Genomic DNA, 55,258 nt, shown 5'->3' on the forward strand with positions numbered 1-55,258 from the left:
CGCACCCGCACCCGCACCCGCACCCGCACCCGTCTGAGGATCCACGGACCCGCCCAGCAAGACCCCGCCCCTGCTGCTGGTCGTCTGCCAGGACCGGGCCACAGCCGAGTGGGCCGCCCAGCCCGTACCCATCGGGCCCCGGTGGTGGGCCGCCCTCACGCTGCGCCCACTGGTGGCCGGTCCGCACAACATGCCCGTGATCAACGATCCGGACGAGGCCCGTGCCGACCTGGCGCTGGCCACACTGTCCGCCATCACCCACGCGAAGGAACCGGCCGTCGATGGGATACCGAAGGCCCTGTCCACCGCTCTGCAGGACGTGCCCGAAGCCGTCGCCGACCCCATCATCGAATTCACCGCACAGGGCCTCGGCGTCAACCGCCGGGCCGGAGAACTCTGGAGGAACCTGGTGGCCGTGGACCTCTCCTTCTACAAGTCGTACATCTCGGAAGAGATCCGTGACGAGGGGCGTGCCCAGGCGAGGGTCGAGGACATCCTGCGACTGCTGGACCGCCGTGGCGTCGAGGTCTCGGACGCAGACCGTGAGCGCGTCACATCGTGCGACGACCTCGATGTCCTCGACCTCTGGTTCGACCGCGCCACCACCGCCACCTCGGCGGAACAGGTCCTCGCAGAGCCCGAGGCCCGACCCGCAGGTGAGTAGCGAGTCCGATCACGGACGCGAGGTGGTGCCCCGTCCCAAACAGACCCCCGACGCCCCGACCTCTTCTCGCGGCTTGCCCGCGCGCAGAGCAAGCCGGAATGGAGCAGGGGGAGCAGGGGGGGAGCAGGGAAACATCCCCCACCCCCACACATCGGCACCGGCACCGAAACCGGCACCCGCACCCGCACCCGCCCCCAGCGACTTACGAGTGCCCCAACTCCGCCGCATCCTCGTCGGAGACATCCGGCACCGACCCCGAATCCCGCGCCGGACGCAGCGGAAACGGATCCACCGTCGTCTCGTCGATCACCGGCGGAGCCGGCCGCGGCGGCGCCGGCATGACCGCCGCCTCGGAGTGGCCTCCGCAGCCGTAGGACAGGGAGACCAGCCGCCCGTCGGCCGGTGCGAACTCGTTGGCGCAGATGCCGAAGGCCTGGCCCAGCGACCCGCCGATCGGCACGAGGAACCCGCAGCTCACGCAGGAGGCGGGCGCGGCCTGGGCCATGGGGGTCTTCGCGCCGTACGACTCTTCCCAGCGGTCGGCGGCGATGTGCAGTCCGTAGCGGGACAGGACGCGGGCCCGGCGCATGCCGAGTTCCTCGGCGACGGCGGCGATGGAACCGCGGGCGGGGACGACGGGGAGGGTCGCGGGGGCGCCCGGGGTGACCTCCGCGTCCTCGGCCTCGACCAGCTCGGCCATCTCCTCCGAGACGGGCGAGCTGGGCAGTGGCTCGTCCTCGCCGGAGTAGCCGGGCTCCAGGCGGAGGTCCTCGGCGTCGGTGGGGAGCAGATCGCCCGGGCCCATGTCGCCCGGCCGCAGGCGCTCGCTCCATGGCACCCACTCGGGGGCGAGGAGGGCGTCCGGGCCCGGCAGCAGGACCACCTCGTCCAGGGTGACGAACTTGGCGCGGGAGGCGCGGGCGACCGTGACGGCCCAGCGCCAGCCGCGGTAGCCGAGTTCCTTGCACTCGAAGAAGTGCGTGACGACACGGTCGCCCTCTGACACCAGTCCCGCGTGCTCGCCGACCACGCCGGGCGCGGCGGCCTCCTCGGCGGCGGTGCGGGCGAGGTCGACGGCCTCGGCGCACAGGCGGTCGGGGGTGCGGCTTCGCGTGGTCGCTGCGCTCACAGGTATCGCTTCTCTCCTACGCCGTCTCTCTGGTGCGTCGCCTGTCGGCGGCGGGGCGGACGGAGCGGACCCGGGGACCGCGTCGACGTCCACGCCCACTCACACTCGGGCGCACCTCTACCACCCATTCTGCGGGATGGCTGAGATACGCACGCTACCTGTTCGCGTGCGCTTGGCCTACACCGACGGGTCTGTTCGCTTTCAGAAGTGCACGGCCATACGCGCGGTAACCGCACTACACACCCACTTCTCGGGGCACTATGACGGGGTGGCAGCCGCGAAGACGCCCCAAGGTGCCACCGGGATCGGTGGGTCCAAAGGGATGTCCAAAGGGATCAAAGGCAGCAAGGGGAACGGCCGAGGCAGCGGGCCGGGCCGAGTGGGCGGGCGTCTGCGCGCGGTCGGCCGTGCCCTGCACCTGCCGGTGACAGGTCCCGCACGCGGTATCCGCAAGGCGACCCACGCCCACGGAGCCGGCGAGTCCGGGCTCGGCAAGCTGATCGAACTGCACGGTGTGAACGGCGCCGGGGATGTGATGATCACGGTCGCGCTGGCCTCCACCGTGTTCTTCTCCGTCCCCACGGACGAGGCCCGGGGCCGCGTCGCCCTCTATCTCGCGATCACGATGGCGCCCTTCACGGTCCTGGCCCCGGTGATCGGCCCGCTCCTCGACCGCCTCCCGCACGGCCGCCGCGCGGCGATGGCGGGCTCGATGCTGGCCCGGGCGCTGCTCGCGCTGATCCTCTCCGGGGCGGTCGCCAGCGGCAGCCTGGAGCTGTATCCGGCGGCATTGGGCGTACTGGTCGCGTCGAAGGCGTACGGCGTCGTCAGAAGCGCCGTCGTGCCCCGGCTGCTCCCACCCAAGTTCTCCCTGGTGAAGGCCAACTCCCGGGTCACCCTCGGCGGGCTCCTCGCGACCGGTGTCGCCGCGCCGATCGGGGCGGGGCTGCAGGCGATCGGCTCGCGCTGGCCGCTCTACGGCGCCTTCGTGATCTTCATGGTGGGCGCGTTCCTGTCCTTCACCCTGCCGCCGAAGGTCGACTCCGCCAAGGGCGAGGACGTCGCGCTGCTGGCGGCGGACGAGGAGCATCTGCACGGGCCGCATCTCAAGCCGGTCAAGCGGCCCGGCCTGCGCACGGTCGGCCTGGCCGTCACCCATGCCCTCGGCGCCAACGCCTCGCTGCGCTGCCTGTCCGGCTTCCTGATCTTCTTCCTCGCCTTCCTGCTGCGGGAGCATCCGCTGACCGGGGAGAGCGCGGCGGTGTCGCTCGGCATAGTGATCGCCGCGGCGGGCACGGGCAACGCGCTCGGTACGGCGGTCGGGGCGTGGCTGCGGTCCAGGGCGCCCGAGCTCATCATCGTCACGGTGGTGGCGTGCGTGCTGGCGACGGCGATCACGGCGGCGATCTTCTTCGGCGCGTTCCTGGTGGCCTGTCTGGCGGCGGTCGCCGGGTTCTCGCAGGCCCTCGCCAAGCTGTCCCTGGACGCGCTGATCCAGCGGGACGTACCCGAGCAGGTGCGGACGTCGGCCTTCGCGCGCTCCGAGACGATCCTTCAGGTGTCCTGGGTGTTCGGCGGCGCGGTCGGCATCGTGATGCCCCTCAACGGCACGCTGGGCCTGTTCGTGGGCGCCGCGATCGTCGCCGTCGGCTGGCTGACCACCATCAAGGGCCTGCTGAGCTCGGCCCGGCACGGGGCTCCGGCGCGGTCGAGGGTGGCTTAGCGGAGGTCCAGGAACTCCCCTGGTCCACGGCACGCCGCACCCCGCGTAGGGGGACCGGTGGACCTGCCCGATAGCCTTCGGCCATGACCACGCTGCCCCGCGGCAGAGCCGCTATTGAACACAGTGCTGTGCGACGCCGCCGCGCCGTCGCCGCCGCCGGTGCCGTATCCGCCGGACTGCTCGTCCTGTCCGCCTGCGACAAGCCGACGCCGCGGGCCACCGTGACGTTCGGCAGTCACTCGGTGAGCACCGAGGCCGAGTGCTACGACGACGGCAACAGCATCGGCCAGCAAGAGGCCACCAAGTGCACGCTGAAGAAGGCGTCGCACTCGATCAAGGTGCCGCAGAGCGAGACGCTGCGCATCGGTGTCGACCCCGAGGTCGCCGACACGGGCTGGGCCCTGTGGATCAACGGCCAGCAGGTCACCAACGTGTACAAGAAGACGTACTACTCCTTCGAGGGAGTCGACCTCTTCGCCGACCAGCAGGGCCAGGCCGCGCCGAAGACGCTGAACATCAGCATCGTCGAGCAGGACAAGAGCGGTTCCGGCGCCAGCAAGCAGTACAAGGGCGTGTGGAACTTCAAGCTGGAGAACAAGGACGCCTGATCCGCAGCCGTCGATGCGCATCCTCGTAGCCACCGCGGTCCCGGTCGAACGGGACGCGGTGGCACGCGCGTTCCCGGGGCCCGCGCGTGAGGTGCCGCTCCCGGGCGCGACCCTCCACCGCGTTCCTCCCTCGTACGACCTCCTCGCGGCCGGCGTCGGCCCCGCCCTCGCCGCGGCCTCCACCGCAGCCGCCCTGACCGCGGCCACGCTCGAAGGCGCCCCCTACGGCCTCGTCGTCTCCGCCGGGATCGCCGGCGGTTTCCAGCCGGAGGCGCCCGTCGGCTCGCTCGTCGTCGCCGACGAGATCACCGCGGCCGACCTGGGCGCCGAGACGGCCGACGGGTTCCTGCCGGTGACCGAGCTGGGCTTCGGGACCGTCACCCATCGTCCGCCACAACCACTCGTACGAGCTGCCGTGTCGGCGACCGGAGCGCTCCCCGGCACGGTCCTCACCGTGTCGACGGTGACCGGCACGGCCGCCCGGGCCGCAGCCCTGCGCGCCCGCCACCCCCGCGCCCTCGCCGAGGCCATGGAGGGCTTCGGCGTGGCGGAGGCGGCCGCCGCGCACGGCGTGCCCGTGTTCGAGCTGCGGGCCGTCTCCAACCCGGTCGGCCCGCGCGACCGCGCCGCCTGGCGCATCGGCGACGCGCTGAGCGCGCTGACGGCGGCCTTCGGGAAGCTCACACCCGTCCTGGAGAGTTGGAACCCACATGACCGGTGACCAGTTGCAGATCGCGTACTCCCCCTGCCCGAACGACACCTTCACCTTCGACGCCCTCGCCCACGGCCGCGTCCCCGGCGCCCCGGCGCTGGACGTGACGTTCGCGGACATCGACATCACCAACGGCATGGCCGAGCGCGGCGAGTTCGACGTGCTGAAGGTGTCGTACGCCGTGCTGCCGTACGTCCTCGACGAGTACGCGCTGCTGCCCTGCGGCGGCGCGCTCGGGCGGGGCTGCGGGCCGTTGGTGCTGACGCGGGAGGCGGGCGTCGACCTGACGGGCCGTACGGTCGCCGTGCCGAGCGAGAGGTCGACGGCGTATCTGCTGTTCCGGCTGTGGGCGGCGGACACGCTCCCGGGGGGCGTGGGCGAGATCGTGGTCATGCCGTTCCACGAGATCATGCCCGCGGTGCGGGACGGGAAGGTGGACGCGGGACTCGTCATCCACGAGGCGCGTTTCACGTACCGGACCTACGGGCTGCACAAGCTCGCGGACATGGGCGAGCACTGGGAGAACACGACCGGGCTGCCGATCCCGCTGGGCGCGATCATCGCCAAGCGGTCGCTGGGCGCGGAGACCTTGACGCGGCTCGCCGACTCGATTCGTACGTCCGTCCGCGCGGCCTGGGACGATCCCGAGGTTTCCCGCCCATACGTGATGGAGCACGCCCAGGAAATGGATCCGGCCGTCGCCGACCAGCACATCGGGCTGTACGTCAACGAATTCACGGCAGAACTGGGCGAGGACGGTTACGCGGCGGTTCGGGGCCTTCTCACCCGTGCGGCGGCGGAGGGGCTGGTGCCCGCGCTCGGGCCGGACGCGCTCGCATTTCCCTGAGAACAGCCGACGGGCGGAGCCCGGCGCAGCCGTCCACAGCTGCCCACACGTGCGGAGGCCGAGGGGCTGGTACCGCCCCTCGGCCCGGACGCGCTGGATTTCCTCTGCGGCGGGGTTATACGTCGAGCTGGTCGGCGACCGCGCGGAGCAGGCCGGCGATCTTGCCGCCGGCGGCCTTGTCGGGGTACCGGCCCCTTTCGAGCATCGGTGTGATGTTTTCGAGGAGGGTCGTCAGATCCTGGACGATGGAGGCCAGTTCGTCGGGCTTCTTGCGGGTGGCGGCCGCGACCGAGGGGGTCGGGTCGAGGATGGTGACCGAAAGGGCCTGGTCGCCGCGCTGGCCGGCGACGACGCCGAACTCAACTCGCTGACCCGGCTTGAGCATCTCGACTCCGGCGGGGAGGACGGAGGAATGGACGAAGACGTCACCGCCGTCGTCGCGGGAGAGAAAGCCGAAGCCCTTCTCGCTGTTGAACCACTTGACCTTGCCGGTAGGCACGTCTGTCCTCGTCCTCGTACTCGTCGGAAAACTGCTTCTGAAACGGCTCTTGATAGCACTGGGGCGGGTCGTCGGGACCCGCCGGTACCAAGGCTAATGGTCTTCACGCCGGTGACAAGACGTCACCCGGTTGTTCCTCGCCGCAGGGAACTACCCTGGTCCGGTGCGTGACAAAACCCAAACGAATTCCGCCGAGCCCGGTGACCGACTGATCCGCGCCGGTGCGCTCGTGTTCTTCATCGGTGCAGTGGCCACTCTGGTCACCGTGGCCCCGTTCCTTCTCGGTACGACGCCTTTTCCGACGTACATGTTCGGCTTGAGCATGCTCATGGGAGTCGGCTTCCTGCTGGCCGGTGCGGGAGTGCTCCAGTCGATCGCGGCGGGGCGCCGTCAGGCTCGGGCCGGGCGGTAGTCCGTCAGCCAGTCCGGGAACGCGGTGAGGTCCTTGAGGACCACGTCCGCGCCGGCCGCGCTCAGCTCGTCCGCGTCGCACGGGCCGGTGGCCACCGCGACCGACAGCGCGCCGGCCTTCCGCGCGCCGCGGACGTCCCCCACGTGGTCGCCGACGTAGACGCCCGCGCCGTGCTCGCGCAGGGCGTCCGCCTTCTGCTCCGCCCACAGGTCGCCGATCACCGCGTCCGGTTCGATGCCCAGGTGCTCCAGGTGCAGCTCGGCGTTGGGCTCGTGCTTGGCGGTGACGACGATCGCCCGCCCGCCGGCCGCCCGCACCGCCGCGATCGCCTCCCGGGCGCCGGGCATCGCGGGCGTCGGCACGATGGCGATGGTCGGGTACATCGACCGGTAGAGGTCGGCCACGGGCTCGACCCGCTCCGCCGGGAACCAGTGGACCAGCTCATCGGCCAGCGGCGGCCCGAGCCGCGTGATGGCCAGGTCGGCGTCGATGTACGTCCCCGTCCGCTCCGACAGCGCCAGGTAGCAGGCGCGGATGCCGGGCCGGGAGTCGATGAGGGTCATGTCGAGGTCGAAGCCGACGGTCGGCGCGGAAGAAGTTGTAGAGGCCATATGGGCCATTGTGCCCAGCGTCCGTGACGGACAGGCGTCCGCGCGGCTGTGACCTACTTCCGCGCGGCTGTGACCTACCTCCGCCGCTGCGACCGCCACACCAGGAACAGCGCCGACGCGACGGCCGCGCCCCGCACCACCCACGGCCAGGTCTGGGCGATCGCGTCGTTCATGTGGCCCTCGGCGACGGGATCGCCCCAGCGGCCCTCGGTCCTCCCCCACAGCCACACCGCACCGGCCGTGAGGGACAGGCCGGGCAGGATCACGACCGCCCACTTGGTCTCGGCGTCGCTGAGCCGTCGCGAGGCATAGGCGATGCCCCAGCCCAGCACGAGGGCGATCCAGTTGCCGAGGACGGCACCGCCGACGAGGAGTCCGGCGGCGAGAAGGAGGAAGGGGTTGCTCCAGCCGCCGGCGCCTTGGGCACCGAGGAGCCGGAAGCGGCGGCGGGCCGCGGGGGCCTGGACGACGGCTTCGGCGGCCGGGGCCGGTGCGGGCGCCGGCGCGGGCTTGCCGAGCCGGACCAGCTTTCCGAGCGGGCCGGCCTTCCCCTTGTCGACCGTGGGCGCGGGCGTCCGCTCGGCGGTCTCCTTCTCCATCCGGACCGCCGGATCCGCCTTCGGCGGCGGGGGCTTGAGCAGTTCCGGGATCTCCACGCCGCCGACGAAGCCGGGCACGCTGTCCCCCACGCCGAACGCGCTGCTGTCCACCCGCCACCAGTCCGGCTGCGCCGCGCTGTCCCCGAGCTCGTGCGTGCTCGCGAGGTGCGGCGGGGAAGGCACGTCGGACGGGTCGGGGTCGGGGGACGCCTGCGCCGGGCGCGGACGCGGTACGACCCGCCGCAGGCCCTTCGGCCGAGGGCCGCCGCCCTTCTCCGGTTGCCGGTCCCGCTGTACGGGCACGGAGGCGGGCGGCTCCTGCGGTGTGGCGCCGGTTCCGGTGCCGCCCGCGGCCCGGACGACCTCGTCGGGGCTGCCCAGGTCGGCGATGATGCGGCGGACGGCGGCGGGGCTGTCGACGGTGACCTTGGCGCGGCGCCGGTCGATCTCGTTCCGCAGCTCCGACACCAGGCGCATCCGGTCGCCCGACGCCAACTGCCGCTGCTGAGCCACGTCGCCGACGCGGCTCAGATACTCGTAGACGACCTGGTCGCTCTCGATACCCACGAAGTCCCCTCCGGGGTTGGCGCGTTGAATACCTCGTCGGACGACGGTATCGCGGGCAGGCACCTCTGCCGTAGCCGTGGGGAGGCGTGCCGCCGGGGCGTTTGCGCAGCCCGGCGCTGCGGGGTGCCGCTGCGCCACCCTTGCCGCCCCGGCGGCACGACTGCCCAGCTGGGCGGGCAGCGCGGAGACACACCGTCGTACCCACCCGCTACCGTGGGTCGGATGAGCCACCAGGCCACACCGCCGCGCTCCCTCGCCGAGGCGCTCCGCGCCAGGGACGACGCCTCCCTGGCCGCACTCCTGCGCGCCCGCCCCGACCTCATCACCCCCGTCCCCACCGACCTCACCCAGCTCGCGACCCGCGCCGGTACCCGCGCCTCCGTGGTGCGGGCCCTGGAGCGCCTCGACCGGTTCGCGTTGCAGACGGCGGAGGCGCTGGCCGTGGCGGCGGACCCGGCCTCGTACGAGGAGCTGCTGGGTCTGATGGCGGGCGACGAGGCCGACCCGGCGGTCACGGCCGCGCTGCCGCGGGCGCTCGGCACGCTGCGCATGCAGGCCCTGGTGTGGGGCGCCGACGACCGGCTGCGGCTCGTGCGTACCGCCCGGGAGCTGCTGGCACCCGCGCCGCAGCACCCGTCACCGACGGGGCTGGGGCCGACGGTGCAGGAGGCGACGGCGGGCATGTCGCCGGGTCGTATCCAGGAGATCGTCACGGCTGCGGGGCTCCCCTCGACCCACGACGCGGTGTCGGCGGTGACCTCGCTGACCGCGCTCTTCACGAACCGCAGGCGGATGGGGGCGCTGCTGGGCGGTGCCCCGGAGGAGTCGCGGGAGGTGCTGGCCCGGCTGGTCTGGGGGCCGCCGTACGGCCAGGTCACCGCCGATCCCGCGGCCCGTCTGCGCTGGCTTCTCGACCGGGGGCTGCTGCTGCCGACGGCGCCGGGAACGGTCGTACTCCCCCGGGAGGTGGCCCTGCATCTGCGCGGCGGCCGGGCGCACCGGGTCGCCGAGCCGCTGCCGCCGACCGTGGAGGCCGCCGCCACGCATCGTCCACAGGTTGTGGACGAGACGGCGGCCGGGCAGGCGTACACCGCGCTGGCGACCGTCGAGGAGCTGCTGAAGGACTGGCACGAGGGCGGGCCGGCCGTGATGCGGGCGGGCGGGCTCAGCGTCCGTGATCTGAAGCGGACCGCCGTCGCCCTCGACGTGTCCGAGCCGATCGCGGCCTTCTGGGTCGAACTCGCCTACGCGGCGGGACTGTTGGCCTCCGACGGCGAGGCCGACGAGCGGTATGCGGCGACGCCGGCCCACGACGAGTGGCTGGAGCAGCCCGCGGGCCTGCGCTGGGCTCTGCTCGCCCAGGCGTGGCTGACGGCGACGCGGACGTCCGGGCTGGTGGGCGGGCGGGACGCGAAGGAACGTACGTTGTCGGCGCTGGGGCCGGGGCTCGACCGCTCGGCCGCGCCCGAGGTACGGCACCGGGTGCTGACCCTGCTGGCCGGGCTGCCGGAGGGCACCTCGCCGTCCGCCGAGTCGGTGCTGGCCCGCCTGAGCTGGGAGCGTCCCCTGCGCGGGGCCCAGCGGGACGACGACCTGCGGGCCCGGCTCGCCCGGTGGTCGCTGTCGGAGGCGGAGCTGCTGGGGGTGACGGGCCGGGGCGCGCTGTCGACGCAGGGACGGGCGCTGCTGGGCGCGCCCGCGCCGAAAGCGGCAGCGGAAGAACCGGTGGGGCCCGGCGACAAGCTCCCCGTCCACCACCACACCCCGCCGGTCGTCGAGCCCCTGTCCCCCGCCGAGCAGGCCACCGCCTCCGCGGCGGCCGCCCGCCTCCTCGCGCCGCTCCTCCCCGAGCCGCTGGACCACGTCCTGCTCCAGGCGGACCTGACGGCGGTGGCGCCGGGGCCGCTCCAGCGGCCGCTGGCGGACATGCTGGGCGTGCTCGCGGACGTGGAGTCGAAGGGCGGGGCGACCGTCTACCGCTTCACGCCAGGCTCGGTGCGCCGCGCGCTGGACGCCGGCCGGACCGCCTCCGACCTGCACGCGTTTCTCGCCGAGCACTCCCGTACGCCGGTTCCGCAGCCGCTGACGTACCTGATCGACGACGTGGCGCGCAGACACGGCCATCTGCGGGTCGGTGCCGCCTGTGCCTATGTCCGCTGCGACGACGACGCGCTGCTCAACGAGATCATGGCCGACAAGCGGGCGGCAGGCCTGAGCCTGCGGCGCCTGGCCCCCACCGTCCTGGCCACCCAGGCCGACCCGGCCGCGCTGCTCGACGGCCTGCGCGCGATGGGCTTCGCACCGGCCGCCGAGTCCGCCGAGGGCGACGTCCTGATCGCCCGCGCCCATGCCCACCGCACCCCGCCGCGCACGGCCCCCGAACCCGTCCCGGACGGTCCCCCGGTCCCCGACGCGACCCTCCTGTCGGCCGCGATCCGCGCCATCCGCGCCGGCGACCTGGCGTCCACGACCCCCCGCAAGCCGACGGCCGCCACTCCCGTCACCGGGGGCGAACTCCCCCGCACCAGCCCCGCCGAGACCCTCGCCACCATGCAGGCCGCCGTCCTCACCGGCGAGACCCTGTGGATCGGCTACGTCAACGCCGAGGGCGCCGCCAGCCAGCGCGTCATCGCCCCGATCCGCGTCGAGGGCGGCTTCGTGACGGCGTACGACCACACGGCGGACGAGGTGCGGACGTATCCGCTGCACCGGGTGACGGGGGTCGCGGAGCTGGCGGAGGACACCGGCTGACCGAGGATTCGGCGCCGCCGACACCACCGCCCGCGCCGTCCCGGTGTGACGCGCGCCCCACCCCAACCGCAGCCCGTGAGGCACACTGGACGTTTGGCCACACCTCTGGCCTTCCGGAAAGGGTGCCGCGCGTGAATGGTCCACTCATCGTCCAGTCGGACAAGACTCTGCTGCTCGAAGTCGACCACGAGCGGGCGGACGAGTGCCGTCGGGTCATCGCGCCGTTCGCCGAGCTGGAGCGGGCGCCGGAGCACATCCACACCTACCGGGTGACGCCGCTGGGTCTGTGGAACGCGCGGGCTGCCGGGCATGACGCCGAGCAGGTCGTGGACGCGCTGGTGGAGTTCAGCAGGTATCCCGTGCCGCACGCGCTCCTCGTGGACATCGCGGAGACGATGGACCGCTACGGCCGTCTGACGCTGTCCAAGCACCCGGCCCACGGGCTGGTCCTCACCTCCACCGACCGTCCGGTCCTGGAGGAGGTCCTGCGTTCGAAGCGGATCGCCCCCCTGGTCGGCAACCGCATCGACCCCGACACCGTCGCCGTGCACCCCTCCGAGCGCGGGCAGATCAAGCAGACGCTGCTGAAGCTCGGATGGCCGGCCGAGGACCTCGCCGGGTACGTCGACGGCGAGGCGCACCCGATCGAGCTGAACGAGGACGGGTGGGCGCTGCGGCCGTATCAGAAGCAGGCCGTGGAGAACTTCTGGCACGGCGGGTCGGGCGTCGTCGTGCTCCCCTGTGGTGCCGGAAAGACGCTGGTCGGGGCCGGTTCCATGGCCCAGGCGAAGTCGACGACCCTGATCCTCGTGACGAACACCGTCTCCGCGCGGCAGTGGAAGCACGAGCTGGTGAAGCGGACCTCGCTGACCGAGGAGGAGATCGGCGAGTACAGCGGGACGAAGAAGGAGATCCGGCCCGTCACCATCGCCACGTACCAGGTGCTGACGACCAGGCGGAAGGGCGTCTACCCGCACCTGGAGCTGTTCGACTCCCGGGACTGGGGGCTGATCCTCTACGACGAGGTGCACCTGCTGCCGGCGCCGGTCTTCAAGTTCACGGCTGATCTGCAGGCCCGGCGGCGGCTGGGACTGACCGCGACGCTCGTGCGCGAGGACGGGCGGGAGTCCGACGTGTTCTCGCTCATCGGGCCGAAGCGGTTCGACGCGCCGTGGAAGGAGATCGAGGCGCAGGGGTACATCGCGCCCGCGGACTGTGTGGAGGTGCGGGTGAACCTCACCGACTCCGAGCGGCTCGCGTACGCCACCGCGGAGACCGAGGAGAAGTACCGCTTCTGCGCCACGACCGCGACCAAGCGGAAGGTGACGGAGGCGATCGTCCGCCGGTTCGCGGGGCAGCAGATCCTCGTCATCGGGCAGTACATCGACCAGCTCGACGAACTGGGAGAGCACCTCGACGCGCCCGTGATCAAGGGCGAGACCTCCAACGCGCAGCGCGAGAAGCTCTTCGAGGCCTTCCGGCAGGGCGAGATCAGCGTGCTGGTGGTGTCGAAGGTGGCGAACTTCTCCATCGACCTGCCCGAGGCGACGGTCGCCATCCAGGTGTCGGGGACCTTCGGGTCACGGCAGGAGGAGGCACAGCGGCTGGGACGGGTGCTGCGGCCGAAGGCCGACGGTCACCAGGCCCACTTCTACTCCGTGGTCGCCCGGGACACCATCGACCAGGACTTCGCCGCGCATCGGCAGCGGTTCCTGGCGGAACAGGGGTACGCCTACCGGATCATGGACGCGGACGAGCTGCTCGCGGAGGACGCCTGACCGGGGCTGGCCTGCGGCGCCGGCCGGCTGACGGTCGGCCCGTCGGCGTCACGGCGAGGGGATCGTGAACACCAGGACGATCACGAGTACCGACGGGGCGACGGCGACGGTGGAGGCCCAGCAGCGCAGTTTCGCATAGCGGACCTTGCGGGGCAGCGACCAGGCGGTGACGAGCGCGGCGAGTGAGAGCACTCCGCCGAAGAGGATCGTGCCGTAGATCAGGTACAGCCACGTCGTGAGCGCCGTCGGGCAGCGGCTGCCGCAGCTGTCGGTGGCCATCACGGACAGGCCGCCGAGGAAGAGTGCGGCTGGACCGATGACCGCCAGGAGAAGCGTGGCGACCAGAGGTGCCGACATGGGCCGGGGGTCGTGGTCGTCGGGACCGGGGATCGCGTACGGAACGTAGTACGGCGGGCTCGGCGGGGAGTACGGCCCGTCCTGCGGTGCCGGCGGAAGGTACGGCCCGTGCTGCGGTCTCGGCCGGGAGTACGGCCCGTCCTGCGGTGTCGGCGTCGTCATGCGTGCAGTCAAGCAATCCGGCCGGGGGCCGGTCACCGGTGCGGGTACTCAGGTGGCTTGTGCGTCGTACTCAACCGCACGTCACCTGCGGCGGACGCCCGCCTCCTCGCCGTACTCCCCGAGGACGACGACGTCGAAGGCGGCGCCCGCGAACACCTTCACGGCACGCAGGGCTTCGCCGAAGACGTGACGGTGGCTGCCGAGGACGGGTGTGGCGCCGGCCGTGCGGGGCGGGCACGGGACTGGGGTGATGGTTGCTGCGCTCATGTCTCCATGGTGGCGTTCCGGACATAAGGACGGCATCGGTCTGCGGGGCGAACCCGGGTGGTCACCGTGTAGTACTTCGGAGCGAGCAGCCACCCTCAGGGTGGAGGGGACGTCCCCTAGGGGGCGGGAAAATCATTCGCTCCCGGCCGTGCCGTCCACTTACAATCTCCGCTCTTGCCCGCCTCCCCAGGGAGTGCCGCCGCCCGGACGGAAACCGGTCGGTATCTCACAGCCGCTCATCCACCTGTCCAGCAGGTCCCTCGGAGGCACCCCCTTGTCCACCCCGCCCCCGCCCGTCGACGACCCCCTCGCCCGCGAGCGCTCCCACCTCGCCGAATCCCGCGCCGCCCTGCGTGCCATGCGCGAGGACGCCGAGTCCCTCGACATCCGCGACGTCACCGCGAACTGGGTCAACGCCCAGATCCTGGAGCGCCAGATCGGCGAGCGCATCAAGGCACTCGCCGACCTCAGCCACACCCCGCTGTTCTTCGGCCGGCTCGACTACCTGCACTCGCCCGGCGCCGAGCAGGCCGAGGGCGCGGAGGGCGAGCGGTTCTACATCGGGCGCCGGCACGTCCACGACCACGACGGCGACCCGATGGTCATCGACTGGCGTGCGCCGGTCTCGCAGCCGTTCTACCGGGCGTCCAGGAAGGCCCCGATGGACATCGCGCTGCGCCGCCGCTTCGGTTACACGGGCGGCGACCTCACGGCGTACGAGGACGAGCACCTCTCCGACCCGGCGGAGGCGGCGGCCACCAGCAAGCTGCTCCAGCAGGAGATCGAGCGCCCGCGCGTGGGCCCGATGCGCGACATCGTGGCGACCATCCAGCCCGAGCAGGACGAGATCGTACGGTCCGGGCTCGGCGGGACGGTGTGCGTGCAGGGCGGCCCGGGGACCGGAAAGACGGCCGTCGGCCTGCACCGCGTCGCCTATCTCCTCTACGCCCACCGCGAGCGGCTCGCCCGTACCGGCACCCTCGTCATCGGACCGAACAAGTCCTTCCTGCACTACATCGAGCAAGTCCTGCCCGCGCTCGGCGAGTTGACGGTGAAGCAGGCCACCGTCGACGACCTGGTGGCGCATGTCGACGTGCTCGGCACGGACGAGGCGGCGGCCGCGGTCGTCAAGGGCGACGCGAGGATGGCGGAGGTACTGCGCAGGGCCGTCCACTCGCACGTGACCATGCCGACCGAGCCGGTCGTCGTCGTGCGCGGCTCGCGCCGCTGGCGGGTCGCGGCGTACGAACTCGAGGACATCGTCCGTGAGTTGCTCGACCGCGACATCCGCTACGGCGCCGCCCGCGAGGCCCTCCCGCAGCGCATCGCGCACGCGGTGCTGGTGCAGATGGAGCGGTCCGGCGAGGCCCCGGACGACCGGGTGCAGGACGCGGTGGCCCGCAACGCGGCGGTGAAGGCGGCCGTCAAGCAGGTCTGGCCGCCCGTCGACCCGGCGAAACTCGTCCTGCGACTGCTCACGGACGCGGACTTCCTCGCCGTGCACGCGGACGGAATCCTGACCGAGGACGAGCAGAAGACGATTCTCTGGGCGAAGCCCGTCCGCAGTGTGAAGTCCGCCAAGTGGGCACCCGCGGACGCGGTGTTGATCGACGAGGCCAACGACCTCGTCCAGCGCACGCCCTCCCTGGGCCATGTCGTCCTGGACGAGGCACAGGACCTGTCCCCCATGCAGTACCGGGCCGTCGGCCGCCGCTGCACCACCGGCTCGGCGACCGTCCTCGGCGACCTCGCGCAGGGCACCACCCCCTGGGCGACCCGGAGTTGGGACGAGGCGCTCGCCCACCTCGGCAAGACGGACGGCGTGATCGAGGAACTGACGGCCGGTTTCCGCGTACCGACCGACGTCATCACCTACGCCTCCCGCCTCCTCCCGCACATCGCCCCGGGCCTGGCCCCGGTCGCCTCGGTCCGTGAGAACCCCGGCTTCTTCGACCTGCGCCCGGTCTCCGGCACCGCCGACGTGGTCGCCGCCTGCGAGGAGCTGCTGCGGCACGAGGGCTCCACCGGCCTGATCGCCGCCGACGCCCGCGTCCCCGCCCTGGCGGAGGCGCTCACCGCGGCGGGCCTCGGCCATCTCGCGCCGGGCGAGGAGACCACGTACGAGACCCGTCTGACCCTGGTCCCGGCCTCCCTGGCCAAGGGCCTGGAGTACGACTACGTGGTGCTCGACGAACCCCGGGCCGTGGTCGACGCCGAACCCGACGAGCGCACCGGCCTGCGCCGCCTGTACGTCGCCCTGACCCGGGCGGTGTCGGGCCTGATCGTGACGCATGCCGCACCGCTGCCGCCGCAGCTCACCTGAGGTCGGCAGCCCCATCCAGCACCCGCCGCCACTGGGCGACCGCCGCCGCCGACACCGGCCGCCCCCAGCCCTCGGGCCGCGCGGCCCCGCCGATGTGAAAGGCGTCGATCCCGGCGGCCCGAAGCGTCGGCACATGGTCCAGCCGCAGCCCTCCGCCGACCAGGATCCGCTGCTCGTACCCGGGCTCCCCGCCCCGCCTCCGCGCCGCCTCGGCGAGCAGCGTGGGGAGCCCGTCGTCCACGCCGGACGCGGAACCGGCGGTGAGGAAGGTGTCGAGGCCGGGCAGGCCGTCCAGCTGCTTGCGCAGGGCGTCCCGGTCGGCGGAGTGGTCGATCGCGCGGTGGAAGGTCCACCGGCAGCCGTCCAGCTCGCCGGCCACGCGCTCCACGGCCGCGAGGTCCACTCCGCCGTCCGTGTCGAGGAACCCGAGCACGAACTCCTCGGCGCCCACGGCCCGCATCTCCCCGGCGACCCGCACCAGCCGGTCGACGTCCTCGGCGGCTCCCGCCGCGAACCCGTCCGCCGGCCTCAGCATCACGCGCAGCGAGATGTCGACGGCGGCCCGGATCCCGGCGACCGTGCCGGCCGACGGGGTCAGCCCGTCGGCCGCGATGTCGGTGACCAGCTCAAGCCGGTCCGCGCCTCCGGCCTGGGCGGCGACCGCGTCCTCGACGTCGAGGGCGATCACCTCCAGGACTGCACGCTTGCTCATGGGACCCCATTCGTCGGGCGGCTACAGGTCTGGCAGTCAGGTCTGGCCAGACCTGACTACAGGTCTAGTCCAATCCAAGCCTACGCCTGTACGACCACGCCGGTGCGGGGCCCTGCTCACCCGAAGACGCACACCCGAAGACGCTCAGCCGTAGATGTTCAGCTCCTCCGCCTTCGCCCCCGCCAGTTCGTACTGCGCCCCCGCCGCCGAACGCCCCGCGTACAGCCGTACGAGAGTGGCGGCGTCGCCGATGTACCGCGCCGGAGGCCGCTCACCGGGAACCCCGCCCAGCCGCAGCGGCTCGTCGAGGTCGTCGAGGTCCGCGTGGAGCGGCACGTGGTCCCGCTCCCGGGTGATCCGGACCAGCAGCGTCAGCGCGTCCGGCAGTCCCGCGCCCGCGTACGCCCCCGGCTCCCCGAGCGCCTCACGCACGTCACCGGCATGGACCCACTCGCCCAGCGCGATCCCGTCCAGCACCCCGCCCGCCCTGGCGATCACGAGGCCCGCCTCCGTCATCCCCCGCTCCAGTTCGTCCACGACCTGCCGGTTCGGCCAATCGGCCCGCTCGGCGATGTCCCGGTCGTTCGACTCGGGCGAGAAGACGTCCTTCTCGTACCTGCTCTCCACCACCCGCATCAGCGCGGCCGAACAGTGCGCGAGCACGTCCCGCACGGTCCAGCCCGGACACGCGGTGGCCGGCAGGGCGAAGTCCTCGTCGGGCCTGGCGCGCAGCAGCGGGACGAGGGCGTCCCGCTCGGTGGTCAGCAGCCGGCCGGGCAGTTCGGGGTCACGTTCGTCGGCAGAAGTCATGGCACCAAGCTAGGGGCCCGGCCCAGGCCGAGGGGAGAATGAGCACATGGCCGATCCCGACGCCCTGCGCACCCGTTTCGTCCGTGCCCTGGAAGGAGCCCGGGGCCCCGAGGCCGTCGGCCCCGACCCGGCCCCGTACGCCGACAACCTGCTGGCCCGCTGGCAGGAGCCGCAGCGCCGCTACCACACGCTGACCCACCTCACCGCGGTCCTCGACCACGTCGACGTACTGGAGAAGTACGCCACCGACCCGGACCTCGTACGCCTCGCGGCCTGGTTCCACGACGCGGTCTACCTCCCCGACCGCTCCGAGAACGAGGAACGCTCGGCCCGCCTCGCCGAGCGCGCCCTCCCCGAGGCCGGGCTCGCGGCGGACCAGGCCGCCGAGGTCGCCCGCCTGGTCCGCCTCACCACCACCCACGACCCGGCCGACGACGACCCGGACGGCCAGGTCCTTAGCGACGCCGACCTGGCGATCCTCGCCGCGCCCCCGTCGGCGTACGCCGCGTACACGGCCGCGGTCCGCGAGGAGTACGGCTTCGTCCCGTCCGACGCCTTCCGCGCGGGCCGCGCCGCGATCCTCCGCCAACTCCTCGCCCTGCCAAGGCTGTTCAGGACGCCGTACGGGCAGGCGGAGTGGGAGGCCACGGCCCGCTACAACCTCGCCGCCGAGCTCGAAATGCTGTCGACCTGAGGCACCGGCCCCTCTACCCTGCACCCATGCAGGACATGGGTGGGGACCGGGTGGAAGAGGCCGTCGCGGGCGCCGTGGCGCTGCTGCGGACGGCGACGGGGCGGGACTGGGACGAGGTGAAGGCCGGCCGGCTGGAGTGGAGCTGCCTGCGGACCGGCGTGCACATCGCGAGCGATCTCATCGCGTACGCGGGGCAGTTGGCGGGGCGGGCGCAGAGCGGGTACGTCCCCTTCGAGATCACCCTCGACGAGGGCACCGACCACGACGGCCTGCTGGACGTCGTCGAGGCGACCGGGGCGCTGCTCGCCGCCGCCGTCCGCACCGCGCCCCGCGAGGCGCGCGCCTTCCACCCATACCCCTTCCGCAGCGCGAACCGCGAGGGCTTCGCAGCGATGGGCGTCGCCGAGGTGCTGCTGCACACGCACGACATCGCCGAGGGGCTGGGCCTGGCGTACGAGCCGTCCGCCGCACTCGCCGAGTACGTCCTCACCAGGCTCTTCCCGCACGTCCAGCCCGGCCCCGGCCACTGGCGCACCCTGCTGTGGGCCACCGGCCGCGGCGATCTGCCCGGCCGCGCCCCCGTCACCGAGTGGCGCTGGCGCAACAACCTCGTCATCCCCGGCGACCGGCTCACCCTGCAGGGCGTCACGCCCGCGGCCGCCGCCGACCTGCTCACGGGCGGCGACGGAGGCTTCGACTGGCTGGAGGGCGGCCCCTTCCAGGGCACCCTGGAGGCCGCCGGGATGCTGCTGAAGGCCTACGAGGCCGGGGTGCACCGCCCGGAGTTCGGCCTGTTCGCCCTCGTACGGCGGGGGGACGGCCGCGCGGTCGGCGGCATGGGCTTCCACGGCGCCCCGGACGAGGAGGGCACGGCGGAGGTCGGCTACGACCTGGTGGAGAGCGCCCGCGGCAACGGCTACGCGACCGAGGCGCTGCGCACGCTGTGCGAGTGGGCGCTGGCCCGGGACGACGTACGGTCCCTGTTCGCGACCGTCGAGTCGGACAACGCCCCGTCCCGGGCGGTGATCGCCCGCGCCGGGTTCGTGCAGGTGAGCGAGAACTTCGGCGAAGAGGGGCTGCACGCCTACGAACTGCGCGGCTGAGCCCGCCCCTTCGGCCTCCGAAGCCCCGCCCCGTACAGGAGCCGCACCACTTCCCGGCTGCTGACCTCGACCGCCCCCGCGGCCACCGCGTCCGCGTACCGGTGCGACGGAATGTCGTAGTGGTCGCGCTCGAAGGCCCGCCGGGGCACGCCCAGCCGCTCGGCGAACGTGTGCAGTTCGGCGTACGAGACGTCGCTGACGAGGTGGGACCACATGCGCCCGTGGCCCGGCCAGTCGGGCGGGTCGATGTACACCGTCACGAGGACGGCGTCCCACCGGTCGCCGACCCGAGCGCGCCCACCGCGGCGACCTTCACGCCCGCCTTGTGGCACACCCAGTGCGGGTCGGGACCGAGCTCCGGTTCGACGTCCAGCGCGTGCGGGTCGCCGGTGCCGCACACCGGGCACAGGGGCCAGCGGCCGTACCGCTCGAGCAGCGAGTCCTGTACGTCCTGTGCGACCAGCCCGGCCACGAAGGCCACGCCGTCCGGCCACTGCTCGACCCACCAGCGGCGCTGCACGACGGAGTCCTCGACCAAGGACACCACGTCCGCGGCGGCCACCTCGCCCGCGGCCAGGTCGGCGAGCACGAGGGCGCGTGCCGCGTGCAACGCCTGCTCCAGGGGGCTGATGGGGTCCATGCATCCATTGTGCGCACTCTTGACCACACCACGGAACCGAAAATATCTTTCATGGGTGACCCAGGAAGTGAAGGAAATTTTCGGCAACGGTCTGGCCTCCAAGGTACGCACCCTCGCCCCCTCGATGACCCGCTCCATGCACCGCGTCGCCGAGGCCGTCGCGAACGACCCCGCCGGCTGCGCCGCCCTCACGGTCACCGGCCTCGCCGAACTCACCGGCACCAGCGAGGCGACGGTCGTGCGCACCGCCCGCATCCTCGGCTACCCCGGCTACCGCGACCTGCGCCTCGCCCTCGCGGGTCTCGCCGCCCAGCAGCAGTCGGGCCGCGCGCCCGCGATCACGACGGACATCGCGGTGGACGACCCGATCGCCGACGTCGTGGCGAAGCTCGCGTACGACGAGCAGCAGACCCTCGCCGACACGGCGGCCGGCCTGGACACCGTGCAGCTCGGGGCGGCGGTGTCCGCGCTGGCGGGGGCGCGGCGGACGGATGTGTACGGCGTCGGCGCCAGCGGGCTGGTCGCCCAGGACCTGACCCAGAAACTGCTGCGGATAGGGCTGATAGCCCACGCCCACAGCGATCCGCACCTCGCCGTCACGAACGCGGTGCAGCTGCGGGCGGGGGACGTGGCGATAGCGATCACCCACTCAGGGTCGACGGGCGATGTCATCGAGCCGTTGCGGGTCGCGTTCGAGCACGGGGCGACGACCGTGGCGATCACCGGTCGGCCGGACGGGGCGGTGACCCAGTACGCCGATCATGTGCTGACCACGTCCACGGCTCGGGAGAGTGAACTTCGGCCGGCGGCGATGTCGTCGCGGACCAGTCAGCTGCTGGTGGTGGACTGTCTGCTGGTGGGGGTGGCACAGCGAACGTATGAGACGGCGGGGCCGGCGCTGGCGGCGTCCTACGAGGCGTTGGCGCATCGGCACCGGCGATAGACCCGATCACACCGCACATCGAAAGAGCCGACTCTCACCATGACCTCGACCTCCAATCCCGGTGATCTCCAGGCCCAGTTGGAATCCCTCACCACCGAGGCCTTCCGCCCCGAGCTCGCCGACATCGACCGGCTGCCCACCCTCGACATCGCCCGTCTCATGAACGGCGAGGACGCCTCCGTGCCGGACGCGGTCGCACAGCGACTTCCTCAGATCGCCGCCGCCATCGATGCCGTAGCCGAACGGATGAGCCGCGGCGGCAGGCTGATCTACGCCGGTGCCGGTACCGCCGGACGGCTCGGGGTGCTGGACGCGTCCGAGTGCCCGCCCACCTTCAACACGGATCCCGCCCAGGTCGTCGGTCTGATCGCGGGCGGCCGGGAGGCCATGGTCACCTCGGTCGAAGGGGCCGAGGACTCGGCGGGGCTGGCCCGCGCCGACCTCGACGCCCTCGCGCTGACCCCGGCCGACACGGTGGTCGGGATCTCCGCCTCCGGCCGCACCCCGTACGCCATCGGCGCGGTCGAACACGCCCGGGAGCAGGGCGCGTTGACCATCGGCCTGGCCTGCAACGCGGACAGCGCGCTCGCGGCGGCCGCCGAGCACGGCATCGAGATCGTCGTCGGCCCCGAACTGCTCACCGGCTCCACCCGCCTGAAGGCGGGCACGGCCCAGAAGCTCGTCCTCAACATGCTCTCGACGATCACGATGATCCGCCTGGGCAAGACGTACGGGAACCTGATGGTCGACGTACGCGCCTCGAACGAGAAGCTGCGAGCCCGCTCCCGCCGTATCGTCGCGCTGGCGACGGGCGCGGAGGACGAGGAGATCGAGCGGGCCCTCTCGGCCACCGACGGCGAGGTGAAGAACGCGATCCTCACGATCCTGGCGGGCGTGGACGGCCCCACGGCGGCCCGCCTTCTGGCGGACTCCGACGGTCACCTGCGCGCCGCGCTGGCGGCGGCCCGCTGACTCGCCAACCGGCCTTGTTAGCGTGGGTGTTCGACCAGGGGGAGGAACCTGCATGACGCCCACAACCACGTTCCGTATCGGCGGAGACCTGGAGGTACGGCGGCTCGGATTCGGGGCGATGCGACTGCCGACCGAACCGGCGGACGCCCGCGCCGCGTCCGTCGCGCTGCTCCGGCGGGCGGTCGAACTGGGCGTCACGCTCATCGACACGGCGCACCTGTACGGCTGGGGAGCCAACGAGGAGCTCGTCGCCGAGGCCCTGCACCCCTACCCCACCGATCTCCTCGTCACCACCAAGGTCGGCGTCGTACGGACCGAGTCGGGCGACTGGTCCTACGACGCCCGCCCCGCCTCCCTCCGCACCCAGGTCGACGAAGCCCTGCGCCGCCTCCGCACCGACCGCATCGAACTCCTCCAACTCCACCGCATCGACCCGGACACCTCGCTCGCCGACCAGCTGGGAGCACTGGGCGAACTCCGCTCGGAGGGCAAGATCGGCCGGATCGGCCTGTCCGAGGTGACGGTCGCGGAGTTGGCAGAGGCCCGCACGATCGTCGACATCGCCAGCGTCCAGAACCGGTACAACGTGCTCGACCGCGAGTACGAGCCGGTGCTCAAGGCATGCGAGGCGGCGGACATCGCCTTCCTGCCGTGGCGGCCCGTGGCACCCGGCGCGGCGGACAAGGAACCCGAGATCACGGCGGTGGCATCCGAGCTGGAGGCGACCCCGACCCAGGTGGCCCTGGCCTGGCTGCTCGCCCACTCGCCGGTGACGGTGCCGATTCCGGGGACGGCGAGCATCGGTCACCTGGAGGAGAACGTGGCGGCGGCTGACATTCGGCTGACCCGGGACCAGTACGACCGCCTCAACAGGGCAGCCGCCCCTCCTTGTTGACCCTGCGGACCCGCGCCCGCAGCACCTCCTCCCGCGGCGCGGGCCCTGTCGACTCCGGCGGACAGTCCCACTCCCGCCCACCGGCGACGGGCCGCAACTGCACCCGCCCACCGACGTGCCCCATCACCTCCCCGAGCCGCCCGTCCCGCACGTCCACGACATGCGTACCGATCGCGGGCCGCTCCCCGCGCAGCACGGAGGCCAGCCGCTCGGCCGTACGGACGTTGCACCGCCCGAGCTCGACGAGGGCGAACGGCTCGTCGCTCGCGCCGGTCACGGGGTCGACGCGCAGGGACGGCAGGATGATGCCGACGCCGACGAGGGCCTCCCGCACCGACTCCACGACTTCTTCGGTCGACCGCACGGTCATCTCGCTACCTCCACGCTGAGTTTCCGGTTCGCAACACAGCGTGGCCGTCACGCTTCTAACCTGGCCATACCGGATGCTCCAACAACCTCTGCTGTGGGACAGGGAGTCGCCAGACATGCCAGGACCGAAGGACCTCGACCCCTCCTCGTCACCCCGCGCCCTGCTCGGCGCCGAAATCCGCCACGCGAGAGAGAAGGCGGGCCTGAGTCAGGAGGACCTCGGCCTACGCCTCTTCAGCAGCGGCTCGTTCATCGGGCAGTTGGAGGCGGGTACGCGGCGGATGCAACCCGAGTACGCGCGAATGCTGGACGAGGTGCTGGGGACGGAGGACTTCTTCGCCAGGAACTGCGGGGCGTCGGCCAAGTCGAAGTATCCGGAGCACTTTGCCGAGGCGGCGGAGGCAGAGGAGGGGGCTACGACGATCAGGGAGTACGCGTCGATGCTGATCCCCGGCCTGCTCCAGACTCCCGCCTACGCACGGGCCGTGTGCCGCGCATACCAGCCGACAGCGCCGGAGGAGGCGATCGAGGAACTGGTCGTGGCCCGGATGGAGCGGGCCCGCATCCTCGATGATCCAACAAGGCCGTTGTTGTGGGCGGTGATTGACGAAGCCGCCTTGCGTCGAATGACGGGTGAACGCGCCGTGATGGCGGGGGTACTGCACCACATCGCCGGCCTGATGCGCCGGAACCGGGCCATCGTCCAAGTGCTGCCGTTCGACGCGGGGGCGCACCCGGCGATGCAGGGGTGCGTCAAGCTGATGGACTGCGACGACGCGCCTGCACTGGTCTACCTCGAAGGTGTCGGCACCGGACGACTGGAGGACGACCCCGCCACCGTGTCGCGCTACCGGCACTACTACGAACTCCTCACGGCCTCAGCCCTCTCGCCCGGGAAGTCCCTGGCCTTGATCGGGGCGATGGCGCAGGATTACGCCCATGAGGAGCATCCCTGAGTACGACCTGGACGCAACGACCTGGCACAAGTCGAGCTACAGCGGTGGCAGCGGTGACAACTGCCTGGAAGTGACCCACGACCACCTCCCCGCCCTCATCCCGGTCCGCGACTCCAAGCACCCCCACGGCCCGAAGCTCGTGTTCCGGGCGCAAACCTGGTCGGCATTCGTAGAGGCGGTCATAGAGGTCAGGATCTGACCTCTATGACTCCTAGCGTGACCCCATGACCGACACCACACACGCCAACATCACCACCGACGAGCGCACAGATGTGCTGGAAACGCTGGCCCACAGCCGGCAGTTCCTGCGCTTCACCACCCGCGACCTCACCGACGAGCAGGCCGGGCGGCGGACCACTGTCAGCGAGCTGTGCCTTGGCGGCCTGATCAAACACGTCACGGCGGTGGAGCGGAGCTGGGCGGACTTCATCCTCAACGGCCCGTCGGCCATGCCCGACTTCACCGCCATGACCGAGGCCGACTTCACCCGGCGGGCCGACGAGTTCCGAATGCTGCCCGGCGAAACACTGGCCGGTGTGCTGGCCGACTACGACGAGACGGCCCGCCGGACCGACGAACTCGTCACGACCCTGCCCGACCTGAACGCCACCCATCCGCTGCCCAAGGCTCCATGGAACGAGCCCGGGGGGCGATGGTCGGCCCGCAGGGTGCTGCTGCACATCGCCGCCGAGACCGCCCAGCACGCCGGCCACGCCGACATCATCCGCGAGTCCCTGGACGGCGCCAAGAGCATGGGCTGACCGGTCCCGAAGCTCAAGCGTCCAGCTCCGAGCCCTCTTTCTGAGGAACGGGTGGCGGGCCCCAACCCGCCCTCCCACCCCGCGTGTTGACTTGACGCGTTCGGCTTGCCACGCACCGTAACGATCGTCTAGCGTGCCCGGATAACGAACAGCCCCCGCCAGGTGCTAGCAACACCTGCGGGGGCCTGACCTACGAGATCGAAGGAAAAGTTCGATCCCATGGCTGACGCCCAGTTTAGTGCTGCCTCCCTGCCCGCGCACGCCCTCTCCCACCCAATGGCCAGTCCGGGTTACGGAAAACGCTCCGCCCCCGGCCAACACGCCCGCACGGCTCATGACTTCGCCGACCTCCCGCCCCGCGAAGCCGCCATCGCCGCGTTCATCGACCGTCTCTCCGACGGCGCCGACATCTCCGTAAAGACGCTGGCCAAGGTGCTGCCGTACGGACAGTGCGCCCTCCGCACCGCCCTCAACCGCCTCCAGCAGGCAGGCCACTTGCGGCGAGGGCGCGAACATCTGACCATCGAGTCCTCCGGCTCCCGATGGATCACCCGATCGTGGTGGTCCCGTACCGCGCGCGACGACGACTGGTGGGCGGCCTTCACACGAGGTGACGTGCCGGAGGAAGCCCGGCCGTCCCCGCAGACCCGCTCCCGCGCCTACATCCTCCTCGCGGCCCTCGGTCGCGAGACCCCCGCGCTCTCCCTCTCCGCCGCCGACTGCGCGGCCCTCGCTCCCCTCGTCACCGAGTGGTACGCCCGTGGCGCCACCGACACTGCCGTACGCCACGCCCTGACCGCCGGCCTCCCCGTCCCGGTCCACAGCCCGGCCGCCTTCCTCCAAAAACGCCTGACCACCAAGCTCCCGCCCGAACCCGCACCGGCCCCGCGCGCACCCCTCCGCATCCTGGAGTGCGCCGACTGCGGCACCCCGGGCCGCCCGGAGGCTCTGCCGGGTGGCCACTGCAGCGCGTGCCGGGGCGAACGCGCGCCTGCCCAACCCACTGCGCCCTTGCCCGCACCCACGATCCACGCCCGCGCGGCCGAGATCCGCTCGGCGATGTCCCAACGACGCCGAGAGAAGGCCCCCGCATGACAGCTCCTACGGTCCGACGAGACCACTCCGAGGCACGATGGGAGGAAGGAGGCGACGCCATGACCCCAGACACGACCGACCGCCCGCAGATGGATGTCGAAGACTTCGACGAACTCGTTCGCAGGGCTCCGAGGCGAGTGGTCCGAAACGGATGGCGCGCTCATGGCCGTAGAGATCACCTCACACGACCGTGACACCGACCAGCGCGACCGCATCGACAAGCCCATCGGCTACGCGGAGGCCGACATCCCCGTCTACCTCCTAATCGACCGCGACAACAACACGGTCACCGTCTTCAGCGAACCGAAGGACGGCCGCTACCAGCAGTCCCCGTCCTACCCGTGGGGCGCTACCGTCGAGATCCCCTCCCCCGTCGACATCACCCTCGACACCGAAAAGCTCAAGGACTACGCCGACTGACGGCCTCACAAGGATGGAGACGAGACACCCCGTGCAGCCATCGCAGACTCGGGACGAACTCCAGCGGCAGCGCGACGAGGCCGACATCGCCGAAGCTCGTGCATGTGAGGCGGCTCCGTCCGGCCCATCGATGTCCCACGACGAGTTCCTTGCCCAGCTGGACGCCGAAGACCGGAGCCGCACCCCATGAACCACGCCCAGCTCACCGCCCTCGGCCGCGCCCTGCGTCTCCTCGGGGAGCACGGCGAGGCCCTCACCGGTGACACCCCCGACGCCCGGCTGCACGAGGTCAAGGCCGATCTCAAGCGGGCCCTGGATCTGCTGGAGGACAGCGTCACCGCGGCCGCGCCCTCCACGCGCTGCCCCGAGCATCCAGGCGGGCCGGTCGACGAGAACGCCCCCGACCTGTGTCTGCTGTGCGAGACCCGTCGGCGGGCCGCCCGGCGTTCCGAGATCAACGGGCCCTCCGGGCACTCCCGGCCCGCCGAGCCCACGCCCTCCCGGTACGGCGTGCGCGAGGACCGGCCGCAGCCCCAGCAGCGGTGGCTGCCGGAGCTGTGGAACGGCCAGGCGTGGCAGTTGTGCGGGACCCCGCGCCGGGACCGGCACGAGGCCGAGCTCTATCTCGCCGCCCAGCGGCGCGGGCCCCGGGCCGCCATGGCCTACCGGCTCGTGCACGAGTTCACCGACTACGAGGTGCTGCGCGTCTGGGGCACCCCGGTGCGCGTCGACATCGAGCCGCTCGGGAACCTGTAGAAGCCTCCGGCCAGAAGCCCACAGCGTCAGCCCAGCAGCGGCATCGGCGCGAACTCGTACCCTTCCCACATCCGCCTCGACACCTCCTCCGGATACGCCCTGACCTGCGGCTCCGCATCCAGCACCTGCACCAGCCGCCGCTGCGTGTCGTACGCCGGCCAGCCCGGGTCGCCCGTCCTCGCGAACGCCGTCCAGGAAGCCCGGAACCGGGCCGACAGCGCCTCGGCCTCCGGCGGGACCTCCCCGCCGGGGAACAGCATGATGCCGAGATCGGCGGCGAACGTACCGAAGAGCAGCGGGATGTCCAGCGCGTGGCAGGCGCCGAGGGCGCCTCCGCCGGCCGGCGCCGGCCAGGTCAGTTCGTAGACGTGGGCGCGGCCGCCGCCCGCGAGCTGCGCCTCGGCCAGATGGTGGCTCGGCATGTTGAACAGCCAGTCGGTCTGGACGCGTTCGAACAGCTCGCCCGGCGAGGCGTCGGGGAACGCGGCACGGTAGCCGTCCTCACCGGCGGCGCTCGGCGCGAACATGCGCAGCGCCCCCCGCGCCTGCTCCTCCGTGATCTGCCCCAGCTGCCCGCCCATCGCCAGGAACAGCCGGAACTCGTCCCGGTTGTGGCCGACGATCAGCTCCACGTCCCGGCCCGCCCCGGCCGCCAGCGCCTGCCAGGGCGTGACCGGCAGGACCTCTCCGTCGACCACCGGGGAGAAGGGGGTCAGAGTCGGGGCGGCCTGGCCCCACCTGTCCAGGTACTGGAGCATCTTCTGCCCCAACGCCTCCCCCGCGGACGGCAGTTGGCGCGGGTCGACCGTCGCCAGGTCCCCCACCGTAGGCCGCAGCCCCGCCTCCGCCGCGATCGCCGTCGCGATGTCACGGGCCAGGGCGTCGGAGAAGTACGTGCCGGGCACGCTCTGGGCGATGGCCCGCCGGAACAGGCCGGACGCGCTCGGCATGGCCAGCAGGGCCGCCACCGATCCGGCGCCGGCCGACTCGCCGAAGACGGTCACCTGGCCGGGGTCGCCGCCGAACGCCGTGATGTTGTCCCGTACCCACTCGAGCGCGGCGACCTGGTCGAGCAGGCCGCGGTTGGCGGGCGCACCCTCGATGTGGACGAAACCCTCGATGCCGACGCGGTAGTTCAGGGAGACGACCACGACGTCACCGTCGTGCGCGATGTGCCGGGCGTCGTAGCCGGGGCTGCCGGCCTGGCCGAGCTTGTAGGCGCCGCCGTAGATCCACACCATGACCGGGCGGTGGGCGGCCGGGTCCGGGTCGGGCGTCCAGACGTTGACCGTCAGCCAGTCGTCGCCCGCGGGTACGTCCGGTGCGTCACCGCCACGGCCCAGGAACGCCGCCTCCTGCGGGGGCGGCGGGCCGAAGGCGTACGCGTCGCGTACGCCTTCCCACGCCGGGGCCGGGCGCGGCGCCTGGAACCGCGCCTTGCCGACCGGCGGGGCGGCGAACGGGATGCCGCGGAAGACGGTCAGCCCGTCCTCCCGGCGCCCGCGCACCGCACCGGCCTCGGTACGGACCACGGGCGGGGCGGAGTCCGCCATGGGGCCTCGGGGCTCGGTCGTCGTCATTCGTCGGCACTCCTCGCTGATCGTTGCTGCTCTGAATCATTGCCCTCAACCATGATTCTCGACAAGCGATCGCACCCGCTCCTCCCCCAGCTCGTACACCGTCTCGTGCGCCCGCGGGTCCCGTGCGTGGAAGGTGTGGAACAGCGGGCCGGTCGGTCCGCCCAGCTCCACCAGGGAGGCCGACGCCCCGCGCACCGCCCGTTCGGTGCCGGGCGGGGTCGTCAGGTCGATGCGGTTGACCACGCCGGGGGTGACCCACACCGGCACGGACGCCAGGAAGCCGAAGAGCTGGAGGTGGAAGTGGCCGGTGAGGACGGCCCGGACATCGGTGCCCCGGATGACCGCCGCCAGGTCCTGCGGGTCGCGCAGGCCGAAGACGCGCTGCGTCTCGACGTCGAGCGTGATCGGCGGGTGGTGGAAGGCGAGGATCGTGCCCTGTGCCGCGGGTTCCCTCAGCACCTCCCGCAGCCAGTCCAGTTGGGTGCGGCTCAGCCGGCCGTGGACGCGACCCGGCACCAGCGAGTCCAGCGTGACGAAACGCCAGCCGTCGACCGTGCTCACCGCCGCCCGCTCGCCGGTCGCCGACTCCAGGACCGTCTCGGCGCGTTCGGTGCCCTCCGCCGTCAGGTGGCCGCTGCCGAGCACCTTGGTGAAGGCCGTACGTTCGTCGTGGTTGCCGGTGGTGAGGAAGACCGGCGCGCCCGTGCGCCTCGCGAACTCCCCGACCAGGTCACGGAGCGCCGCGTACGCCTCCGTCTCCCCCGCGTCGGCGAGGTCACCGGTCACGACGATCGCGTCGACGCCCTGCTGATGCCGGAGTTCGGCGAGCATCAGGCGGAGGGACTCGGTGGCGTCGACGCCGTACTTGTTGGGGGTGGCGGTCCGGTCGAGGTGGGTGTCCGAGAGATGCAGTATCCGCATCTCTCGGACGCTATACGGGAGTTGCAGCTCAGGACAGCGTCTTCAGCGCAGCCGCGTCGTAGGGCTTGAGCTCGTCGAAGCGGTCGGCGAGGACCTTCGCCGCCCACTCCGGGTCCTGGAGCAGGGCGCGGCCCACGGCGATCAGGTCGAACTCCTCGGCCTCCAGCCGGTCGAGCAGGTCGTCGATGCCCTTGACCGGGGCGCCCTCGCCCATGAAGCCCTTGAGGAAGTCGCCGTCGAGGCCGACCGAGCCGACGGTGATGACGGGCTTGCCGGTGAGCTTCTTGGTCCAGCCGGCCAGGTTGAGGTCCGAGCCGTCGAACTCGGGGAGCCAGTAGCGGCGGGTGGAGGCGTGGAAGGCGTCGACGCCGGCCGCGGCGAGCGGGGCGAGGATGGACTCCAGCTCCTCGGGGGTCTCGGCGAGACGGGCGCGGTAGGCCTCCTGCTTCCACTGGGAGTAGCGGAAGATGACCGGGAAGTCGGGCGAGACGGTCTCGCGGACCGCCGCCACGATCTCCTCGGCGAACCTGGCACGGGCCACCGGGTCGCCGCCGTAGGCGTCGGTACGGCGGTTGGTGCCCGCCCACAGGAACTGGTCGACGAGGTAGCCGTGGGCGCCGTGGATCTCCACGCCGTCGAAGCCGATGCGCTCGGCGGCCGCGGCGGCCTCGGCGAACGCGCCGATGACGTCGTCCAGGTCGCGCTGGGTCATCGCCTTGCCGGTCGCCTCGTCGGCGCCGAGGCGCAGGCCGGAGGGGCCGACGGCGGGGGCGTCGGCGTAGGGCGGCTGGCCCTGCTCGCGCACCATGCCGATGTGCCACAGCTGCGGCACGATGGTGCCGCCCGCCGCGTGCACGTCCGCTGCGACCTTGGCCCAGCCCGCGAGCTGCTCCTCGCCGTGGAAGCGCGGGATGTCGTCGCTCTGCCCGGCCGACTCGTGGCCGACGTAGGTGCCCTCGGTGACGATCAGGCCGACGCCCGCGGCCGCGCGGCGCGCGTAGTACGACGCCACGTCCGCGCCGGGGACGCCGCCCGGGGAGAACTGGCGGGTCATGGGCGCCATCGCGATGCGGTTCGGGACGGTGAGGCCGTTGATCGCGGTCGGGCGGGAGAGGATGCGGGCCGCGCGGGAGGTGGACTCGGCGGTGGTGGCGGTCACGTGGGGACTCCTCGGAGAGGTCGGGGACTTCGAGCGGTCGTCGGACAGTCTGACATTCCAAACGGTATGTGCATACGCATCAACTGCCCCCTTGCTCAACCGCCCCACCCACCTGGGCATTCCGGCGGGCGGGCCGGGATCCGCTGTGATCCCGGACACGCCGAAGGGCGGCACCCCCTGTCTCCAGGAAGTGCCGCCCTCGGTCAGGACGGTTGATCAACCCTCGGGTCGATCAGAAGTCCATGTCACCGCCCGGCATGCCGCCGCCGGCCGGGGCAGCGCCCGCCTTCTCCGGCTTGTCGGCGATGACGGCCTCGGTGGTGAGGAACAGCGCGGCGATGGAGGCGGCGTTCTGCAGGGCAGAGCGCGTGACCTTCGCCGGGTCGATGATGCCTTCGGCGATCATGTCGACGTACTCACCGGTCGCGGCGTTCAGGCCGTGGCCGACGGGCAGGTTGCGCACCTTCTCGACGATGACGCCACCCTCGAGACCACCGTTGACGGCGATCTGCTTGAGCGGGGCCTCCAGGGCGAGCTTCACGGCGTTGGCGCCGGTCAGCTCGTCACCCTCCAGGTCCAGCTTCTCGAAGACCGAGGAGGCCTGGATGAGGGCCACGCCACCACCGGCGACGATGCCCTCCTCGACGGCCGCCTTCGCGTTGCGAACGGCGTCCTCGATGCGGTGCTTGCGCTCCTTGAGCTCGACCTCGGTCGCGGCGCCGGCCTTGATGACGGCCACGCCGCCCGCGAGCTTCGCCAGGCGCTCCTGGAGCTTCTCGCGGTCGTAGTCGGAGTCGCTGTTCTCGATCTCGGCGCGGATCTGGTTGACCCGGCCCTGAACCTGCTCGGAGGAGCCGGCACCGTCGACGATGGTGGTCTCGTCCTTGGTGATGACGACCTTGCGGGCACGGCCCAGGAGGTCGATGGAGGTGTTCTCCAGCTTGAGGCCGACCTCCTCGGAGATGACCTCGCCGCCGGTGAGGATGGCGATGTCGTTCAGCATCGCCTTGCGGCGGTCACCGAAGCCCGGGGCCTTGACGGCGACGGACTTGAAGGTGCCGCGGATCTTGTTGACGACCAGGGTCGACAGGGCCTCGCCCTCGACGTCCTCGGCGATGATCAGCAGCGGCTTGCCCGACTGCATGACCTTCTCGAGGAGCGGGAGCAGGTCCTTGACGGAACCGATCTTGGAGTTGGCGATCAGGATGTACGGGTCGTCGAGCGACGCCTCCATACGCTCCATGTCGGTGGCGAAGTACGCCGAGATGTAGCCCTTGTCGAAGCGCATACCCTCGGTGAGCTCAAGCTCAAGACCGAAGGTCTGGGACTCCTCGACGGTGATGACGCCTTCCTTGCCGACCTTGTCCATCGCCTCGGCGATGAGCTCGCCGATCTGGGTGTCGGCGGCGGAGATGGAGGCCGTGGAGGCGATCTGCTCCTTGGTCTCGACGTCCTTGGCCTGCTCGAGCAGGGCACCGGAGACGGCCTCGACGGCCTTCTCGATACCGCGCTTGAGGGCCATCGGGTTGGCGCCGGCGGCTACGTTGCGCAGACCCTCGCGCACCAGCGCCTGGGCGAGCACGGTCGCGGTGGTCGTTCCGTCGCCGGCGACGTCGTCCGTCTTCTTGGCGACTTCCTTGACCAGCTCGGCGCCGATCTTCTCGTACGGGTCCTCGAGCTCGATCTCCTTGGCGATGGAAACACCATCGTTGGTGATCGTGGGCGCGCCCCACTTCTTCTCGAGGACGACGTTGCGGCCCTTGGGGCCAAGGGTGACCTTGACGGCGTCGGCGAGCTGGTTCATCCCGCGCTCGAGACCGCGCCGTGCCTCCTCGTCGAACGCGATGATCTTGGCCATGTGAAGTGGTCCTCCCGGACAGGGGGTGGATTTCTCCGGACCGCGCTGGCGCCCGCGACGGACGGCCTGCCTGCCTCGTGGTTCCTTGCCCCACCCGGCCTGCGGGCCTCACCGACCCGGTCCTCGTTGTCACTCTCACCTTCAGAGTGCTAACGCCAATGATTAGCACTCGCCCCTGCCGAGTGCAAGCGCCTCCGGCCGACCGGTCCGGTCCGCGCGGCCGACCGCGACCGCCCCCGGACATGCCGAAGGGCTCGCATCCCATGACTCCCCATGGGGTGCGAGCCCTTCGAAAAAGAACAGAAGAACGACGCTGTCAGTCGGCGCGTGCTTCAGCCGGTCGCCAGTCGGACCATGTCCGCCTGCGGCCCCTTCTGGCCCTGCGAGATCTCGAAATCGACCCGCTGACCTTCCTCCAGGGTGCGGTAGCCGTCCATCTGAATCGCGCTGTAGTGGACGAAAACATCCGCACCACCGTCGACCGCGATGAAGCCGTACCCCTTCTCCGCGTTGAACCACTTGACGGTGCCCTGAGCCATGCCTAACTCCCCTATTACTGGCCCTTGCACAGATCCGCACTTCGCGGATCCGGGTCAGACCTCACCCCCCACATGGTTGGGGGCGTGCGCCGGAACGCGTCGACCGCGGCTGAATGTATCTGTCCAACTGCCGTCTGCAACAGGTCAATCGGACGAGAATTCTGGACGCGCACGGTCCGGAATGTGGCGAGAATTCGCCTGAATTCGGGGCAAGTCGGGCCCCATAAAATGCACAAAAGCCGCAAAAGAAGCGCACACTTTGGCTACTTCTTGTCGGGTGCAAGGTAGAAATCAAGGGCTTCCGACCCGTAGGTCGGCACCGCGTTCCCCAACTGTACCGCGCTCAACCACATTGAATTGCCCCCTCCGCTTCTCTCACGGAGGGGGCAATTCAGTGAACTCTCGGTAACCGAGGTTACCGACGGTAATAATCAGCCGCCGGCAACGGCCGGAATGATGGAGACACCGGCGCCGTCCGGGGTCGCGGTCTCCAGGCCCTGCTCGAAGCGGACGTCGTCGTCGTTCACGTACACGTTGACGAACCGGCGCAGCTTGCCCTGGTCGTCGAGCACACGGGCGGCGATACCCGTGTGGTTCTTCTCCAGGTCGGTGATGACCTCGGCGAGGGTGGCCCCCTCGGCGGCGACCTCGGCCTTGCCACCGGTGTAGGTGCGCAGGATGGTGGGGATGCGGACGGTCACGCTCATGCGAGGCCAGCCTCTCGGAAGGAGTCCAGGTTCGGGCGGATGGTGGCGGTGAGGCCGGTGCCGGCCACCGCGTCGAGGGTCTTGAGGCCGTCACCGGTGTTCAGCACGACCGTGGTCTTCGTCGGGTCGAGGAGACCATTCTCGATCAGCTTCTTCGCCACACCCACGGTCACACCACCGGCGGTCTCCGCGAAGATGCCCTCCGTGCGGGCCAGCAGCTTGATCGCGTCCACGACCTGCTCGTCGTCGACGTCCTCCACCGCACCACCCGTGCGGCGCGCGATGTCCAGGACGTACGGCCCGTCGGCCGGGTTGCCGATGGCCAGCGACTTGGCGATGGTGTTCGGCTTCTGCGGCCGCACGACGTCGTGGCCGGCCTTGTAGGCGACGGACACCGGCGAACAGCCCTCGGCCTGCGCACCGAAGATCTTGTACGGCTTGTCCTCGACGAGACCGAGCTTGATCAGCTCCTGCAGGCCCTTGTCGATCTTCGTGAGCTGCGAGCCGGAGGCGATCGGCACGACCAGCTGGTCCGGGAGCTGCCAGCCGAGCTGCTCGCAGATCTCGTACGCCAGGGTCTTGGAGCCCTCGGCGTAGTACGGCCGCAGGTTGACGTTGACGAAGCCCCAGCCCTCGCCGGCCGGGTCGCCGATCAGCTCGGAGCAGAAGCGGTTCACGTCGTCGTAGTTGCCCTCGATGCCGACGAGCTCACCGCCGTAGATGGCGGCCATGACGACCTTGCCCTGCTCCAGGTCGTGCGGGATGAACACGCAGGAGCGGAAGCCGGCGCGGGCGGCGGCGGCGCCGACGGCACCGGCCAGGTTGCCCGTGGAGGAGCAGGAGAGGGTGGTGAAGTCGAACGCGCGGGCGGCCTCGATGGCCTGGGCGACGACGCGGTCCTTGAAGGAGTGCGTCGGGTTGCCGGAGTCGTCCTTGACGAAGAGCTTGCCGGCGTCGACACCCAGCTCGCGGGCGAGGTTGTCGGCCTTGACGAGCTTGGTCCAGCCGGGGTTGATGTTGGGCTTGTCCGCCACGTCGGCCGGGACGGGCAGCAGCGGCGCGTAGCGCCAGATGTTCGCGGGTCCCGCCTCGATCTGCTTGCGGAGCTCCTCCGTGTCATAGGCGGAGAAGTCGTACGCGATCTCGAGCGGGCCGAAACACTCCTCGCAGGCGAAGACCGGGCCGAGGGGCACGCGGTGACCGCATTCGCGGCAGCTCAGCGCGGCGGCGGGGCCGAGGTCTACGGTGGGGTTCGCGGGGACGTTCGCGGTGGTGTCCGTGGTGCTTGCAACAGTCTGCGCAGCCATGTGAGGCGAGGCCCTTTCTCCTCATCTTCCTCACGACGCATCTCGCCGTGAGACGGATTTGGCACCTTCCCGAGCCGGGGAGCCTCGCTAAAACGATCGTCAGTGATCGCTACGAGACCGGCTGGAGGGTTGCCGGGGCTTCATCGGGCCGTATCCCTCTGCCCCTCTGGATGAGCGGTATGTAGTTGTTGATCGTTGAAACGGAACGCCGACCCTGACATGCGATGGTCATCAGCGTTGTTCAAGACTGTAACCGAAGGCCAGGACAGTTGAGATAGCCGTCCGAACCGCGAGATGGATCACATGGTCCGCCAAGAGACCATGGATCACGCGCTCGCCGAGAGAACGCAGAGGAGCCGCGCACTGTGCTGAATGAGGTCGAGCGTTGGCTGAGCACTCGCTCCTGGTCGAAGACCGATCGCCCGCTCCACAAGATCCTGGCAGCGAAACGCGCCACGGGACAGTCGGTCAGCGTCGTGCTGCCCGCACTCAACGAGGAGGAGACGGTCGGTGACATCGTCGCCGTGATCCGTCACGACCTCATGCAACAGGTCCCGCTCGTCGACGAGATCGTCGTCGTGGACTCGGGATCCACCGACCGCACGTCCGAAGTGGCCGCCGCCGCGGGGGCCCGGGTCGTCCACCGCGACGACATCCTCCCCCGCGTCCCGGTCGCTCCCGGCAAGGGCGAGGTGCTCTGGCGCTCGCTTCTCGCCACCAGCGGCGACATCGTCTGCTTCATCGACGCCGACCTGAAGGAGTTCTCCTCCGACTTCGTGTCCGGGATCGTGGGCCCCCTGCTCACCGAACCCGGCGTCCAGCTGGTCAAGGGGATGTACGACCGTCCCCTGGGCGGCGCTGCCGGCCAGGGCGGCCGGGTCACCGAGCTGATGGCCCGCCCGCTGCTGAACATGCACTGGCCGCAGCTGGCCGGTTTCGTACAGCCGCTCGGCGGCGAGTACGCGGCCCGCCGCTCGCTCCTGGAACAGCTCCCTTTCCCGGTGGGCTACGGCGTGGAGCTGGGCATGCTGGTCGACGCCCTGCACCTGGTGGGCCTCGACGCGCTTGCCCAGGTCGACGTCGGGGTGCGCAAGCACCGCCACCAGGACGGCCAGGCACTGGGCCGCATGTCCGCCGCGATCTATCGCACGGCTCAGCTCCGGCTGGCCCGCGGGCACCTCATCCGTCCTTCCCTCACCCAGTTCGAACGGGGCGAGGACGGCTTCGAGCCGCGCACCTACTCCGTGGACACGGAGGAGCGGCCGCCGATGGTGGAGATCGCGGAGTACGCGCAGCGAAAGGTTGCCTGACCGGGCGTGTTTCGGCATCCGGGGGCCGTATACGGCCCCCGGACCCGTCCGAACGTTTGAGTGTTTCCGGGCTGGGCTAGGTTGAGGCGTATGGCTTCAACGCAGGGTGCTCGCAGTGCCGAGGTACTGGTCGCGTCCAACCGCGGCCCGGTTTCGTACGAGCTACGCCCAGACGGTACGGACGGCTCGCTCCACGCCAAACGGGGTGGCGGCGGGCTGGTCTCGGGCCTGTCCGCCATCGGGCCCGACGCGGGCGCGCTGTGGGTGTGCTCGGCGCTGTCCGACGGCGACCGCGAGGCGGTCCGGCGCGGAATCGGCGAGGACGGCGTGCGGATGCTCGACATCCCGGCCGACGTGCACGCCGACGCGTACAACGGCATCGCCAACTCCGTGCTGTGGTTCATCCACCACATGCTGTACCAGACCCCGCTGGAGCCGGTCTTCGACGCGGAGTTCCGTCGGCAGTGGACGTCGTACGAGACGTACAACCGCGCGTTCGCCGAGGCGCTGGCCGAGGAGGCCGCCGAGGGCGCGGCGGTCGTGGTGCAGGACTACCACCTGTGCCTGGTGCCGGGAATGCTGCGGGAGCTGCGCCCGGACCTCCGGATCGGCCACTTCTCGCACACGCCGTGGGCGCCGCCGGACTACTTCCGGATGCTCCCCGATGACATCCGCGCACAGCTGCTGCGGGGCATGCTCGGAGCCGACCGGCTGGGCTTCCTCACCAGCCGCTGGGCGGACGCGTTCACCGCGTGCTGTACGGAGTTCGCCGGGGGGCTCGGGGAGACGCAGGTCGGCGTGCACGGGCTGGGCACGGACGCGGACTTCCTGCGGAAGCGGTCGCACGAGGCCGATGTCGACGAACGGATGGCGGCGCTGCGGACGGAGATCGGCGAGGGCCGCAAGGCGATCGTGCGGGTCGACCGCACCGAGCTGTCGAAGAACATCGTGCGGGGCCTGCTCTCCTACCGGCAGCTGCTCGACGACCACCCCGAGTGGCGTGAGCGGGTGGTGCACGTGGCGTTCGCCTACCCGTCCCGCCAGGACCTCGTCGTGTACCGGGAGTACATGGCCGAGGTGCAGCGGCTGACGGACGAGATCAACGCGGGATACGGCACGCCGGGTTGGACCCCGGTCCTGCTGCACTTGAAGGACGACTTCGCCCGCTCCCTGGCCGCGTACCGTCTCGCCGACGTGGCCCTCGTCAACCCCATCCGGGACGGCATGAACCTCGTCGCGAAGGAGGTGCCGCTGGTCTCCGACGAGGGGTGCGTGCTGGTGCTGTCGCGGGAGGCGGGGGCGTTCGAGGAACTCGGCGAGGACGCGATCGCCGTCAACCCCTATGACGTGATCGGGACGGCCAAGGCCCTGCACGAGGCGCTCACCATGCCGGCGGGCGAACGGGCCGAGCGAGCGAAGCGGCTCAACGCGGCGGCGACCGCCCTGCCGCCGGCTCAGTGGTTCCTGGAGCAGCTGGATGCGCTGCGGCGGCTGGGCTAGCCGAGCCGCCCGATCCGTGCCGCGAGGGCCCGCAGCAGTCGTACGACCCCTTCCGGGCCGTCCACGACCACATCCGCCCGCTCCCTCAGCTCGGTGACCTCGTCGCTGCCGCTGCAGACGAGCAGGCCCGGTGTGCCGTCGGAGCGGAGTTCGTCGACGGCGCCGAAGGCGGGGAGGTCGCCGAGGTCGTCACCGGCGTAGAGGACGGACGTGGCGTCGATCTCCCGGACGTACTCCAGGAGCGCGACACCCTTGTCCATGCCCGGCGGGCGGAGTTCGAGAACGAGTCGGCCGGGTTCGACGATCAGACCGTGGCGGGCTGCCAGCTCGGTGAGCGGAGCTCGCAGGACCTCGAAGGCGGCCTGCGGATCGGCGGCCCTGCGGGTGTGTACGGCGACCGCGCGCCCCTTCTCCTCGATCCACGCCCCTTCCCGGACACCGGCCCCGTCGAGCACCCCCGGCAACTCGGCCCGCACTGCGGCGACACCGGGGTGCGGGGCGGGTGCGCTGAGGGTTCCGGTACGGGCGTCCCAGCGCTCGGCACCGTAATGCCCGAGGACGACGAGGTGTTCGAGACCGGGAACCCCGGCGAAGCCGCCGTGCCGGACGGCCACCGCCGCCGGACGCCCGGTGACCACGGCGACGGCGGCGACCTTCGGAGCGAGCGCGGCGAGCGCGGGCACCGCCTCCGGATGCGCCCGGGCCTGCTCCGGATCCGCCACGATCGGCGCTAGCGTCCCGTCGAAGTCGAGCGCGACCACCGCCCGCTCCGGTCGACCGAGGAGAGCGTCGAGCCCGTCCCGCCCTGCCGGGGTCGTCGGCATCGGCAGAGGGTCAGTGACGTTCGGGTCCGTGGATTCCGTGTGGCTGCCCATGGCTCGACCCTATCCGCGAAGGGCCGCACACTCCCGGCACCCCTGGGGGCTCCGCCCCCAAACCCCCGTCCTGTGCCCACCCACCACCCGTCTCGGTCGGATGAACGGCCGGCCACATCCAGCCCATCCGGCGTTCGAGGCCGAGCCCCTCCGGACCGAAGCGGAATCTGGAGCGCAGGGGCGCAGCCCCACAAGGAGTCCAGGACACACAGCCCCCGCCCAGCCCCGGCCCAGAACCCCGCGCGAGCCCGAACCAGCCGTGCCCCGCAAAGGATCCAGGACACACAGCCCCGCCCAGCCCCGGCCCAGAACCCCTCGCGAGCCCGAACCAGCCGTGCCCCGCAAGGGATCCAGGGCACGCAGCCCCCGCCTGGGTGCAGGAGCGGAGCCCCTGGTGGGGCCGAAGGAGAGAAGCCCCGCCAGGTGCGGGGCGTAGGGCCCTCGTGGGGTTGAAAGGGGCGTAGCCCCTGGGGACGGGTCGGGTAGGGGCGGCGGGGGCGAGAAACCCCTACCGTTCCGCTCGCCGCGCGTCCCGTACCCGTCTCAGCCGGTTGACCGTCACCGGGTCGAACGCCAACGCCCGCTCGTCGTCCAGCAGCGCGTTGAGCAGCTGGTAGTAGCGCACCGGCGCCAACCCCAGCTCCTCCCGTATCGCCCGCTCCTTCACGCCGGGCCCGCTGAACCCCCGCCGCTCCAGCGCGAGGATCTCGCGCTCCCGGCGGCCCAGTTCCTGAGCCTGCTCCTCGTCCATCCCCGCACGCTAACAACCGGCACCGACACCGGCAGCCGCCTACTGCGCGGTCTGCGCCGACGCAGCCGTCGTCTGAAGCCGGCTCAGTACGGAAGCCGGGCTTCCGCCCGATGCCACGGCCTGCCCGATCCGCTTCTTCACGGCCGCGCTGACCTGCGCCCAGGACGTCTCCCCCACCGGATACGTCTCGGACAGCGGCAGCTCGTCGAGGAAGGGCTTGAGGTCGGCGTCCTGCTTCGCCGTGCTCATGACCTCGGACGCGGAGTTGGTGACCGGCAGCAGGTCGTACTCACGGGAGAAGGCGAGGACGTTCTTCTCGCTGTAGACGAAGTCGAGGAAGTCGCCGATCTGCTCGGCGTGCCCGTTCTTTCTGAAGGCGGTCATCCAGTCGGCGACGCCCATGGAGGTCTTGCTCTGGCCGTCCGCGCCGGGCATCGGCACCATGCCGAACCTCACGCCCTTCTTGGCGGCCATCTTCATCAGCGAGGGGTGCCCGTTGAGCATGCCGACGTCCCCGTTCGCGAACGCGGCGAACGCATCGGCCCGGTCGAGCTTCCCGGGCGCGACCGGCCCGGTCAGCCCCTTGCCGACGAGGTCGTCCTTCAGCCAGGTGAAGGTGTCGGTGTTCTCCGAGGAGTCGATGCTGTACGTGCCGAGCGTGTCGGTGTAACCGCCCCCGCCGCTGAGCAGCCACTGCATGGTCTCGGCCTGCGCCTCCTCCGGCCCGAGGGGCAGCGCGTACGGGTACTTCACGCCGTCCGCCTTCAGCGCCTCGGCGTCCGCGGCCAGCTCGTCCCAGGTCGTCGGCGGAGTGAGACCGGCCTCGGTGAAGAGGGTCTTGTTGTAGAAGAGCAGCCGGGTCGAGGCGGCGAACGGCATGCCGTACTGGACCCCCTTGACCTCGCCCGCGTCGGAGAGCTGGGATATCCAGTCGGCCTGGACGGGTATGGAGACCAGGTCGTCGGCCTTGTAGAGCCGGCCGGCGTCCGCGTAGTCGGCGTACGCGCCGATCTGCGCCATGTCGGGCGCCTTGCCGGCGTCGACCAGCTCCTTGACCTTGCGGTCGACGTCGTTCCAGGAGTAGACGCTCACGTCGACCCGCACGCCGTCGTGCTCGGCCTCGTACTCCTTGACCAGGGCGTTCCAGTACTTCTGGGAGCTGTTGGCCGAGCTGTCGCCGTAGTCGGCGGCGACCAGCTTCAGCGTCACCTCGCCGGAGTCGGCGGTGAGACCGCATCCCCCGAGGACCGCCGTCAGGCCCAGTGCGGACACCGCCGCGATCGTTCCCGCCCTAGCCCGCTGCACTGCCATCGCCCCAACATCGCCGATCATCGAAACTCTCGAAAGGTCATACATATTGCTCCCATAAGGTCTACACCACGTGAGTGGACTAGACCTCTTGAGGGTACGCGGGCCACACTATCCCCCGTGAGACACGTCATCGCCCTCGATGTGGGCGGCACCGGGATGAAGGCCGCCCTGGCCGGGGCGAACGGCGAGCTGCTGCACCGGGCCCGCCGCGCCACCGGCCGCGAACGCGGGCCGGACGCGGTCGTCGAGGGCATCCTCGACTTCGCCGCCGAGCTGCGCGCGTACGGCATCGAGCACCTCGGCGAGCCCGCGGCCGCCGCCGGCGTCGCCGTCCCCGGCATCGTCGACGAGGCCCGCGGCATCGCCTCCTACTCGGCCAACCTGGGCTGGCGTGACGTACCCCTGCGCGAGCTGCTCGGCGCGAAGCTCGACGGTGTCCCCGTCGCCCTCGGCCACGACGTCCGCACCGGTGGCCTCGCGGAGGGGCGGATCGGCGCGGGCAAGGGCGCCGACCGTTTCCTGTTCGTGCCGCTGGGCACCGGCATCGCGGGCGCCATCGGCATCGGCGGCCGGGTGGAGTCGGGCGCCCACGGCTTCGCGGGAGAGATCGGTCACATCGTCGTACGGCCCGGAGGGACCGCCTGTCCGTGCGGGCAGCGCGGCTGTCTGGAGCGGTACGCGTCCGCGGCGGCCGTCAGCCAGGCGTGGGCGGCGGCCTCCGGGGACCCCGGGGCGGACGCGGCCGACTGCGCGAAGGCCGTCGTGTCCGGCGACCCGAACGCCGTACGGATCTGGCAGGACGCCGTCGACGCGCTCGCCGACGGGCTGGTCACCGCGCTCACCCTGCTGGACCCGCGCACGCTCATCATCGGTGGCGGGCTCGCCGAGGCGGGGGAAACCTTGTTCACACCACTGCGGGACGCCGTCCGGCAACGGGTCACGTTCCAGAAACTGCCGTCGATCGTCCCGGCGGCCCTGGGGGACACGGCCGGCTGCCTGGGTGCGGGCCTGCTGGCCTGGGATCTCCTCGACAACACGGACCGTACGGAGGTAACCGCCTGATGGCCAACGTCCCAGGGGCGCGGGGAACTGCGCGACCAGCCCCCCACCACCCGCAGCCCGCGACCGGCGAAGGACCCGTGATCCTCACCGGTGCCAACGTGGTCATGCCCACAGGGACCGTTGGAGGCGGCCAGGTCGTCGTCGAGGGCACCCGGATCGCCGGTGCCACCCCGGAGAACGCCCACCTCATCGACGTAACCGGCCACTGGCTGGTGCCCGGCTTCGTCGACATCCACAACCACGGCGGCGGCGGCGCCTCCTTCACCTCCGGGACGGTCGACGAGGTCCTCAAGGGCATCCACACCCACCGTCTGCACGGCACCACGACCCTCGTCGCCTCCACGGTCACCGGCGACATGGACTTCCTGGCCCAGCGGGCCGGGCTGCTGTCCGAGCTGGCCGAGCAGGGCGAGATCGCCGGGATCCACTTCGAGGGGCCGTTCATCTCCCCGTGCCGCAAGGGCGCGCACTCCGAGGAGCTGCTGCGCGACCCGGACCCGGCGGACGTCCGCAAGCTGATCGACGCGGCGCGGGGGAAGGCGAAGATGGTGACCCTCGCCACCGAGCTGCCCGGCGGCATCGACTCCGTACGGCTGCTCGCGGAGCACGACGTGATCGCGGCGATCGGGCACACGGACGCGACGTACGAGCAGACGGTGGAGGCCATCGAGGCCGGCGCCACGGTCGCCACCCACCTCTTCAACGCGATGCCGGCCCTCGGTCACCGCGCCCCCGGCCCGATCGCCGCCCTCCTGGAGGACGAGCGGATCACGGTGGAGCTGATCAACGACGGCACGCACCTCCACCCGGCCTCCCTCCAGCTGGCGTTCCATCACGCGGGCGCGGCCCGCGTCGCGTTCATCACGGACGCGATGGACGCGGCCGGCTTCGGCGACGGGCGTTACATGCTCGGCCCGCTGGAGGTGGAGGTGGCCGACGGCGTGGCGCGGCTCGTGGAGGGCGGCTCGATCGCGGGCTCCACCCTCACCCTGGACCGCGCGTTCAAGCGGGCGGTGACGCTCGACGGGCTGTCGGTCGAGGACACGGTGGCCGCCCTCTGCGCCAACCCGGCCCGTCTGCTCGGCATGTACGACACCGTCGGCTCCCTGGAGCCCGGCAAGGACGCCGACCTGGTCCTCCTGGACGCCGACTTCGGCCTCAAGGGCGTGATGCGCCGGGGCGAATGGGTGGTCGATCCACAACTGGGGTGATCTGTCCGTCTGTTGAGGGCGGCGGTTGTCCTGTCAAACTGGGAGGACCGCCGTCCGTTTGGCATGATCAGCCGTCCGGACAGACAGACGGCAAGCGCGTTCCGCGTTTTCCTCGGGGGAGGTCGAGCCAGGTGATCCTCACGGTCACGCTGAACACCGCTCTCGACATCACCCATCGCGTACGTTCCCTGCGCCCGTACACCTCCCACCGCGTCACGGGCGTGACCGAACGGCCGGGCGGCAAGGGCGTGAACGTGGCCCGGGTGCTGGCGGCCCTCGGGCACGAGGTGACGGTCACGGGCTTCGTCGGCGGCGCGACCGGGCAGGTCGTCCAGCGGCAACTCACCACCACTCCAGGCCTGGTGGACTCCCTGGTCCCGGTGACCGGCGCCACCCGCCGCACGATCGCCGTCGTCGACGAACGGACCGGCGACACGACCCAGCTCAACGAACCCGGCCCGACGGTCACGCCGGCCGAGTGGTCCGCCTTCCAGGAGGCGTACGAGGATCTCGTCCCGTCGGCGTCCGCGGTGGCCCTGTGCGGCAGTCTGCCGCCGGGGGTGCCGGTGGGGGCGTACGCGGGACTCGTACGGACCGCGAAGGCGGCCGGCGTCCCCGTCCTCCTCGACACCAGCGGAGAGGCGCTGCGGCGTGGAGTCGCCGCCCGCCCCGACATCGTGAAGCCGAACGCCGACGAACTGGCCGAACTGACGGGATCCCACGAGCCGTTGCGCGCCACCCAGGACGCCCGCCGGCGCGGCGCCCGGTCCGTCGTCGCCTCCCTGGGCGCCGAGGGCCTGCTCGCTCTCACCCCCGAGGGCTGCTGGCAGGCCACTCCGCCCACCCGAGTCCACGGCAACCCCACGGGCGCCGGCGACTCGGCGGTCGCGGGCCTGCTGTCGGGCCTGGTCGATCAACTCCCGTGGCCGGACCGGCTGGCCCGCGCGGTCGCCCTGTCCGCGGCGACGGTGGTGGCGCCGGTGGCGGGGGAGTTCGACCCGGGGGCGTATCAGGAGTTGGTGGGGCGGGTGACGGTCACGGGGGAGGTCAGCGCGGCGTGAACTCTACTGATCGACGTTTTCCGTCAGGGAGAACTGATCGAGGTAGGCGTCGCACTGGTTGCCCTGCTGGCACGAGAGCTCGATCGTGTTGGTGCCCTTGTTCAGGGTGACCTGACCCCAGGTGGTCTGCCAGCCCTTCTCCCAGTCACCCTTGGGCTGGTTGGCGAAGTTCTTCATGTTCAGCGGCTGCGTGTTGGCCTTGCCGTTGACCGTCAGCGTCGCGTTGGCATCGACACCGGGGATGTCGTAACGGACGTAGAGCCGGTAGGTGCCGGCCTTCTCGATGCCGTTGACGGTCCAGGTGACCTTGGCGCCGACCTGGTTGAAGCCCTGCACATACAGGCCACCCTCGGCCTGGGCGCCCTTCACGTCGGAGGCGATGCTCGTGCCGCCCTCCAGACGCAGGGTCTTCGCGTCGGTCTTCGGGAGCTCACCGGCGGCCGCCGACTGCGAGGACGACGCGCTCGGCTTGCTGCTCTGCGAAGTCGTCGGCGAGGTCGACGCCCCGTTGCCGCCCGCGTTCTCCTCCCCGTCGCCGCCCATCATCGCCACCCCGATGCCGATGACGACCGCCGCGACGACCGCGATCGCGCCGATCAGCAGCCCCTTGGTGTTGGGGCCGCGGCGGCCGCCGCCATCGCCGTAGGACGGCTGCGGCTGCTGGGTGGTGGGGGCGCCGCCCGGGAAGGTCTCGGGCGCGGCGTAGTGCGCGTTCGGCTGGGCGTGGCCGCCCTGCTGCTGTGGAACCTGGCCGTACGGCGCGGTCGCCGCGGCCGGGGCCTGCTGGCCGTACTGCCGCTGACCGACAGCCCGCACCCGGTTGACGGAGCCCGGGTAGCCGTAGCCACCGCCACCGGAGGGCGGCTGGGCGCCGTTGGCCTGCCCGTCGGCGTAGAGATAGCCGAACGGGTCGTCGTCCTCGGGCGTGCTCGCGCCGTTGTTGCCGGCCGTCATCCCTTGGTCTCCTCAGCGGGTGCGGGTGCGATTCGTGTGGTGAGAAGGGCGAGCCTACCCGCTCCTGGTGCCCCAAACGGGTGACTCGGATCGCATCAGCTCGCTGACCTGGGGCTCATCCCGCGCGTCTGTGTTGTTTGGGACGAGATCGTTTCTCTACGTACATCCGCTCGTCGGCCGACTTCAACACCTCGTCCGCGGTCATCCCGCAGGACGCCCAGCCGATGCCGAAACTGGCGCCGACCCGCATGGCCCGGCCGTCGACCCGGATGGGCTGGATGATCTCGTTGCGCAGGCGTACGGCGAGGTCCTGGGCGTCGGCACGGCCCAGCCCGTCGGCCAGGACCACGAACTCGTCGCCGCCGAGCCGGGCCACCGTGTCGCCGTCGCGGACGCCCCCGGACAGCCGCCGGGCGACCTCGATGAGAACCGCGTCACCCGCGTTGTGCCCGAACCGGTCGTTGATCGACTTGAAGCCGTCGAGGTCGCAGAAGAGGACCGCGAGCCCCTTGGCGCCGTCGTCACGTTCACCCTCAGGGGCGACGGTGTGCACGTGGTGGTCGTAGCCGTCGTACACCGCGACACCGCTCGACGGGAAGTCGAAGCCGTGGCCGTTCGCGTCGAAGGCGGGGTGGTCGTACGCGCTGTCCACCGGCTCGAGGGCGCCCGCGTGACCGGCGCGCCGGCACAGGCGGGAGGAGAGCCGGGAGCGCAGTTCGGCGGAGTTCGGCAGGCCGGTGAGCGCGTCGTGCGAGGCGCGGTGGGCGAGCTGCAGTTCGCGGCGCTTGCGATCCTCGATGTCCTCGACGTGCGTGAGGAGAAACCGGGGGCCGTCGGCCGCGTCGGCGACGACGGAGTTGCGCAGATGGACCCAGACGTACGTGCCGTCGCGGCGGCCGAGGCGGAGTTCCGCGCGGCCGCCCTCGGCGGAGGTGCGGAGCAGGGTGCTTATGTCCTCGGGGTGGACGAGGTCGGAGAAGGAGTAGCGGCGCATCGCGGAGGCGGGGCGGCCCAGCAGCCGGCACAGGGCGTCGTTGGTCCGCAGGATCCGGCCGTGCTGGTCGCCGCCCATCTCGGCGATGGCCATGCCGGAGGGGGCGTACTCGAAGGCCTGCCTGAAGCTTTCCTCGCTGGCGCGCAGGGCCTGCTGCTCCCTTTCGAGCCTGACCAGTGCGCGCTGCATATTGGCGCGTAGCCGCGCGTTGCTGATCGCGATGGCGGCCTGGAAGGCGTACATCTGGAGCGCTTCACGCCCCCATGCGCCCGGACGGCGGCCGTTGCGCGGCCGGTCCACGGACAGCACGCCGATCAGCTCGCCCGACGAGCCGCCGCCCGACGGGGCGGGGGTGTACATGGGGGCGAAGAGCCGGTCGGAGGGGTGCCACTCGTCCTCGAAGCGGGGCGCGGGTCCGTCGGTGTACCACTGCGGGACGTCGTCGTCGTCGAGGACCCAGCCCTCGGTGTGCGGTATGAAGACCAGGTCGCCCCAGTGCTCGCCCATGCCCAGCCGGCGCTCCCAGGACTCGCGGGAGCCGACGCGGCCGGTGATCAGCGCCTCGGCCGCCGCGTTGCCCGCGAAGGCGGCGACGACGAGGTCGCCGTCGGGGCGTACGAGGTTCACGCACGCCAGCTCGTACCCGAGGGCGTGGACCACGCCGTCGGCCACGGTCTGCAGTGTGTCCGCGAGGCTGCGGGCCGTGTTCATGTCGGCCATGACCTGGTGCAGCTGTCGCAGGGACGCAAGGCGGACGTAGGGCTCCGACTCGGTCTCCATGCTCGCCCTCCCCCCGAGACCTCGCAGCGAATCAAGGGTTCTCATCGGCGTATCGTCCTGGCAGCTTCCCCGCCACTGAATCACAGCGCGCTGCTCACTCGGTACACAGGGTCAACAATTACTGCCCCTTGTGACTCAAGTCACAGCGAAAGATGAACAATTGAGTGGGGTTTCTGTGTTTTCCCTGTGCGTTTACTGAACGCAAAGTTTGTACGAATGGGGAGGTCGTGCGGACGGGACACGGGCAGGACACAGACAGTACAGAGGGAAACTCGTCCCCGAGTCCTAGGACCGGTCTCGGCCCGAGGCCCGATGCGGCGCGCACGGACCGGAGATTAGCGTTTCGGGCGTGCCGAACACTCCCCACACCACGTCCGCCACCCTCGCCGCTCCCGCCCCCGGGCATGCTGAGGGGGTGAGCAACGACGAGTTCCGCGCCGCCCTGTCACGGCTGGCCGCCGGCGTGGTCCTGGTGACCGCGCAGGAGCCACCGCTCGACCCCGACGACCCGCAGGCGCCGGGGGGCGAGGACGTCGGCATGACGGCGACGGCGTTCATGTCGGTCTCCCTCGACCCGCCCCTGGTGCTGGTCAGCCTGCGCGAGGGCTCCCGCATGGACGACCTGCTCGACGAGCAGCCCCTGTGGGCGGTGTCGGTCCTCTCCGAGAGCCAGCGGCACATCGCCGGCCGCTTCGCCATGAAGGGCCGCATCAGCGACCGTCTCCTCTTCGAGGACATCCCGTACGTCCGCGGCGAGGCGTCCGGCGCTCCGCTGGTGGGCGGCGCCCTGGCCACCCTGGAGTGCCGCACGCAGCAGCGTGTGCCGGCCGGTGACCACGTCCTGGTGATCGGCCGGGTCCTGACGGCGACGCTGCCGAGCGCGGACGGCGGGCCGCTGACGTATTTCCGGGGGCGCTACCGGCAGTTGGGGTGAGCCGGAATTCGATCGCCTCTCCGTGGCCCGCCTGCCTAGGGTGCGCGCATGACGACTTCCACGCCCCGCCTCGAAGAGGTCACACCCCGCAACTTCGAGGCCGCCACCGGCATAAAGGTCCGCCCGGAACAGGAATTCGCGGTCTCCCCGGTGATGCAGTCACTCGCCGAGGCGTATGTCCACCCCGCCGGAGTCGCCTGGCCCCGCCTGATCGTGGACGGCGACCGTCCCGTCGGCTTCCTCATGGCCTTCTTCGACATCGACTGGAAGGCAGACGGCACGCTCTTCCGCTCCGGCCTGTGGCGTCTGAACATCGCCGCCGGGGAACAGCGCCGGGGATACGGCCGGTTCGCCGTGGAGTCCGTGGCGGCCGAGATCCGCCGCCGGGGCGGCAAGGAGCTGTACGTCACCTGGCATGCCGGTCCGGACGGACCCGAGGACTTCTACCTGGGGCTCGGCTTCCGGCCCAACGGCGAGCTGAGCGCGGGGGAGATCGTCGGGGTGCTGGAACTGTCGTAGACGACACCGCGGCCGGCGTCACCCCCAGTCGCGGCCCTGCCGTCCCCGCTTGGTGTCCGAACGCTGCTTCTTCTCCCGCAGGCGGCGTTCGTTGATGCCCCGTGGGATCCGGGTGGCCCGGCGCGGCTTGGGCGGCGGGGCCGTCGCCTCGGCGAGGAGAGCGGCCAGGCGTACGGCGGCGGTCTCGCGGTTGCGCCACTGGGAGCGGTGCTCGGAGGAGCGGACGGTGACGACGCCGTCGACGAGCCGCCCGGCCAGCTTGGCCAGGGCGCGCTGCTTCCACACCTCGGGCAGGGCCTCGGTGCGGGCCAGGTCGAAGCGGAGCTCCACCTGCGAGTCGCTGGTGTTGACGTGCTGTCCGCCGGGCCCGGAGGAGCGGGAGAAACGCCACATGAGCTCGGCCTCGGGAAGCGAGACGGAGCCGCGGATGACGTGAGGACCGGACATGGCGTCCATGTTCCCTGGTCCGTCCGGTCCACGTCACCCGAATATCTCGGGTAAAGAAAGTAAAGAGAGCAGGAACCTCTGGTACCTCTCTCCACGTTCATACGGGTAGCTGTAGCTTCATGCCGTACGTCTAACGAGGGAAGGACTCCCAACAATGGCTGTAAGCCTGTCCAAGGGTGGCAACGTCTCGCTCACCAAGGAGGCTCCGGGCCTGACCGCCGTCACCGTAGGCCTCGGCTGGGACGTCCGCACCACCACCGGCACGGACTTCGACCTCGACGCCTCCGCGATCGCGGTCAACACGCAGGGCAAGGTCTACTCGGACGCCCACTTCGTGTTCTTCAACAACAAGCAGACCCCGGACCAGACCATCGTCCACACCGGTGACAACCGCACCGGCGAGGGCGCGGGCGACGACGAGGCGATCAACGTCAACCTGGCGGGCCTGCCCGCCGACGTCGACAAGATCGTCTTCCCGGTCTCGATCTACGACGCCGAGAACCGCTCGCAGAACTTCGGCCAGGTCCGCAACGCCTACATCCGCATCCTCAACCAGGCCGGCGGCGCCGAGATCGCGCGCTACGACCTGTCCGAGGACGCGGCCACGGAGACGGCCATGGTCTTCGGCGAGCTGTACCGAAACGGCGCGGAGTGGAAGTTCCGGGCCGTCGGCCAGGGCTACGCCTCGGGCCTGGTGGGCATCGCCCAGGACTTCGGTGTGAACGTCTGATCCGACGTCCCCCGCAGCCTGCCGGAGCCCCCGACCGTCCTGACGGCCCGGGGGCTCCGGCGTTCCCGCCCCACCGCCGGTCGGCCGATAGGTTGCCCGCGTGATCCTCACCTCCCTCCCCCTCGCCCCCGACCGCGACATCCCGGGCCCGCTGCTCACCGAACTCACCGCGCTCCACGCCGCCAACCACGAATTCCACGCGCTCAGCGGCGACTTCCCGGACCCGGACGACATCCGCCCGGAGCAGGTGGCGGCCGCGCTGGCCGAGGAGGCGGTGACCCCGGGGGCGGAGGTGCTGCTGGCCCACGGCGAGGGGCGGCTGGTCGGGATCGCGATCACCCTCGACCGGCACCCCGACCCGGCCGACCCGGACCCGTGGATCGGCCTCCTGATGGTGGCGGCGGACGTCCAACGCCGTGGGTACGGAAGCCGGTTGGCCACACTCCTCGAGGACCGCTTCCGCGCCGCGGGCCGCACCGCCGTACGCCTGGCCGTCCTCGACGCCAACCAGAAGGGCCTCGCCTTCTGGACGGCCCTCGGCTACGAGGTGATCGACCACCGCGCGGACCGCGAACGCGGCCGCCCCTGCGCGGTACTGCGCAAGCCGCTGCGCACCGCGCGCCGCGCGGCCCGGATCGCCGTACTGGCCCCCGACGGCGCGGTCTTCCTCCTCCGCTACGACAACGACGAGGTCGGCAAGCACTGGGCGCTCCCCGGCGGCGGCCTGGAACCGGGCGAGAGCCCCCGCGAGGGCGCCCTGCGCGAACTCGCCGAGGAGACCGGCTGGACGGACCTCGAACCGGGCCCCCTGCTGTGCACGTGGGAGCACGACTTCACCCGCGCCGGCATCCCCGTCCGCCAGCACGAGCACATCTACGTCACCCACGGCCCGCACCGGCCCCCGACCGGCGCGGACCTGGCCGCCTCACACATCGAGGAGGGCATCCTCGCCTGGCGCTGGTGGCCCCGGCAGGAGCTCGCCGAGCCCCCGGAGCCGGTGTGGCCGCCCGAACTGGCGCGACTGCTGGACGAGTTGGGCTGAGCAGCCGCTCAGCGGGGGCTTCGGAAGATCCCGTCCAGGTGATGCTCCAGCACCGCGGCCGCCGATTCCGCGCTTCGCTGCCCGACCAGGATCCCCGTGCCGAGTCCCGCGGACATGGCGAGCAGCCCGGCCGCCGTCGGCCGCGGGTCCACGCCGGTCCGGAGCAGGCCCGCCTCCCGCGCCTCCCCGAGGAGTCCGGCCACGGCGTCCTCGGCGGCGTCGGGGTCCTTGATGAAGGGCTGGGCGGCGAGCGCGGGGTCGTTCACGGCGAGGACGGCGTACGAGGTGTACACGTGGTGGAAGGTGCGGCTCTCCTCGTCGGTCGGCAGCGCCGCCATCAGCAACGCCTCGATGCGCGCCCGCGGTCCGGGGCCGTCCCCGGCGTCCCGCAGCCGGGCGGCGACCCGCTCGCCGAACCGCTCCGCCAGGTGCCGCAGCCCGAAGAGCAGCAGCTTCTCCTTGGTCTCGAAGTAGTACTGCACCAGCCGCAGCGACACGCCTGCTTCCGCCGCCACGTCCCGCATCCCGACGGCATGCAGCCCGCGCCGCCCGGCGACCCGGACGAGCGCCTCGGCGATCTCGGTACGCCGTTCCGCATGGTCCACGCGCTTGGGCATCGCCGTGTCTCCGCTCGTCGTCTCCGCCGGTACGACCCCTGCCGGGGCGTCTTGATGATACAGCGGTACCACCATCATGGTACGTTCGTATCACAAAGCCCCTGAATCCCGGAGGTGCCCGTGTCCGACACCGCTGCCCGCAACCGGTCCGACGTCGGCCGCTATGTGAGCGACGCCTGGCGCGACCGCCACTTCGCGGCCTGCGACGCCCTCTACGCGCTCGGGGCGCCCGCGCTCGCGGAACAGGACGTGGAGACCTCCTTCGGCACCACCCACGTCTACCGCTACGGCCCCGCCGACCCGGCCGGCGACTCCCGCGCCCCCGTCGTCCTGGTCCATGGAGCGGGCTCCTGCTCCGCCATGTGGTACCCGAACACCCGCGACCTCAGCGCCGACCGCACCGTCTACGCGATCGACACCCCGGGCGACCCCGGACGCAGCGTGCAGCGCGAACCCGTCCACCAGCCCGAACACGCCGCCCAGTGGCTGGACGAGACCCTCGCCGGGCTCGGGCTCGACCGCGTCCACCTCGCCGGCTCCTCCTACGGCGGCTGGCTCGCCCTGAACCAGGCGCACCGCAGGCCCGACCGCCTCGCCTCGGTCACGCTGCTCGACCCCGGCGGCCTGGAGAAGGTGGGACTGCGCTTCTTCGTCTGGATCTTCGCCGGCCTCTTCGCGACCTTCGCGCCCAAGGCACTGCGCCCACGCCTCGCGGCCTGGCTGGAGCAGCCGGTCCTCGTCGTACCGGAACTGCGCGCCATGATCAGGACGGCCGTCCGCGCCTACCGCATACGTCGGCCGTCCCCCCTCCCCCTGTCGGAGGACGAACTGTCCACCATCCGCACCCCGCTCTACCTGGTGCTCGGCAAGCGCAGCCTGCTCGTGCACCCGCAGCGACAGGCGGAGCGCGTCCCCCGTCTGGTACCCGGCGCCCGCGCGGAGATCATCTCCGGCACGGGCCACGGACCGCAGATCGACCACCCGGAGGAGATCAACCGCCGGATGCTGGACTTCATGAAGTCCGCCGAGTGAATGCCGCCGAGTGCAGACGACCCAGTGAAGACCATCCAGTGAAGGCCATCCAGTGAAGGCCATCGACCGACCGGCCGTCAGTCCTGGGCGGGCGCCGGCTTCCCGTCCCCGTACAGCCAGTCCGCCCAGACCGCGTCGAAGTCCTTCCCTGGCGCCTGCTTCTCCACGTAGGCCGTGAAGTCGGCCGTGTCCGCGTTGCCGTGGCGGTGGGCGGCGGCCCAGCCGCGGAGGAGGGCGCGGAAGGCGGTGTCGCCGACCGTCTGACGGATCTTGTGGAGGACCATCGCGCCGCGCTGGTAGACGGGGGTGCCGGAGATGTGCGCGGCGCTCGGCGGCTTCGCGGGCGGGAAGGACCACAGGTCCTCGTCGGTCCGGTCGCCGTGGTCGTACAGCGCGTCGAAGGTCTCCTGGGCGCTGTCGCCGCCGTGCTCCTCCTGCCACAGCCACTCCGCGTACGTCGCGAAGCCCTCGTTGAGCCACATGTCCCGCCAGGTCTTCGGCGTGACCGAGTTGCCGTACCACTGGTGGGCGAGTTCGTGGACGAGGAGCTCGGTGTCGGGAACGCCGGGGAAGACGGGCCGGTTCTGGGTCTCCAGGGCGTAGCCCGCGTCGCCGTCGCGCTCGACGATCGCTCCGGTGGAGGAGAAGGGGTACGGCCCGAAGGTGTCCGCGGCCCACTCCATGACCTCGGGGATCCTTGCCTGCACCGTCCGGCCCGCCCCGGCCAGGGCGGGGTCGACGGCGACGTACACGGGCAGGCCGTCGGCGGTGGTGGAGCGGCGGATGTCGTAGTCACCGACGGCGACCGTGGCGACGTGACTCGCCATGGGTTCGGCGGTGCGCCAGGTGAACGCCGTACGGCCCCCGGTGCTCCGCTCGCTCACCAACTCGCCGTTGGACACGGCCCGCAGGCCCTTTGGCACGGTCACCTTGACCTCGTACGACGCCTTGTCGGAGGGGTGGTGGTTGCCGGGAAACCACGCCATCGAACCCGTCGGCTCCCCGAGGGCGAGCGCCCCGTCCGCGGTGCGCAGCCAGCCTTCCTCGGAGCCGTCCGGGTCGGTGATCGTCCCAGGCGTGCCGGAGTAGCGGACGGTCACGCGGAAGGTCTCGCCCTCGTCGAGAACGTCGTGCGGACACACGGTCAGCTCCTGCCCGGCACGGTTCCAGCGGGCGCCCTTCCCGTCCACGGTGACTCCGCCGACGTCAAGCCCCTTGAGGTCGAGGTCGAAGGCGGAGAGGTCCCGGGTGGCTCGGGCGCTGATCGTCGCCGTGCCGGTGAGGTGGTCGGTGTCGGGCTCGTAGGCGAGGTCCAGGTCGTAGTGCGTGACGTCGTACCCCCCGTTGCCCGCCCTCGGGAAGTACGGGTCGCCCGCACCGGAGCCGCCGGGGCTGCCGTGCACGCCGCCGCCACCGCCGCAGGCGGTCAGGGCGAGGGCGAGGAGCAGGGACGTGCAGGTCGGGACAACCGGTACGGATCGGGACACGCCGGTGATCCTATGAGGAGACGCGTGACACCATCACGTACGTGCTCGACATCGGCTACGCCCTCTCCAACCGCTTCCCGGACCCCCCGCAGACCGACTACCGCCGCGCGGACGTCCACGCCCTGCGCCACGACCTGTTCTGCGGGGACGTCTACCTCGCCGACACCAAGGCCGACCGGGAACTGTCCACGGCCTGGGGATGGGTCCCGGTGCTCGACTTCGCGTGGGCCCTGTGCGACATCGTCGAGCGGATCGACCGCGACCCGGCGGGCTCCCGCGCCTCCCGCCCCCAGCACGCGGAACTCGACTTCACCGAGTCCACCGACCGCATGCTCTTCGAGCGCCGCTTCGGCTGGGTGGACATCGAGGCCGACTGGATGCCGGCCGAGGAGCCCCCGCTGAGCTTCTCCCACACCGAACTCCGCAAGGAGGCCAGGGACTTCCTGCACGACCTGATCGCCGACCTGGTCGACCTGCATGACGACCTGGGCGAGAACCCGGCGATCTGGACGCTCCAGTCGCGTTTCCCGCGGGTGGGGTGAGCGCAGGGCACGCGCCGCCTCAGTCGCCGGACGGGGCGGGAGGCCGGGCACCTCCCAACATGATCAGGTCGCCCAGCTGCGTCCCGGCCGGCAGATGGCCCCGGGACATGTACTCGTAGCCGGTGGTCAGCCGGGCGGTGTCCAGCCCCAACAACGACACGACGTCGTAGTGCTGGTCGTCGGCGAACACATACCGCCCGCCCTCACCGTCCTCCGGGTCCAGGGGTGTGCGGCGCAGGACCGATCCCAGCATCGCGCGATCCACCGGACCTGCCGCCAGCGGGAGGAACGGCTCGGGATCGGCGCCGACGGGCTCGGGATACGCGCCGTCCGCTCCCCCCACCGGGTTCCCGTCCTCGTCGGTCTCGACCTCGTCGAAGTACCCCGGAAACGAGTCGTAGCAGTGCCTCAGCTCCCCGTCCTGGAACACCCGCATGTCCAGCACGTCCGAGTCGTAGACGTACGCGCTCAGTGTCGGCGCCCCGAGCAGTCGGCTCAGCGGGCCGGCCAGTCTGACCACGTCGGTCCCTTCGTCCGGGCAGATCACCGTGTGACGAGGCCCCACGGCCATGGCGTACCCCCGTATCGCCTCACCGCCCGATCCGGGCACCCCGGCCGCCCCGGTCCCCCCGTCGAGCAACGGCACCACCTCACTGCACGTCCGCGCCACCAGCACGTTGCCGTAGAACGTCCCCACCCGCTCAGCCCTCCACCCGAATCCCCAGCTCAGCCGCCAACACCGGCGCCAGATCCAGCAGTTGGGCCGGACTGATCACCGCCCCCGCCAGCCGGTCCACGCCGCGTGCGATCTCCAGCGAAGCGACCCCGCGCAGGTCGACGTCCTTGAGCGTGGCCGCGCTGAGATCGACCCCCTTCAGCTCGCAGTCCACGAA

At 71.4% G+C, this 55,258-nt stretch carries 58 protein-coding genes, 1 pseudogene and 1 riboswitch (1 of these 60 cut by a window edge); of the genes and pseudogenes, 31 read left to right on the plus strand and 28 right to left on the minus strand.

Annotated elements, in window-relative coordinates:
- Nucleotides 1–58 precede the first annotated feature (58 nt).
- A pseudogene (locus tag ADK57_RS14775) lies at nt 59–664 on the plus strand (hypothetical protein); the annotation flags it as partial.
- Between the two features lie 202 nt (nt 665–866).
- Here the strand turns inward: ADK57_RS14775 and ADK57_RS14780 are convergent.
- Nucleotides 867–1,793, minus strand: coding sequence for a DUF3027 domain-containing protein (locus ADK57_RS14780; RefSeq protein ID WP_053749921.1), 927 nt, complete (start codon nt 1,791–1,793; stop codon nt 867–869).
- Nucleotides 1,794–2,061: 268 nt separating this feature from the next.
- On the opposite strand from ADK57_RS14780, the gene ADK57_RS14785 reads away from it, so the two are divergent.
- The 4 genes from ADK57_RS14785 (at nt 2,062) to ADK57_RS14800 (ending at nt 5,683) form a co-directional block, all read left to right on the plus strand.
- Complete coding sequence (locus ADK57_RS14785) at nt 2,062–3,516, plus strand: MFS transporter (RefSeq protein WP_199830580.1); 1,455 nt, start codon at nt 2,062–2,064, stop codon at nt 3,514–3,516.
- 83 nt (nt 3,517–3,599) lie between these two features.
- Entirely contained in the window at nt 3,600–4,124 is a 525-nt protein-coding gene (locus ADK57_RS14790; RefSeq protein ID WP_053749923.1) for a hypothetical protein, read from the plus strand.
- A gap of 13 nt (nt 4,125–4,137) precedes the next feature.
- A complete protein-coding gene (locus ADK57_RS14795; protein WP_053749924.1) occupies nt 4,138–4,845 on the plus strand; it encodes a futalosine hydrolase in 708 nt (235 codons plus the stop codon).
- Complete coding sequence (locus ADK57_RS14800; RefSeq protein ID WP_053749925.1) at nt 4,835–5,683, plus strand: 1,4-dihydroxy-6-naphthoate synthase; 849 nt, start codon at nt 4,835–4,837, stop codon at nt 5,681–5,683. The genes ADK57_RS14795 and ADK57_RS14800 overlap by 11 nt, the downstream gene beginning before the upstream one ends.
- A 115-nt stretch (nt 5,684–5,798) precedes the next feature.
- Here ADK57_RS14800 and ADK57_RS52240 read toward each other — a convergent pair whose 3' ends face one another.
- Nucleotides 5,799–6,182, minus strand: coding sequence for a cold-shock protein (locus ADK57_RS52240; RefSeq protein ID WP_053749926.1), 384 nt, complete (start codon nt 6,180–6,182; stop codon nt 5,799–5,801).
- Between the two features lie 163 nt (nt 6,183–6,345).
- On the opposite strand from ADK57_RS52240, the gene ADK57_RS14810 reads away from it, so the two are divergent.
- Complete coding sequence (locus ADK57_RS14810) at nt 6,346–6,594, plus strand: hypothetical protein (RefSeq protein ID WP_053749927.1); 249 nt, start codon at nt 6,346–6,348, stop codon at nt 6,592–6,594.
- Here the strand turns inward: ADK57_RS14810 and ADK57_RS14815 are convergent.
- Together ADK57_RS14815 and ADK57_RS14820 are read right to left on the minus strand one after the other, a co-directional pair.
- Nucleotides 6,573–7,205: an HAD family hydrolase gene (locus tag ADK57_RS14815; protein WP_053749928.1), complete on the minus strand. Its 633-nt coding sequence runs from the start codon at nt 7,203–7,205 to the stop codon at nt 6,573–6,575. The genes ADK57_RS14810 and ADK57_RS14815 overlap by 22 nt on opposite strands.
- Before the next feature lie 74 nt (nt 7,206–7,279).
- Nucleotides 7,280–8,371, minus strand: coding sequence for a hypothetical protein (locus ADK57_RS14820; protein ID WP_053749929.1), 1,092 nt, complete (start codon nt 8,369–8,371; stop codon nt 7,280–7,282).
- Between the two features lie 222 nt (nt 8,372–8,593).
- On the opposite strand from ADK57_RS14820, the gene ADK57_RS14825 reads away from it, so the two are divergent.
- Both ADK57_RS14825 and ADK57_RS14830 read left to right on the plus strand, forming a co-directional pair.
- Nucleotides 8,594–11,122 (plus strand): helicase C-terminal domain-containing protein, encoded by a 2,529-nt coding sequence (locus ADK57_RS14825; protein WP_053749930.1) that lies wholly within the window; start codon nt 8,594–8,596, stop codon nt 11,120–11,122.
- Between the two features lie 131 nt (nt 11,123–11,253).
- Nucleotides 11,254–12,900 (plus strand): DNA repair helicase XPB, encoded by a 1,647-nt coding sequence (locus tag ADK57_RS14830; protein ID WP_053749931.1) that lies wholly within the window; start codon nt 11,254–11,256, stop codon nt 12,898–12,900.
- Between the two features lie 48 nt (nt 12,901–12,948).
- On the opposite strand, the gene ADK57_RS14835 is transcribed toward ADK57_RS14830, so the two are convergent.
- Entirely contained in the window at nt 12,949–13,419 is a 471-nt protein-coding gene (locus ADK57_RS14835; protein ID WP_107091550.1) for a hypothetical protein, read from the minus strand.
- Nucleotides 13,420–13,500: 81 nt separating this feature from the next.
- A complete protein-coding gene (locus ADK57_RS14840) occupies nt 13,501–13,686 on the minus strand; it encodes a hypothetical protein (RefSeq protein ID WP_053749932.1) in 186 nt (61 codons plus the stop codon).
- A 274-nt stretch (nt 13,687–13,960) separates the two neighbouring features.
- Between ADK57_RS14840 and ADK57_RS14845 the strand changes: the two genes are divergently transcribed.
- Nucleotides 13,961–16,009: a HelD family protein gene (locus ADK57_RS14845; RefSeq protein ID WP_053749933.1), complete on the plus strand. Its 2,049-nt coding sequence runs from the start codon at nt 13,961–13,963 to the stop codon at nt 16,007–16,009.
- Here ADK57_RS14845 and ADK57_RS14850 read toward each other — a convergent pair.
- Both ADK57_RS14850 and ADK57_RS14855 read right to left on the minus strand, forming a co-directional pair.
- Nucleotides 16,002–16,721: a copper homeostasis protein CutC gene (locus tag ADK57_RS14850; protein ID WP_053749934.1), complete on the minus strand. Its 720-nt coding sequence runs from the start codon at nt 16,719–16,721 to the stop codon at nt 16,002–16,004. The genes ADK57_RS14845 and ADK57_RS14850 overlap by 8 nt on opposite strands.
- Before the next feature lie 144 nt (nt 16,722–16,865).
- Complete coding sequence (locus tag ADK57_RS14855) at nt 16,866–17,531, minus strand: maleylpyruvate isomerase family mycothiol-dependent enzyme (protein WP_053749935.1); 666 nt, start codon at nt 17,529–17,531, stop codon at nt 16,866–16,868.
- A 46-nt stretch (nt 17,532–17,577) separates the two neighbouring features.
- Here ADK57_RS14855 and ADK57_RS14860 point away from each other — a divergent pair, with 46 nt between their 5' ends.
- Together ADK57_RS14860 and ADK57_RS14865 are read left to right on the plus strand one after the other, a co-directional pair.
- Nucleotides 17,578–18,225 (plus strand): hypothetical protein, encoded by a 648-nt coding sequence (locus ADK57_RS14860; protein ID WP_053749936.1) that lies wholly within the window; start codon nt 17,578–17,580, stop codon nt 18,223–18,225.
- A 26-nt stretch (nt 18,226–18,251) separates the two neighbouring features.
- Nucleotides 18,252–19,328, plus strand: coding sequence for a GNAT family N-acetyltransferase (locus ADK57_RS14865; RefSeq protein ID WP_199830581.1), 1,077 nt, complete (start codon nt 18,252–18,254; stop codon nt 19,326–19,328).
- On the opposite strand, the gene ADK57_RS14870 is transcribed toward ADK57_RS14865, so the two are convergent.
- A complete protein-coding gene (locus tag ADK57_RS14870; protein ID WP_053749937.1) occupies nt 19,310–19,588 on the minus strand; it encodes a DUF4031 domain-containing protein in 279 nt (92 codons plus the stop codon). The genes ADK57_RS14865 and ADK57_RS14870 overlap by 19 nt on opposite strands.
- Nucleotides 19,585–19,968 carry a hypothetical protein gene (locus tag ADK57_RS14875; protein ID WP_053749938.1) on the minus strand — a complete coding sequence of 128 codons (384 nt, stop codon included), beginning with the start codon at nt 19,966–19,968 and terminating at the stop codon, nt 19,585–19,587. Before ADK57_RS14875 ends, ADK57_RS14870 begins: the two co-directional genes overlap by 4 nt.
- 55 nt (nt 19,969–20,023) lie before the next feature.
- On the opposite strand from ADK57_RS14875, the gene ADK57_RS14880 reads away from it, so the two are divergent.
- The 3 genes from ADK57_RS14880 to ADK57_RS14890 are packed head-to-tail and all read left to right on the plus strand — an operon-like array spanning nt 20,024 to nt 22,778.
- Entirely contained in the window at nt 20,024–20,911 is an 888-nt protein-coding gene (locus tag ADK57_RS14880) for a MurR/RpiR family transcriptional regulator (protein WP_078973119.1), read from the plus strand.
- 39 nt (nt 20,912–20,950) lie between these two features.
- Nucleotides 20,951–21,883, plus strand: a complete 933-nt coding sequence (murQ, locus tag ADK57_RS14885) for an N-acetylmuramic acid 6-phosphate etherase (protein ID WP_053749940.1) — start codon at nt 20,951–20,953, stop codon at nt 21,881–21,883.
- A 52-nt stretch (nt 21,884–21,935) separates the two neighbouring features.
- Nucleotides 21,936–22,778 carry an aldo/keto reductase gene (locus ADK57_RS14890; protein WP_053749941.1) on the plus strand — a complete coding sequence of 281 codons (843 nt, stop codon included), beginning with the start codon at nt 21,936–21,938 and terminating at the stop codon, nt 22,776–22,778.
- Here ADK57_RS14890 and ADK57_RS14895 read toward each other — a convergent pair.
- Nucleotides 22,750–23,142: a hypothetical protein gene (locus ADK57_RS14895; protein WP_107091555.1), complete on the minus strand. Its 393-nt coding sequence runs from the start codon at nt 23,140–23,142 to the stop codon at nt 22,750–22,752. The two genes, ADK57_RS14890 and ADK57_RS14895, sit on opposite strands and share 29 nt — an antisense overlap.
- A 121-nt stretch (nt 23,143–23,263) precedes the next feature.
- Here ADK57_RS14895 and ADK57_RS14900 point away from each other — a divergent pair, with 121 nt between their 5' ends.
- The 6 genes from ADK57_RS14900 to ADK57_RS14925 all read left to right on the plus strand — a co-directional run bounded on the left by ADK57_RS14900 (nt 23,264) and on the right by ADK57_RS14925 (nt 27,135).
- Nucleotides 23,264–24,103, plus strand: coding sequence for a helix-turn-helix domain-containing protein (locus tag ADK57_RS14900; protein ID WP_053749943.1), 840 nt, complete (start codon nt 23,264–23,266; stop codon nt 24,101–24,103).
- The gene (locus ADK57_RS14905; protein ID WP_053749944.1) at nt 24,087–24,302 is read left to right on the plus strand and encodes a DUF397 domain-containing protein; all 216 of its coding nucleotides are present in this window, start codon (nt 24,087–24,089) and stop codon (nt 24,300–24,302) included. The genes ADK57_RS14900 and ADK57_RS14905 overlap by 17 nt, the downstream gene beginning before the upstream one ends.
- A 25-nt stretch (nt 24,303–24,327) precedes the next feature.
- A complete protein-coding gene (locus tag ADK57_RS14910) occupies nt 24,328–24,864 on the plus strand; it encodes a DinB family protein (RefSeq protein ID WP_053749945.1) in 537 nt (178 codons plus the stop codon).
- 276 nt (nt 24,865–25,140) lie between these two features.
- Nucleotides 25,141–25,959 carry a hypothetical protein gene (locus ADK57_RS14915; protein ID WP_053749946.1) on the plus strand — a complete coding sequence of 273 codons (819 nt, stop codon included), beginning with the start codon at nt 25,141–25,143 and terminating at the stop codon, nt 25,957–25,959.
- Between the two features lie 162 nt (nt 25,960–26,121).
- The gene (locus tag ADK57_RS14920; protein ID WP_324612191.1) at nt 26,122–26,379 is read left to right on the plus strand and encodes a Uma2 family endonuclease; all 258 of its coding nucleotides are present in this window, start codon (nt 26,122–26,124) and stop codon (nt 26,377–26,379) included.
- Between the two features lie 186 nt (nt 26,380–26,565).
- On the plus strand, nt 26,566–27,135 hold the full coding sequence (locus tag ADK57_RS14925) for a hypothetical protein (RefSeq protein WP_053749947.1): 570 nt from the start codon (nt 26,566–26,568) through the stop codon (nt 27,133–27,135).
- Nucleotides 27,136–27,161: 26 nt separating this feature from the next.
- On the opposite strand, the gene ADK57_RS14930 is transcribed toward ADK57_RS14925, so the two are convergent.
- From ADK57_RS14930 to thrC, 7 genes are all read right to left on the minus strand, one after another.
- A complete protein-coding gene (locus tag ADK57_RS14930) occupies nt 27,162–28,715 on the minus strand; it encodes a carboxylesterase/lipase family protein (RefSeq protein ID WP_078973120.1) in 1,554 nt (517 codons plus the stop codon).
- 45 nt (nt 28,716–28,760) lie between these two features.
- Nucleotides 28,761–29,636 (minus strand): metallophosphoesterase family protein, encoded by an 876-nt coding sequence (locus tag ADK57_RS14935; protein ID WP_053749948.1) that lies wholly within the window; start codon nt 29,634–29,636, stop codon nt 28,761–28,763.
- A gap of 28 nt (nt 29,637–29,664) precedes the next feature.
- Nucleotides 29,665–30,795: an NADH:flavin oxidoreductase gene (locus ADK57_RS14940; RefSeq protein ID WP_053749949.1), complete on the minus strand. Its 1,131-nt coding sequence runs from the start codon at nt 30,793–30,795 to the stop codon at nt 29,665–29,667.
- 232 nt (nt 30,796–31,027) lie between these two features.
- The gene (gene groL, locus ADK57_RS14945; protein ID WP_053749950.1) at nt 31,028–32,653 is read right to left on the minus strand and encodes a chaperonin GroEL; all 1,626 of its coding nucleotides are present in this window, start codon (nt 32,651–32,653) and stop codon (nt 31,028–31,030) included.
- A 332-nt stretch (nt 32,654–32,985) separates the two neighbouring features.
- Nucleotides 32,986–33,192 carry a cold-shock protein gene (locus ADK57_RS14950; protein ID WP_007493268.1) on the minus strand — a complete coding sequence of 69 codons (207 nt, stop codon included), beginning with the start codon at nt 33,190–33,192 and terminating at the stop codon, nt 32,986–32,988.
- Between the two features lie 431 nt (nt 33,193–33,623).
- A complete protein-coding gene (locus ADK57_RS14955) occupies nt 33,624–33,899 on the minus strand; it encodes a MoaD/ThiS family protein (RefSeq protein WP_053749951.1) in 276 nt (91 codons plus the stop codon).
- Entirely contained in the window at nt 33,896–35,206 is a 1,311-nt protein-coding gene (thrC, locus tag ADK57_RS14960; RefSeq protein WP_053749952.1) for a threonine synthase, read from the minus strand. Before thrC ends, ADK57_RS14955 begins: the two co-directional genes overlap by 4 nt.
- 18 nt (nt 35,207–35,224) lie before the next feature.
- A riboswitch (SAM riboswitch) is annotated at nt 35,225–35,383 on the minus strand.
- 188 nt (nt 35,384–35,571) lie between these two features.
- Here thrC and ADK57_RS14965 point away from each other — a divergent pair.
- On the plus strand, nt 35,572–36,516 hold the full coding sequence (locus ADK57_RS14965) for a glucosyl-3-phosphoglycerate synthase (RefSeq protein ID WP_053749953.1): 945 nt from the start codon (nt 35,572–35,574) through the stop codon (nt 36,514–36,516).
- 90 nt (nt 36,517–36,606) lie between these two features.
- Nucleotides 36,607–38,016: an alpha,alpha-trehalose-phosphate synthase (UDP-forming) gene (locus ADK57_RS14970; protein WP_053749954.1), complete on the plus strand. Its 1,410-nt coding sequence runs from the start codon at nt 36,607–36,609 to the stop codon at nt 38,014–38,016.
- Here the strand turns inward: ADK57_RS14970 and otsB are convergent.
- The 3 genes from otsB to ADK57_RS14985 all read right to left on the minus strand — a co-directional run bounded on the left by otsB (nt 38,013) and on the right by ADK57_RS14985 (nt 40,953).
- A complete protein-coding gene (gene otsB / locus ADK57_RS14975; protein WP_053749955.1) occupies nt 38,013–38,891 on the minus strand; it encodes a trehalose-phosphatase in 879 nt (292 codons plus the stop codon). The genes ADK57_RS14970 and otsB overlap by 4 nt on opposite strands.
- Before the next feature lie 508 nt (nt 38,892–39,399).
- The gene (locus ADK57_RS14980; RefSeq protein WP_053749956.1) at nt 39,400–39,642 is read right to left on the minus strand and encodes a DUF3263 domain-containing protein; all 243 of its coding nucleotides are present in this window, start codon (nt 39,640–39,642) and stop codon (nt 39,400–39,402) included.
- Nucleotides 39,643–39,681: 39 nt separating this feature from the next.
- The gene (locus tag ADK57_RS14985) at nt 39,682–40,953 is read right to left on the minus strand and encodes an ABC transporter substrate-binding protein (protein ID WP_053749957.1); all 1,272 of its coding nucleotides are present in this window, start codon (nt 40,951–40,953) and stop codon (nt 39,682–39,684) included.
- 117 nt (nt 40,954–41,070) lie between these two features.
- On the opposite strand from ADK57_RS14985, the gene ADK57_RS14990 reads away from it, so the two are divergent.
- The 3 genes from ADK57_RS14990 to ADK57_RS15000 all read left to right on the plus strand — a co-directional run bounded on the left by ADK57_RS14990 (nt 41,071) and on the right by ADK57_RS15000 (nt 44,287).
- A complete protein-coding gene (locus tag ADK57_RS14990; protein WP_078973121.1) occupies nt 41,071–42,015 on the plus strand; it encodes an ROK family protein in 945 nt (314 codons plus the stop codon).
- An 80-nt stretch (nt 42,016–42,095) separates the two neighbouring features.
- Complete coding sequence (gene nagA / locus ADK57_RS14995) at nt 42,096–43,226, plus strand: N-acetylglucosamine-6-phosphate deacetylase (RefSeq protein ID WP_234390196.1); 1,131 nt, start codon at nt 42,096–42,098, stop codon at nt 43,224–43,226.
- A 131-nt stretch (nt 43,227–43,357) separates the two neighbouring features.
- Complete coding sequence (locus tag ADK57_RS15000) at nt 43,358–44,287, plus strand: 1-phosphofructokinase family hexose kinase (RefSeq protein WP_053749958.1); 930 nt, start codon at nt 43,358–43,360, stop codon at nt 44,285–44,287.
- A 3-nt stretch (nt 44,288–44,290) separates the two neighbouring features.
- Here ADK57_RS15000 and ADK57_RS15005 read toward each other — a convergent pair whose 3' ends face one another.
- Both ADK57_RS15005 and cdgB read right to left on the minus strand, forming a co-directional pair.
- Nucleotides 44,291–45,241 carry a CBM35 domain-containing protein gene (locus ADK57_RS15005; protein ID WP_053749959.1) on the minus strand — a complete coding sequence of 317 codons (951 nt, stop codon included), beginning with the start codon at nt 45,239–45,241 and terminating at the stop codon, nt 44,291–44,293.
- A gap of 115 nt (nt 45,242–45,356) precedes the next feature.
- Nucleotides 45,357–47,015, minus strand: coding sequence for a diguanylate cyclase CdgB (cdgB, locus tag ADK57_RS15010; RefSeq protein ID WP_053749960.1), 1,659 nt, complete (start codon nt 47,013–47,015; stop codon nt 45,357–45,359).
- A 349-nt stretch (nt 47,016–47,364) separates the two neighbouring features.
- Here cdgB and ADK57_RS15015 point away from each other — a divergent pair, with 349 nt between their 5' ends.
- Entirely contained in the window at nt 47,365–47,949 is a 585-nt protein-coding gene (locus ADK57_RS15015; RefSeq protein WP_078973123.1) for a flavin reductase family protein, read from the plus strand.
- A 48-nt stretch (nt 47,950–47,997) separates the two neighbouring features.
- Nucleotides 47,998–48,468 (plus strand): GNAT family N-acetyltransferase, encoded by a 471-nt coding sequence (locus ADK57_RS15020; RefSeq protein WP_053749962.1) that lies wholly within the window; start codon nt 47,998–48,000, stop codon nt 48,466–48,468.
- A gap of 18 nt (nt 48,469–48,486) precedes the next feature.
- On the opposite strand, the gene arfB is transcribed toward ADK57_RS15020, so the two are convergent.
- Complete coding sequence (arfB, locus tag ADK57_RS15025) at nt 48,487–48,924, minus strand: alternative ribosome rescue aminoacyl-tRNA hydrolase ArfB (RefSeq protein WP_053749963.1); 438 nt, start codon at nt 48,922–48,924, stop codon at nt 48,487–48,489.
- 145 nt (nt 48,925–49,069) lie between these two features.
- On the opposite strand from arfB, the gene ADK57_RS15030 reads away from it, so the two are divergent.
- Entirely contained in the window at nt 49,070–49,645 is a 576-nt protein-coding gene (locus ADK57_RS15030) for a TerD family protein (RefSeq protein ID WP_053749964.1), read from the plus strand.
- A gap of 100 nt (nt 49,646–49,745) precedes the next feature.
- Nucleotides 49,746–50,687, plus strand: coding sequence for a bifunctional GNAT family N-acetyltransferase/NUDIX hydrolase (locus ADK57_RS15035; RefSeq protein WP_053749965.1), 942 nt, complete (start codon nt 49,746–49,748; stop codon nt 50,685–50,687).
- Between the two features lie 8 nt (nt 50,688–50,695).
- Here the strand turns inward: ADK57_RS15035 and ADK57_RS15040 are convergent, their stop codons facing one another.
- The gene (locus tag ADK57_RS15040) at nt 50,696–51,304 is read right to left on the minus strand and encodes a TetR/AcrR family transcriptional regulator (protein ID WP_053750024.1); all 609 of its coding nucleotides are present in this window, start codon (nt 51,302–51,304) and stop codon (nt 50,696–50,698) included.
- 120 nt (nt 51,305–51,424) lie between these two features.
- On the opposite strand from ADK57_RS15040, the gene ADK57_RS15045 reads away from it, so the two are divergent.
- Nucleotides 51,425–52,336: an alpha/beta fold hydrolase gene (locus ADK57_RS15045; RefSeq protein ID WP_078973124.1), complete on the plus strand. Its 912-nt coding sequence runs from the start codon at nt 51,425–51,427 to the stop codon at nt 52,334–52,336.
- Between the two features lie 77 nt (nt 52,337–52,413).
- On the opposite strand, the gene ADK57_RS15050 is transcribed toward ADK57_RS15045, so the two are convergent.
- Nucleotides 52,414–53,823 carry a M1 family metallopeptidase gene (locus ADK57_RS15050; RefSeq protein WP_053749967.1) on the minus strand — a complete coding sequence of 470 codons (1,410 nt, stop codon included), beginning with the start codon at nt 53,821–53,823 and terminating at the stop codon, nt 52,414–52,416.
- A gap of 41 nt (nt 53,824–53,864) precedes the next feature.
- Here ADK57_RS15050 and ADK57_RS15055 point away from each other — a divergent pair, with 41 nt between their 5' ends.
- The gene (locus ADK57_RS15055; protein ID WP_053749968.1) at nt 53,865–54,365 is read left to right on the plus strand and encodes a hypothetical protein; all 501 of its coding nucleotides are present in this window, start codon (nt 53,865–53,867) and stop codon (nt 54,363–54,365) included.
- A 19-nt stretch (nt 54,366–54,384) separates the two neighbouring features.
- Here ADK57_RS15055 and ADK57_RS15060 read toward each other — a convergent pair whose 3' ends face one another.
- The gene (locus ADK57_RS15060) at nt 54,385–55,062 is read right to left on the minus strand and encodes a hypothetical protein (protein ID WP_053749969.1); all 678 of its coding nucleotides are present in this window, start codon (nt 55,060–55,062) and stop codon (nt 54,385–54,387) included.
- Between the two features lie 4 nt (nt 55,063–55,066).
- A protein-coding gene (locus ADK57_RS15065; RefSeq protein ID WP_199830582.1) for a pentapeptide repeat-containing protein crosses the window boundary here: on the minus strand, nt 55,067–55,258 show its end. It continues 504 nt past the right edge of the window; the window shows 192 of its 696 coding nt (coding positions 505–696); its start codon lies beyond the right edge, outside the window; it ends in the stop codon at nt 55,067–55,069.

The sequence above is a fragment of the Streptomyces sp. MMG1533 genome (assembly GCF_001279775.1).
Classification (GTDB): Bacteria; Actinomycetota; Actinomycetes; order Streptomycetales; family Streptomycetaceae; genus Streptomyces.

Excerpts from the sequence above, each read along its gene's own strand:
- ADK57_RS14790 (WP_053749923.1), top strand. The coding sequence starts at position 3,600 with ATGACCACGCTGCCCCGCGGCAGAGCCGCTATTGAACACAGTGCTGTG.
- ADK57_RS14795 (WP_053749924.1), top strand. The coding sequence starts at position 4,138 with ATGCGCATCCTCGTAGCCACCGCGGTCCCGGTCGAACGGGACGCGGTG.
- ADK57_RS14800 (WP_053749925.1), top strand. The coding sequence starts at position 4,835 with ATGACCGGTGACCAGTTGCAGATCGCGTACTCCCCCTGCCCGAACGAC.
- ADK57_RS14815 (WP_053749928.1), bottom strand. The coding sequence starts at position 7,205 with ATGGCCTCTACAACTTCTTCCGCGCCGACCGTCGGCTTCGACCTCGAC.
- ADK57_RS14825 (WP_053749930.1), top strand. The coding sequence starts at position 8,594 with ATGAGCCACCAGGCCACACCGCCGCGCTCCCTCGCCGAGGCGCTCCGC.
- ADK57_RS14835 (WP_107091550.1), bottom strand. The coding sequence starts at position 13,419 with ATGACGACGCCGACACCGCAGGACGGGCCGTACTCCCGGCCGAGACCG.
- ADK57_RS14840 (WP_053749932.1), bottom strand. The coding sequence starts at position 13,686 with ATGAGCGCAGCAACCATCACCCCAGTCCCGTGCCCGCCCCGCACGGCC.
- ADK57_RS14850 (WP_053749934.1), bottom strand. The coding sequence starts at position 16,721 with ATGAGCAAGCGTGCAGTCCTGGAGGTGATCGCCCTCGACGTCGAGGAC.
- ADK57_RS14855 (WP_053749935.1), bottom strand. The coding sequence starts at position 17,531 with ATGACTTCTGCCGACGAACGTGACCCCGAACTGCCCGGCCGGCTGCTG.
- ADK57_RS14860 (WP_053749936.1), top strand. The coding sequence starts at position 17,578 with ATGGCCGATCCCGACGCCCTGCGCACCCGTTTCGTCCGTGCCCTGGAA.
- ADK57_RS14865 (WP_199830581.1), top strand. The coding sequence starts at position 18,252 with ATGCAGGACATGGGTGGGGACCGGGTGGAAGAGGCCGTCGCGGGCGCC.
- ADK57_RS14875 (WP_053749938.1), bottom strand. The coding sequence starts at position 19,968 with ATGGACCCCATCAGCCCCCTGGAGCAGGCGTTGCACGCGGCACGCGCC.
- murQ (WP_053749940.1), top strand. The coding sequence starts at position 20,951 with ATGACCTCGACCTCCAATCCCGGTGATCTCCAGGCCCAGTTGGAATCC.
- ADK57_RS14890 (WP_053749941.1), top strand. The coding sequence starts at position 21,936 with ATGACGCCCACAACCACGTTCCGTATCGGCGGAGACCTGGAGGTACGG.
- ADK57_RS14900 (WP_053749943.1), top strand. The coding sequence starts at position 23,264 with ATGCCAGGACCGAAGGACCTCGACCCCTCCTCGTCACCCCGCGCCCTG.
- ADK57_RS14905 (WP_053749944.1), top strand. The coding sequence starts at position 24,087 with ATGAGGAGCATCCCTGAGTACGACCTGGACGCAACGACCTGGCACAAG.
- ADK57_RS14910 (WP_053749945.1), top strand. The coding sequence starts at position 24,328 with ATGACCGACACCACACACGCCAACATCACCACCGACGAGCGCACAGAT.
- ADK57_RS14915 (WP_053749946.1), top strand. The coding sequence starts at position 25,141 with ATGGCCAGTCCGGGTTACGGAAAACGCTCCGCCCCCGGCCAACACGCC.
- ADK57_RS14920 (WP_324612191.1), top strand. The coding sequence starts at position 26,122 with ATGGCCGTAGAGATCACCTCACACGACCGTGACACCGACCAGCGCGAC.
- ADK57_RS14925 (WP_053749947.1), top strand. The coding sequence starts at position 26,566 with ATGAACCACGCCCAGCTCACCGCCCTCGGCCGCGCCCTGCGTCTCCTC.
- ADK57_RS14930 (WP_078973120.1), bottom strand. The coding sequence starts at position 28,715 with ATGACGACGACCGAGCCCCGAGGCCCCATGGCGGACTCCGCCCCGCCC.
- ADK57_RS14935 (WP_053749948.1), bottom strand. The coding sequence starts at position 29,636 with ATGCGGATACTGCATCTCTCGGACACCCACCTCGACCGGACCGCCACC.
- groL (WP_053749950.1), bottom strand. The coding sequence starts at position 32,653 with ATGGCCAAGATCATCGCGTTCGACGAGGAGGCACGGCGCGGTCTCGAG.
- ADK57_RS14950 (WP_007493268.1), bottom strand. The coding sequence starts at position 33,192 with ATGGCTCAGGGCACCGTCAAGTGGTTCAACGCGGAGAAGGGGTACGGC.
- ADK57_RS14955 (WP_053749951.1), bottom strand. The coding sequence starts at position 33,899 with ATGAGCGTGACCGTCCGCATCCCCACCATCCTGCGCACCTACACCGGT.
- thrC (WP_053749952.1), bottom strand. The coding sequence starts at position 35,206 with ATGGCTGCGCAGACTGTTGCAAGCACCACGGACACCACCGCGAACGTC.
- ADK57_RS14970 (WP_053749954.1), top strand. The coding sequence starts at position 36,607 with ATGGCTTCAACGCAGGGTGCTCGCAGTGCCGAGGTACTGGTCGCGTCC.
- otsB (WP_053749955.1), bottom strand. The coding sequence starts at position 38,891 with ATGGGCAGCCACACGGAATCCACGGACCCGAACGTCACTGACCCTCTG.
- ADK57_RS14980 (WP_053749956.1), bottom strand. The coding sequence starts at position 39,642 with ATGGACGAGGAGCAGGCTCAGGAACTGGGCCGCCGGGAGCGCGAGATC.
- ADK57_RS14985 (WP_053749957.1), bottom strand. The coding sequence starts at position 40,953 with ATGGCAGTGCAGCGGGCTAGGGCGGGAACGATCGCGGCGGTGTCCGCA.
- ADK57_RS15005 (WP_053749959.1), bottom strand. The coding sequence starts at position 45,241 with ATGACGGCCGGCAACAACGGCGCGAGCACGCCCGAGGACGACGACCCG.
- cdgB (WP_053749960.1), bottom strand. The coding sequence starts at position 47,015 with ATGGAGACCGAGTCGGAGCCCTACGTCCGCCTTGCGTCCCTGCGACAG.
- ADK57_RS15020 (WP_053749962.1), top strand. The coding sequence starts at position 47,998 with ATGACGACTTCCACGCCCCGCCTCGAAGAGGTCACACCCCGCAACTTC.
- arfB (WP_053749963.1), bottom strand. The coding sequence starts at position 48,924 with ATGGACGCCATGTCCGGTCCTCACGTCATCCGCGGCTCCGTCTCGCTT.
- ADK57_RS15030 (WP_053749964.1), top strand. The coding sequence starts at position 49,070 with ATGGCTGTAAGCCTGTCCAAGGGTGGCAACGTCTCGCTCACCAAGGAG.
- ADK57_RS15040 (WP_053750024.1), bottom strand. The coding sequence starts at position 51,304 with ATGCCCAAGCGCGTGGACCATGCGGAACGGCGTACCGAGATCGCCGAG.